Annotated in this window: 58 protein-coding genes and 1 pseudogene (2 of these 59 only partly in view); 32 read left to right on the plus strand and 27 right to left on the minus strand. The window is 76.3% G+C overall.

The genetic code is table 11. The features are described 5' to 3' along the window. Nucleotides 1-96, plus strand: a pseudogene (locus ACI8AA_RS06575) (MerR family transcriptional regulator); its annotated part reaches 87 nt to the left of the window's first position; the annotation flags it as partial. Nucleotides 97-701: 605 nt separating this feature from the next. Here the strand turns inward: ACI8AA_RS06575 and ACI8AA_RS06580 are convergent. Next, nucleotides 702-1,331 (minus strand): LysE family translocator, encoded by a 630-nt coding sequence (locus ACI8AA_RS06580; RefSeq protein ID WP_457043691.1) that lies wholly within the window; start codon nt 1,329-1,331, stop codon nt 702-704. A gap of 59 nt (nt 1,332-1,390) precedes the next feature. Further along, a complete protein-coding gene (locus tag ACI8AA_RS06585; protein WP_457043692.1) occupies nt 1,391-2,047 on the minus strand; it encodes a TetR/AcrR family transcriptional regulator C-terminal domain-containing protein in 657 nt (218 codons plus the stop codon). Between the two features lie 114 nt (nt 2,048-2,161). Between ACI8AA_RS06585 and ACI8AA_RS06590 the strand changes: the two genes are divergently transcribed. Together ACI8AA_RS06590 and ACI8AA_RS06595 are read left to right on the plus strand one after the other, a co-directional pair. Next, entirely contained in the window at nt 2,162-3,109 is a 948-nt protein-coding gene (locus ACI8AA_RS06590) for an ATP-binding cassette domain-containing protein (protein ID WP_457043693.1), read from the plus strand. Next, nucleotides 3,106-3,954, plus strand: a complete 849-nt coding sequence (locus ACI8AA_RS06595) for an ABC transporter permease (protein WP_457043694.1) — start codon at nt 3,106-3,108, stop codon at nt 3,952-3,954. The genes ACI8AA_RS06590 and ACI8AA_RS06595 overlap by 4 nt, the downstream gene beginning before the upstream one ends. A 6-nt stretch (nt 3,955-3,960) precedes the next feature. Here the strand turns inward: ACI8AA_RS06595 and ACI8AA_RS06600 are convergent, their stop codons facing one another. Then, the gene (locus ACI8AA_RS06600) at nt 3,961-4,296 is read right to left on the minus strand and encodes a hypothetical protein (protein ID WP_457043695.1); all 336 of its coding nucleotides are present in this window, start codon (nt 4,294-4,296) and stop codon (nt 3,961-3,963) included. A gap of 71 nt (nt 4,297-4,367) precedes the next feature. Between ACI8AA_RS06600 and ACI8AA_RS06605 the strand changes: the two genes are divergently transcribed. Together ACI8AA_RS06605 and ACI8AA_RS06610 are read left to right on the plus strand one after the other, a co-directional pair. Continuing rightward, complete coding sequence (locus tag ACI8AA_RS06605; protein WP_457043696.1) at nt 4,368-5,264, plus strand: DMT family transporter; 897 nt, start codon at nt 4,368-4,370, stop codon at nt 5,262-5,264. A 402-nt stretch (nt 5,265-5,666) separates the two neighbouring features. After that, nucleotides 5,667-6,503, plus strand: coding sequence for a CPBP family intramembrane glutamic endopeptidase (locus ACI8AA_RS06610; protein ID WP_457043697.1), 837 nt, complete (start codon nt 5,667-5,669; stop codon nt 6,501-6,503). 133 nt (nt 6,504-6,636) lie between these two features. On the opposite strand, the gene ACI8AA_RS06615 is transcribed toward ACI8AA_RS06610, so the two are convergent. Then, on the minus strand, nt 6,637-6,969 hold the full coding sequence (locus ACI8AA_RS06615; protein ID WP_457043698.1) for an HNH endonuclease signature motif containing protein: 333 nt from the start codon (nt 6,967-6,969) through the stop codon (nt 6,637-6,639). 30 nt (nt 6,970-6,999) lie between these two features. Next, a complete protein-coding gene (locus tag ACI8AA_RS06620; protein WP_457043699.1) occupies nt 7,000-7,812 on the minus strand; it encodes a DUF222 domain-containing protein in 813 nt (270 codons plus the stop codon). Nucleotides 7,813-7,929: 117 nt separating this feature from the next. Between ACI8AA_RS06620 and ACI8AA_RS06625 the strand changes: the two genes are divergently transcribed. The 5 genes from ACI8AA_RS06625 to ACI8AA_RS06645 all read left to right on the plus strand — a co-directional run bounded on the left by ACI8AA_RS06625 (nt 7,930) and on the right by ACI8AA_RS06645 (nt 12,549). Continuing rightward, nucleotides 7,930-8,583, plus strand: a complete 654-nt coding sequence (locus ACI8AA_RS06625) for a DNA-3-methyladenine glycosylase I (RefSeq protein WP_457043700.1) — start codon at nt 7,930-7,932, stop codon at nt 8,581-8,583. A 74-nt stretch (nt 8,584-8,657) separates the two neighbouring features. After that, the gene (locus tag ACI8AA_RS06630; RefSeq protein ID WP_012947303.1) at nt 8,658-8,825 is read left to right on the plus strand and encodes a DUF3117 domain-containing protein; all 168 of its coding nucleotides are present in this window, start codon (nt 8,658-8,660) and stop codon (nt 8,823-8,825) included. An 89-nt stretch (nt 8,826-8,914) separates the two neighbouring features. Next, nucleotides 8,915-10,441: a leucyl aminopeptidase family protein gene (locus tag ACI8AA_RS06635; protein WP_457043701.1), complete on the plus strand. Its 1,527-nt coding sequence runs from the start codon at nt 8,915-8,917 to the stop codon at nt 10,439-10,441. A gap of 7 nt (nt 10,442-10,448) precedes the next feature. Further along, nucleotides 10,449-11,912, plus strand: a complete 1,464-nt coding sequence (locus ACI8AA_RS06640) for a hypothetical protein (RefSeq protein ID WP_457043702.1) — start codon at nt 10,449-10,451, stop codon at nt 11,910-11,912. After that, nucleotides 11,896-12,549, plus strand: coding sequence for a DUF4232 domain-containing protein (locus ACI8AA_RS06645; RefSeq protein ID WP_457043703.1), 654 nt, complete (start codon nt 11,896-11,898; stop codon nt 12,547-12,549). The genes ACI8AA_RS06640 and ACI8AA_RS06645 overlap by 17 nt, the downstream gene beginning before the upstream one ends. Nucleotides 12,550-12,553: 4 nt before the next feature. Here the strand turns inward: ACI8AA_RS06645 and ACI8AA_RS06650 are convergent, their stop codons facing one another. Together ACI8AA_RS06650 and ACI8AA_RS06655 are read right to left on the minus strand one after the other, a co-directional pair. Next, nucleotides 12,554-13,063, minus strand: coding sequence for a DinB family protein (locus ACI8AA_RS06650; RefSeq protein ID WP_457043704.1), 510 nt, complete (start codon nt 13,061-13,063; stop codon nt 12,554-12,556). A 27-nt stretch (nt 13,064-13,090) separates the two neighbouring features. Next, complete coding sequence (locus ACI8AA_RS06655; RefSeq protein ID WP_457043705.1) at nt 13,091-14,593, minus strand: phytoene desaturase family protein; 1,503 nt, start codon at nt 14,591-14,593, stop codon at nt 13,091-13,093. A gap of 127 nt (nt 14,594-14,720) precedes the next feature. Between ACI8AA_RS06655 and ACI8AA_RS06660 the strand changes: the two genes are divergently transcribed. Together ACI8AA_RS06660 and ACI8AA_RS06665 are read left to right on the plus strand one after the other, a co-directional pair. Then, complete coding sequence (locus tag ACI8AA_RS06660; RefSeq protein WP_457043706.1) at nt 14,721-15,104, plus strand: hypothetical protein; 384 nt, start codon at nt 14,721-14,723, stop codon at nt 15,102-15,104. 85 nt (nt 15,105-15,189) lie between these two features. Next, nucleotides 15,190-15,873, plus strand: a complete 684-nt coding sequence (locus ACI8AA_RS06665) for a DUF6766 family protein (RefSeq protein WP_457043707.1) — start codon at nt 15,190-15,192, stop codon at nt 15,871-15,873. Here the strand turns inward: ACI8AA_RS06665 and ACI8AA_RS06670 are convergent. From ACI8AA_RS06670 to glgA, 6 genes are all read right to left on the minus strand, one after another. Beyond that, nucleotides 15,798-16,853 (minus strand): MsnO8 family LLM class oxidoreductase, encoded by a 1,056-nt coding sequence (locus tag ACI8AA_RS06670; RefSeq protein WP_457043708.1) that lies wholly within the window; start codon nt 16,851-16,853, stop codon nt 15,798-15,800. The two genes, ACI8AA_RS06665 and ACI8AA_RS06670, sit on opposite strands and share 76 nt — an antisense overlap. Continuing rightward, nucleotides 16,853-17,959 carry a spore photoproduct lyase family protein gene (locus tag ACI8AA_RS06675; protein ID WP_457043709.1) on the minus strand — a complete coding sequence of 369 codons (1,107 nt, stop codon included), beginning with the start codon at nt 17,957-17,959 and terminating at the stop codon, nt 16,853-16,855. Before ACI8AA_RS06675 ends, ACI8AA_RS06670 begins: the two co-directional genes overlap by 1 nt. Before the next feature lie 70 nt (nt 17,960-18,029). After that, nucleotides 18,030-18,764, minus strand: a complete 735-nt coding sequence (locus tag ACI8AA_RS06680; RefSeq protein WP_457043710.1) for a GAF domain-containing protein — start codon at nt 18,762-18,764, stop codon at nt 18,030-18,032. Between the two features lie 40 nt (nt 18,765-18,804). Then, complete coding sequence (locus tag ACI8AA_RS06685; protein ID WP_457043711.1) at nt 18,805-19,890, minus strand: hypothetical protein; 1,086 nt, start codon at nt 19,888-19,890, stop codon at nt 18,805-18,807. Next, nucleotides 19,887-21,095 carry a PP2C family protein-serine/threonine phosphatase gene (locus ACI8AA_RS06690; RefSeq protein WP_457043712.1) on the minus strand — a complete coding sequence of 403 codons (1,209 nt, stop codon included), beginning with the start codon at nt 21,093-21,095 and terminating at the stop codon, nt 19,887-19,889. Before ACI8AA_RS06690 ends, ACI8AA_RS06685 begins: the two co-directional genes overlap by 4 nt. Nucleotides 21,096-21,152: 57 nt before the next feature. Beyond that, on the minus strand, nt 21,153-22,325 hold the full coding sequence (gene glgA, locus ACI8AA_RS06695) for a glycogen synthase (protein WP_457043713.1): 1,173 nt from the start codon (nt 22,323-22,325) through the stop codon (nt 21,153-21,155). A gap of 73 nt (nt 22,326-22,398) precedes the next feature. On the opposite strand from glgA, the gene glgC reads away from it, so the two are divergent. Continuing rightward, nucleotides 22,399-23,619: a glucose-1-phosphate adenylyltransferase gene (gene glgC / locus ACI8AA_RS06700; protein WP_457043714.1), complete on the plus strand. Its 1,221-nt coding sequence runs from the start codon at nt 22,399-22,401 to the stop codon at nt 23,617-23,619. Beyond that, a complete protein-coding gene (locus ACI8AA_RS06705) occupies nt 23,616-24,125 on the plus strand; it encodes a 2'-5' RNA ligase family protein (protein WP_457043715.1) in 510 nt (169 codons plus the stop codon). Before glgC ends, ACI8AA_RS06705 begins: the two co-directional genes overlap by 4 nt. 112 nt (nt 24,126-24,237) lie before the next feature. Here ACI8AA_RS06705 and ACI8AA_RS06710 read toward each other — a convergent pair whose 3' ends face one another. Then, a complete protein-coding gene (locus ACI8AA_RS06710) occupies nt 24,238-24,894 on the minus strand; it encodes an O-methyltransferase (protein WP_457043716.1) in 657 nt (218 codons plus the stop codon). 192 nt (nt 24,895-25,086) lie between these two features. Between ACI8AA_RS06710 and sigE the strand changes: the two genes are divergently transcribed. The 4 genes from sigE to ACI8AA_RS06730 all read left to right on the plus strand — a co-directional run bounded on the left by sigE (nt 25,087) and on the right by ACI8AA_RS06730 (nt 28,436). Next, nucleotides 25,087-25,686: an RNA polymerase sigma factor SigE gene (sigE, locus tag ACI8AA_RS06715; protein WP_457043717.1), complete on the plus strand. Its 600-nt coding sequence runs from the start codon at nt 25,087-25,089 to the stop codon at nt 25,684-25,686. Beyond that, nucleotides 25,683-26,255 carry a zf-HC2 domain-containing protein gene (locus ACI8AA_RS06720; protein ID WP_457043718.1) on the plus strand — a complete coding sequence of 191 codons (573 nt, stop codon included), beginning with the start codon at nt 25,683-25,685 and terminating at the stop codon, nt 26,253-26,255. Before sigE ends, ACI8AA_RS06720 begins: the two co-directional genes overlap by 4 nt. A gap of 103 nt (nt 26,256-26,358) precedes the next feature. Then, nucleotides 26,359-27,996, plus strand: coding sequence for a S1C family serine protease (locus tag ACI8AA_RS06725; protein ID WP_457043719.1), 1,638 nt, complete (start codon nt 26,359-26,361; stop codon nt 27,994-27,996). Nucleotides 27,997-28,046: 50 nt separating this feature from the next. Then, a complete protein-coding gene (locus ACI8AA_RS06730; RefSeq protein ID WP_457043720.1) occupies nt 28,047-28,436 on the plus strand; it encodes a twin-arginine translocase TatA/TatE family subunit in 390 nt (129 codons plus the stop codon). 126 nt (nt 28,437-28,562) lie between these two features. Here the strand turns inward: ACI8AA_RS06730 and ACI8AA_RS06735 are convergent, their stop codons facing one another. Continuing rightward, entirely contained in the window at nt 28,563-29,723 is a 1,161-nt protein-coding gene (locus ACI8AA_RS06735) for an Mrp/NBP35 family ATP-binding protein (protein ID WP_457043721.1), read from the minus strand. A gap of 155 nt (nt 29,724-29,878) precedes the next feature. Further along, a complete protein-coding gene (locus ACI8AA_RS06740) occupies nt 29,879-30,199 on the minus strand; it encodes a hypothetical protein (protein WP_457043722.1) in 321 nt (106 codons plus the stop codon). A gap of 40 nt (nt 30,200-30,239) precedes the next feature. Here ACI8AA_RS06740 and ACI8AA_RS06745 point away from each other — a divergent pair, with 40 nt between their 5' ends. Genes ACI8AA_RS06745 through ACI8AA_RS06755 form a run of 3 tightly spaced genes read left to right on the plus strand, consistent with a single transcriptional unit; the run spans nt 30,240 to nt 31,827 of the window. Further along, nucleotides 30,240-30,929 (plus strand): AzlC family ABC transporter permease, encoded by a 690-nt coding sequence (locus ACI8AA_RS06745; RefSeq protein ID WP_457043723.1) that lies wholly within the window; start codon nt 30,240-30,242, stop codon nt 30,927-30,929. Continuing rightward, entirely contained in the window at nt 30,926-31,243 is a 318-nt protein-coding gene (locus ACI8AA_RS06750; protein ID WP_457043724.1) for an AzlD domain-containing protein, read from the plus strand. Before ACI8AA_RS06745 ends, ACI8AA_RS06750 begins: the two co-directional genes overlap by 4 nt. Then, nucleotides 31,240-31,827, plus strand: a complete 588-nt coding sequence (locus ACI8AA_RS06755; RefSeq protein ID WP_457043725.1) for a hypothetical protein — start codon at nt 31,240-31,242, stop codon at nt 31,825-31,827. Before ACI8AA_RS06750 ends, ACI8AA_RS06755 begins: the two co-directional genes overlap by 4 nt. 21 nt (nt 31,828-31,848) lie before the next feature. On the opposite strand, the gene ACI8AA_RS06760 is transcribed toward ACI8AA_RS06755, so the two are convergent. Genes ACI8AA_RS06760 through ACI8AA_RS06770 form a run of 3 tightly spaced genes read right to left on the minus strand, consistent with a single transcriptional unit; the run spans nt 31,849 to nt 34,144 of the window. Further along, nucleotides 31,849-32,325, minus strand: a complete 477-nt coding sequence (locus tag ACI8AA_RS06760; protein WP_457043726.1) for a methylated-DNA--[protein]-cysteine S-methyltransferase — start codon at nt 32,323-32,325, stop codon at nt 31,849-31,851. Nucleotides 32,326-32,373: 48 nt separating this feature from the next. Then, nucleotides 32,374-32,913, minus strand: coding sequence for a DUF1003 domain-containing protein (locus ACI8AA_RS06765; protein ID WP_457043727.1), 540 nt, complete (start codon nt 32,911-32,913; stop codon nt 32,374-32,376). Then, complete coding sequence (locus ACI8AA_RS06770) at nt 32,906-34,144, minus strand: magnesium transporter MgtE N-terminal domain-containing protein (RefSeq protein ID WP_457043728.1); 1,239 nt, start codon at nt 34,142-34,144, stop codon at nt 32,906-32,908. Before ACI8AA_RS06770 ends, ACI8AA_RS06765 begins: the two co-directional genes overlap by 8 nt. 25 nt (nt 34,145-34,169) lie before the next feature. On the opposite strand from ACI8AA_RS06770, the gene ACI8AA_RS06775 reads away from it, so the two are divergent. The 4 genes from ACI8AA_RS06775 to ACI8AA_RS06790 all read left to right on the plus strand — a co-directional run bounded on the left by ACI8AA_RS06775 (nt 34,170) and on the right by ACI8AA_RS06790 (nt 38,350). Further along, on the plus strand, nt 34,170-35,048 hold the full coding sequence (locus tag ACI8AA_RS06775) for a PhzF family phenazine biosynthesis protein (RefSeq protein WP_457043729.1): 879 nt from the start codon (nt 34,170-34,172) through the stop codon (nt 35,046-35,048). Further along, on the plus strand, nt 35,045-35,977 hold the full coding sequence (locus ACI8AA_RS06780; RefSeq protein WP_457043730.1) for a DMT family transporter: 933 nt from the start codon (nt 35,045-35,047) through the stop codon (nt 35,975-35,977). The genes ACI8AA_RS06775 and ACI8AA_RS06780 overlap by 4 nt, the downstream gene beginning before the upstream one ends. A 62-nt stretch (nt 35,978-36,039) precedes the next feature. Continuing rightward, nucleotides 36,040-36,996 carry an HpcH/HpaI aldolase/citrate lyase family protein gene (locus ACI8AA_RS06785; protein WP_457043731.1) on the plus strand — a complete coding sequence of 319 codons (957 nt, stop codon included), beginning with the start codon at nt 36,040-36,042 and terminating at the stop codon, nt 36,994-36,996. Nucleotides 36,997-37,153: 157 nt separating this feature from the next. After that, entirely contained in the window at nt 37,154-38,350 is a 1,197-nt protein-coding gene (locus ACI8AA_RS06790; protein ID WP_457043732.1) for an acyl-CoA dehydrogenase family protein, read from the plus strand. Nucleotides 38,351-38,401: 51 nt separating this feature from the next. Here ACI8AA_RS06790 and ACI8AA_RS06795 read toward each other — a convergent pair whose 3' ends face one another. The 5 genes from ACI8AA_RS06795 to ACI8AA_RS06815 all read right to left on the minus strand — a co-directional run bounded on the left by ACI8AA_RS06795 (nt 38,402) and on the right by ACI8AA_RS06815 (nt 42,789). Continuing rightward, nucleotides 38,402-39,190, minus strand: a complete 789-nt coding sequence (locus tag ACI8AA_RS06795) for an ABC transporter permease (RefSeq protein ID WP_457043733.1) — start codon at nt 39,188-39,190, stop codon at nt 38,402-38,404. Then, nucleotides 39,187-40,128 carry an ATP-binding cassette domain-containing protein gene (locus ACI8AA_RS06800; protein ID WP_457043734.1) on the minus strand — a complete coding sequence of 314 codons (942 nt, stop codon included), beginning with the start codon at nt 40,126-40,128 and terminating at the stop codon, nt 39,187-39,189. The genes ACI8AA_RS06795 and ACI8AA_RS06800 overlap by 4 nt, the downstream gene beginning before the upstream one ends. A gap of 12 nt (nt 40,129-40,140) precedes the next feature. Then, complete coding sequence (locus ACI8AA_RS06805; RefSeq protein WP_457043735.1) at nt 40,141-40,932, minus strand: DUF4097 family beta strand repeat-containing protein; 792 nt, start codon at nt 40,930-40,932, stop codon at nt 40,141-40,143. Nucleotides 40,933-41,026: 94 nt separating this feature from the next. Continuing rightward, the gene (locus ACI8AA_RS06810) at nt 41,027-41,539 is read right to left on the minus strand and encodes a hypothetical protein (RefSeq protein WP_457043736.1); all 513 of its coding nucleotides are present in this window, start codon (nt 41,537-41,539) and stop codon (nt 41,027-41,029) included. A gap of 47 nt (nt 41,540-41,586) precedes the next feature. Further along, a complete protein-coding gene (locus tag ACI8AA_RS06815; RefSeq protein ID WP_457043737.1) occupies nt 41,587-42,789 on the minus strand; it encodes an MFS transporter in 1,203 nt (400 codons plus the stop codon). A gap of 15 nt (nt 42,790-42,804) precedes the next feature. On the opposite strand from ACI8AA_RS06815, the gene ACI8AA_RS06820 reads away from it, so the two are divergent. Continuing rightward, nucleotides 42,805-43,860, plus strand: a complete 1,056-nt coding sequence (locus tag ACI8AA_RS06820) for a LacI family DNA-binding transcriptional regulator (RefSeq protein ID WP_457043738.1) — start codon at nt 42,805-42,807, stop codon at nt 43,858-43,860. 46 nt (nt 43,861-43,906) lie between these two features. Here ACI8AA_RS06820 and ACI8AA_RS06825 read toward each other — a convergent pair whose 3' ends face one another. After that, nucleotides 43,907-45,931 carry an ArnT family glycosyltransferase gene (locus ACI8AA_RS06825; RefSeq protein ID WP_457043739.1) on the minus strand — a complete coding sequence of 675 codons (2,025 nt, stop codon included), beginning with the start codon at nt 45,929-45,931 and terminating at the stop codon, nt 43,907-43,909. Next, entirely contained in the window at nt 45,928-47,214 is a 1,287-nt protein-coding gene (locus tag ACI8AA_RS06830; RefSeq protein WP_457043740.1) for a glycosyltransferase, read from the minus strand. The genes ACI8AA_RS06825 and ACI8AA_RS06830 overlap by 4 nt, the downstream gene beginning before the upstream one ends. Before the next feature lie 98 nt (nt 47,215-47,312). Between ACI8AA_RS06830 and ACI8AA_RS06835 the strand changes: the two genes are divergently transcribed. From ACI8AA_RS06835 to ACI8AA_RS06850, 4 genes are all read left to right on the plus strand, one after another. Beyond that, nucleotides 47,313-48,248, plus strand: coding sequence for a quinone oxidoreductase family protein (locus ACI8AA_RS06835; protein WP_457043741.1), 936 nt, complete (start codon nt 47,313-47,315; stop codon nt 48,246-48,248). A gap of 77 nt (nt 48,249-48,325) precedes the next feature. Next, on the plus strand, nt 48,326-48,646 hold the full coding sequence (locus tag ACI8AA_RS06840; protein WP_457043742.1) for an EthD family reductase: 321 nt from the start codon (nt 48,326-48,328) through the stop codon (nt 48,644-48,646). Further along, complete coding sequence (locus ACI8AA_RS06845) at nt 48,643-50,193, plus strand: acetolactate synthase large subunit (protein ID WP_457043743.1); 1,551 nt, start codon at nt 48,643-48,645, stop codon at nt 50,191-50,193. The genes ACI8AA_RS06840 and ACI8AA_RS06845 overlap by 4 nt, the downstream gene beginning before the upstream one ends. Before the next feature lie 75 nt (nt 50,194-50,268). Continuing rightward, on the plus strand, nt 50,269-52,980 hold the full coding sequence (locus tag ACI8AA_RS06850; protein WP_457043744.1) for a putative bifunctional diguanylate cyclase/phosphodiesterase: 2,712 nt from the start codon (nt 50,269-50,271) through the stop codon (nt 52,978-52,980). 12 nt (nt 52,981-52,992) lie between these two features. Here the strand turns inward: ACI8AA_RS06850 and ACI8AA_RS06855 are convergent, their stop codons facing one another. Next, complete coding sequence (locus ACI8AA_RS06855; protein ID WP_457043745.1) at nt 52,993-53,694, minus strand: DUF4230 domain-containing protein; 702 nt, start codon at nt 53,692-53,694, stop codon at nt 52,993-52,995. A 311-nt stretch (nt 53,695-54,005) separates the two neighbouring features. On the opposite strand from ACI8AA_RS06855, the gene ACI8AA_RS06860 reads away from it, so the two are divergent. Continuing rightward, nucleotides 54,006-54,761, plus strand: coding sequence for a hypothetical protein (locus ACI8AA_RS06860; RefSeq protein ID WP_457043746.1), 756 nt, complete (start codon nt 54,006-54,008; stop codon nt 54,759-54,761). Between the two features lie 204 nt (nt 54,762-54,965). Continuing rightward, a protein-coding gene (locus ACI8AA_RS06865) for a CpaF family protein (protein ID WP_457043747.1) crosses the window boundary here: on the plus strand, nt 54,966-55,609 show its 5' portion. The gene runs 145 nt beyond the window's last position; only the first 644 of its 789 coding nucleotides appear in the window; it begins with the start codon at nt 54,966-54,968; its stop codon lies off the right edge, out of view.

A 55,609-nucleotide genomic window follows, 5' to 3' on the forward strand; every position in this document is an offset into this window, starting at 1 on the left:
CCGTGGAGCGGCTACCGCGGCTACGCGGCCGGGCAGGTCGAGCGGGCCCGGCTCATCGCCGCGCTGCGCCGCGCGGGCCTGCCCCTGGCCCGGGTGCGCGACGTCGTCGACCTCGACCCGCGGGGGCGGCGCGCCGCCGTGGCCCGCTGGTGGGCCGGCGTCGAGGACGACGTCCGCCGCCGCCGCACGCTGGTCGGCGCGCTGACCGCGGGACCGGCCGAGGAGGACGACGGGTTCGAGGTGTCGCTGCGCGCGGTGCCCGAGCGGACCGTGCTGACCGCCGAGCGGCGGCTGACCGTGGAGGAGCTGGACGGCTTCGTCACCGGTGCCTCCGGCGGGATCACCGCCCACCTGGCCCGCTCCGGCGCCACCCCGGACGGTCCGCTGCAGGTCGTCTACCACGGCATGGTCACCGAGGACGGCGACGGCCCGGTCGAGGTGGTGCAGCCGTTCACCGGCCGGGTGGAGCCGGCGGGGGAGCTGCGGATCCGGCTGCAGCAGGCCGGGCGCGAGGCGGTGACCCTGCCTGTCCCGCCGGCAGGCGGAGTTCCCCGGGATCCTGCGCGCCTACGACGCGGTCGGTGCGTGGGTGGACGCCCGGGCGTTCGAGCGGGCGGGCAGCCCGGCGGAGGTCTACGTGAGCGGACGCGACGCCGACCCGGCCGCCCCGCACGTCGAGGTCGCCTGGCCGGTGGCCTGAGTCAGCTGCGCGAGACCGCCAGCCGCGCGCCGAACGCGAGCAGTGCGCAGCCGGTGAACGCGTCGAGCGCCCGGCGGACCGGGCGGCGCGCCAGCACCCGCCGCGCCCGGGACAGCCCGGCCACGAGCAGCAGCAGCCAGACCAGCCCGACCGCCGCGTGGGTGAGCGCGTAGGCCAGCAGCACCGGCACGGCGGTGCCCGGCGCGAGGAACTGCGGCAGGACGGCGAGGTAGAAGGCGAGCACCTTCGGGTTGGTCACGTTGCTGAGGAAGCCCTGGCGCAGCCCGGTGAGCGCGGCCCGCCCGGTGTCGGGCCCGCCGTCGCCGAGGTCGGGGTAGCGGCCGCGGACCGCCGAGCGGAACGCCTGGACGGCGAGGAACGTCAGGTAGGCGACCCCGGCCCAGCGGATCGCCTGGAACAGCGGCTCCACGCGCACGACCAGCGCGGCCAGGCCGGTCGCGGCCGCCGCGCCCTGCAGGACGTTGGAGACGGTGATGCCGACCGCGCTCCACGACCCGCGCACCCGGCCGCCGCCGAGGGTGTTGCGCAGGACGACGGCCACGTCGGGCCCCGGCACGAGCACGAGCACGACGGCGAGGACGACGAAGGTGCCGTATCCCGACCAGTCCACGCCGTCGACGGTACCCACCGGGCCACCGCGGGCCGGTGCGTCCCGCGGGGCGCCGGGGGTCAGTCCCGCGCGGGCACCGGCGCCCCGCGTCCGGCGCGGTCGCGGCGCTCCAGCCGGGCGCGCAGCCCGTCGAGGAACAGCGCCAGCCCCTCCTCGAACCGCTCCTCGTCGCCGCCGGCCGTGGGGACCGCGGCGGCGAGGGTGGGGAAGCGGCCGGGGTCGGCGGGCGGCCCGCCTCCCGGTTCGCCCGCCGGCCGGTCGAGCGCCGTCTGCGTCTCCAGCGCGTCCCCGAGGACGAACGAGCCCAGCGCGGTCACCACGCGCACCGCCTCGCCCGGCTCCAGCCCCGCCTCCACCAGGACGCGCAGCGTGCGCTCGATGCCGGGCAGCGCCACCTCGGTCGGCCGGTTGCCGGCCACCACCTGGACGCTGTCGCGGTGGGCGAGCAGCAGTGCCCGGCGGACCCGGCTCGCCTCGGCCAGCCACTCCCAGACCGGCTCGCCCGGCCGCGGCGCCCGCGTGCTCTCCGGCACCTCCGCCATGACGGAGTCGGCCACCAGGTCCAGCAGGTGCCGCTTGTCCTTGACGTGCCAGTAGAGCGTCGGCGCGCTCACGCCCAGCCGGGCAGCCACCCCGCGGACGGTCAGCCCCGCCAGGCCCTCGTCGTCGAGCAGCTCGACGGCGGCGCGGACGACGTCGTCCCTCGAGATCGGCACCTTGACACTCTAACGGCGTTCGAGGACGCTCGGAGAGTGACTCTAACGGCGTTAGGGACCCCGTCGGGCGAGGCCGCTGCCGGTCGTCCGCCCGCGGTCGAGGTCGCCGGCCTGGTGAAGACGTTCGACGAGGTCGAGGCCGTGCGCGGCATCGACCTGTCGGTGCGCGGGGGAGAGCTGTTCGGCTTCCTCGGCCCGAACGGGGCGGGCAAGTCCACGACCATCAAGATCCTGTGCACGTTGCTGCGGCCCACCGCCGGCACCGCGCGCGTGGCCGGCTTCGACGTCGTCCGCGACCGCACCGAGGTGCGCCGGCACATCGGCCTGGTGTTCCAGGAGACGACCCTCGACGACCACCTGACCGCCGAGCAGAACCTCCGCTTCCACGCCGACATCTACGGGATGCCGCGGGCCGAGGTCGGGCCGCGGATCGACGCCGTCCTCGAGATGGTCGGCCTCGGCGACCGCCGCGGCTCGCTCGTGCGCACCTTCTCCGGCGGCATGAAGCGCCGGCTGGAGATCGCCCGCGGGCTGCTGCACTCCCCGCGCGTGCTGTTCCTCGACGAGCCGACCATCGGGCTGGACCCGGAGTCACGCGCGTCGCTGTGGCGCTACGTCGACCGGCTGCGCGCCGAGGAGGACATCACCGTCTTCCTCACCACGCACTACATGGACGAGGCCGAGCGCTGCGACCGCATCGCGATCGTCGACGCCGGCCGGATCGGCGCGCTGGACACCCCTTCGGCGCTCAAGGCGAGCGTCGGCCACGACCGGGTACGGGTGGTCACCACCGACGACGACGCCGCCGAGGCGCTCGTGCGCGAGCGGCTGGGCGTGGAGACGGAGCGGGAGGGCGGGGCGCTGGTCGTCCTCACCCCCGACGGCGAGCAGTTCGTGCCGCGGCTGTTCGAGCTCGGCCTCACGGTGCGCTCGGTGAGCGTGTCCCGGCCGACCCTCGACGACGTGTTCCTCGCCTACACCGGCGCGCGCATGGCCGACCGCCAGGCGGCGGCCGGCCGCAACCCGATGGTGGCGGCCATGTTCCGGGGAGGACGGCGATGACGGCGACCACCGCTCCCGTCCGGCTCGCGGGCCGGGGCCTGCGGCACGAGCTGCGCGCGGTGAAGGTGGTCTGGCACCGCGACATCCTGCGGTTCCGCACCGACCGCGGCCGGATCCTGTCGTCGTTCGCGCAGCCGCTGCTGTTCCTGTTCGTGCTGGGCGAGGGCCTGGGCGCCACGATCCCGGTCGACACCTTCGGCGACGCCGACTACTCGACGTTCCTGTTCCCCGGCGTGCTGGCCACCTCGGTCATGTTCACCGCCGTCTTCTCGGCGATCTCGATCGTCTGGGACCGCGAGCTCGGCTTCCTGCGGGAGATGCTCGTCGCGCCGGTCAGCCGGACCAGCATCGTGCTGGGCAAGGCGCTGGGCGGGGCGACGGTGGCGACGCTGCAGTCGGTCGTGCTGCTGGCGCTCGCCGGCCTGGTCGGCGTCCCGTACGCGCCGCTCATGATCGTCGGGACGATCGCGCTGCTGTTCCTCGTCGCGTTCTCGATCACCGCGCTGGGCCTGGTCATCGCCGTCCGGGTCGACCAGATCCAGACCGTGATGCCCCGGGTCCAGCTGCTGCTCGCGCCGCTGATGTTCCTGTCCGGCGCCTTCTTCCCGGTCAGCGGCGCGCTGCCGGGGTGGCTGCACGCGCTCGCGCTGGCCAACCCGATCACCTACGGCGTCGACGCCGTGCGGCGGCTGGTCCTGCACTACGTCGACCCGGCCGCGGCCGACGCCGTCGCGCTGCACTGGGGCGGCTGGCCGGTGCCGGTCTGGCTCGACGTCGTCATCGTGGGCGGGGTGGGTGCAGCGCTGCTCGCCGTCGCCGCCTGGCTGTTCAGCCGCCCCGAGTAGCGGTCGTCAGGTGCGGCGGCGGGCGGCCACGAACGCCATGGCCTCCTCGGCGAGGGCGAGGTCGGACTCGGGTGTTCCGTGGTCGAGGGCGACCCACTCGCGCATCGGGGTGCCGTTGGCCGCGGCGAAGGGCAGCCCGGTGCCGGCGGTGACCAGGCCCTCCACCCGGTGACGCGGCAGCTTCAGCACCAGCGCGCCGCCGACGACCATCGCGAAGATCGCCCCGTCGACGGTGAGCGCGGCCGAGCCGAAGCCCCGGCCGCCGCCCGCGCCCGGCGGGCCGACGCCGGGCCGGGTGGCGAGGGCCTCCACCAGGAGGTCGAAGCGCCGGCCGGGGTCCACGACGAGGAGTCCAACGCCGGTCACCGGGGATGCGCAACGGGAACGGGTGCCGGATCGGTGAGGATGTCGCGGTGAGTCGTCGCGGATGGGCGCTGTTCCTGGCCATGTCGGTCATCTGGGGAGTGCCCTACCTGCTGATCAAGGTGGCGGTCGAGGAGACGTCGCCGGTCGTGGTCGTCTTCGCCCGGTGCGTGATCGGGGCGGCGCTGCTGCTGCCGTGGACGCTGGCCCGCGGCCAGGTCCGGCCGGCGCTGCGGCACTGGCGGGCGCTGCTGGTGTTCACGGTCCTGGAGATGACCGGGCCGTGGCTGCTGCTGTCCTACGCCGAGGTGACCCTGTCGAGCTCGCTGACCGGACTGCTGGTGGCCTCGGTGCCGTTCGTCGCGGCGCTGGCCGCGCGGCTGCTCGGTGGCGAGGAGCGGCTGACACCGGTGCGGCTCGCGGGCATGGGGCTCGGCGTCGTCGGCATCGCCGCGCTGCTCGGTCTCGACGTCGAGGGCATCGCGCTGCTGCCGGTGCTCGCCGTCGTGCTGGTCGTCATCGGCTACGGCACCGCGCCGCTGGTGGCCAGCCGGTCGCTGGCCGACGTCCCCGGTGTGGCGGTCAGCGCGATCGCGTTGACGACCACCGCGCTGGTGTACGCGCCGTTCGCGCTGCCGCGGGTCGGCGAGGTAGCGGACGCGTCGGCGCCCGCGCTCGCGTCGCTGGTCGCGCTCGGGGTGGTGTGCACGGCCGTGGCGCTGGTGCTCTTCTTCGCGCTCATCCGCGAGGTCGGGCCCCAGCGGGCGCTGGTGATCACGTTCGTGAACCCGGCGGTCGCCGTGGTCGCCGGCGTCCTGCTGCTGGGGGAGCCGTTCACCCTGGGCCTCGCCGTCGGGCTGCCCCTGGTGCTCGTCGGCTGCGTGCTCGCGACCCGGCGCAACGCCCCCGCCCCGGCCCCCGCCGCGGTGGACGCCGCGGTCCCCTGAGGCCCGCGGATCATGCCGGGGCGGACAGCCGCGCGCGGAGGTGGTCGCCGGACTCGAGGTCACGGCGTGCACGGCCGGGCGACGGTGCTCCCGCGCCGTAGATGCTCGGGGCCGGTCCTGCGGATCACGTGCCCGTTACCCGTGTCCCTGGAGGCGGCTTCAGGGACAGGCGTCTGTGGGCGACGAGTAGCTGTCGGCGAGCGTCACCCCTGCGAGGCGATCGCGGAGCCGACAGGTGAGCACTGCGTCGGCGAGGGCGCGACCGCGCCCCGGCGAGGGCGACTTCGCGGGCGGGAGGGTGCGTAGGCGGCGCTCTCCCGACGGGTGACTGGGTGCAGAGCCTCCGTCGGACAGTGGCCCGTTGCACATCTGCGGTCGTGCCTGTGCTGCCAGGATCCTGCTGTGACCGAGACCGCGTCCGCCCGCGCTTCGTTCTGGAACCGACCGGCGACGTGGAAGGCATTCGCGCTGGTCGTCGGCTACCTGGTGCTCTACCTCGCGGCCGGGCTGCTGCTCGGCCTGCTCTTCGGCGACGCGGTCGACCCCGACAACGTGCTGGCCGACGCCACCAGCGTCTTCGTCGGCCTGGTCGCACCCATCGGCATCGGCGCGGTCGCGCTCCTGGTCTTCACCTGGCGGATCGGCTGGTTGCCGCGGGTCTTCGGCCGGCAGCCCGTCCGCGGCCGCGGCTGGATGTGGATCGGGCCGGCCCTCGTCCTCCTCGCCGTCCTCGGACACGTCATCGCCACCGACTGGGACGCTTGGACCGGTAGCGAGGTCGCCATGCTGGCCCTGCTGGGTGTGTGCATCGGCGTCGCCGAGGAACTGGCCACCCGCGGCCTGGCCGTCACGATGCTGCGCGACGCCGGGCACTCCGAGCGGTTCGTCGCGATCGTGTCCTCAGCGCTGTTCGCGCTGATGCACTCGATCAACCTGCTCTCGGGCATGTCGCTGCAGACGGTGCTCGGCACCCTGGTCTACACCTTCGGCTTCGGCGTCTGCATGTACCTGACCATGCGCGTCACCGGCACCATCTGGGCCGCGATCGTGCTGCACGCCCTGACCGATCCCACCACGATGCTGTCCACCGGCGGCGTCGACCAGGCGGTCGGCACCCAGGCGGCGTCCGGCGGGGCGGTGCTGGCCACCTTCGCCACGATCGCCCTCATCGTCTTCGGGGTCGTCGCGGCCTTCCTCGTCCGCGGCGAGGCCGACGACCGGAGAGTTGCCCACAGCTGAGCCGTCCCAGCCGGCGACGGGTAGGCACGGTGACGATCGTTGTCCCGTGGTGGGCCGCTCAGGGACACCGCCAGCAGTGACGGCTCGCGTCATCCGCAGGGCAGCCCCAGTTCCACCCGTCCCCGGGCCGAGTTCAGGCGGCGGGGGCGAGCGATGGCGGCCGGGTGGTGATCTCGGTGCCGTCGGGCCGGTAGGTGCGCCATGTGCCGGTCGGTTGTCGTTCGACGCGGAAGCCGTGGTGGACCTTCGTGTGGTGGCGTTCGCACAGCAGCGCGGAGTTGTCGAGGCTGGTGTCGCCGCCGTCGATCCAGTGGATGAGGTGGTGGACGTCGCACCACCAGGTCGGCGCCCCGCAGCCGGCGAACACGCAGCCGCCGTCGCGCAGTTCCGCGGCGCGCCGGATGTGGCGGCTGGCCAGTCGCTGTTCCCGGCCGAGGTCCAGCGGTGTCCCGTCGGGGCCGAACACGACGCGGGAGACGGCGCCGTCGCAGGCCAGTCAGCGGGCTCTGGCGGCGGAGATGGTGGCGCCGGAGCCCAGCCGCCCTGCGTTGGGGCTGCTGGCCGGGTCGACCAGGTCGTCCAGGTCGATCCGCACGGCGATCTGCGGCTTGTGCCCGCGCAGGATCGGCAGGGTCCCGGCGGCGAGGGCGTTGTCGGCGACCTGCACCAGCGCGTCCCCCAACCGCTGGGCGCGGGTGCGGTCGTCGCCGGCGGGGCGGTCGGCCTGCACGTGGGCCTCCAGGGCGGTCTGCAGCCTCTCCCCGCCGACCGGGTCCAGGTGGCCGCGGATGCTCAGTGACCCGTCGGCGTGCCTGGCCAGCGTCAGCGACCGGCCCTCGGTGGGGTCCGGCTCCGGCCCGTCGGGATCCAGGTCGTTGCAGTAGTACTGCACCACCTGCACCAGGTCCGCGTGCTCCCGCTCGACCGCGACCCCGGTGAGGACCGCGTCGATCACCGCCAGGTCCACCCCGACGGCCGCAGCCGCGGCCAGTCGTTCGGGGGTCACGGCGCGGGCGGCCACGGCGACCTGCTCGGCCGACACCAGACCTGCCGCGTGCGCCTCGGCGAGTGCCGGCAGGTGCTCCAGCGCCCGGCCGTTGCGCACTAGCCGCGACGCCTCCGCCGCCGACAGCCGGCAGTGCCCGCGCAGCCAGGAGGCCATTGACTTCAGCCCGTCCCGCTCCGGCGCCTGGGACAACTCCGCTGCCCGCACCGCGCGGGCCAACCGGGCGTCGATCCGGTTGCGCTCGGCGACCAGCGCGGCGACGTCGTCGAGGACGTCCCCGCTCCCCAGCTCACCCGAACACATGATCGAAGCCTAGTGCATCCGGTGGCCTCCTGCAGCGCGAATCCCCAGGTCAGCGTCTCGTCCACAGATCGCCGACCGCCGTCGTGCAGCCGGCCCGGACGGCGGTAGGACCTGCCCATGACGACCGACCTGTCGGACGGCGCCACTAGCGTCGCCGTCGTGGAGCCCGTGCCGACCACCGACCGCGTGCGCTGCGCCTGGGGTGACAGTGCCCCCGAGTACGTCGCTTACCACGACGAGGAGTGGGGCACCCCGCTGCACGGCGACGACGCGCTGTTCGAGCGGCTCTGTCTCGAGGCGTTCCAGTCCGGCCTGTCCTGGATCACCATCCTGCGCAAGCGCCCCGCCTTCCGGGCCGCCTTCGCCGGCTTCTCCATCGACGCCGTCGCCGCCTTCACCGCCGACGACGAGGCCCGCCTGATGGCCGACGCCGGCATCGTCCGCAACCGCGCCAAGATCGCCGCCGCGACCCGCAACGCCCGCGCCGCGCAGGAGGTCCCCGAGGGCCTGTCGGCGCTGCTGTGGTCCTTCGCGCCGACGGGGGAGCGCCCGCGGCCGGCCACGCTCGCCGACGTCCCGGCCACCAGTCCGGAGTCCACCGCGATGGCCAAGGAGCTCAAGCGGCGGGGGTTCGTCTTCGTCGGACCGACCACCGCCTACGCGCTCATGCAGGCCACCGGCATGGTCGACGACCACGTCGCGACGTGCTTCCGCGCCACCCGGGAGGGGGCTCCGGTTGGTTCCGCGGCGGTCATACGGGATCATGGGTAGCGGAGCTCACTGCACGAGACACAGCCACACCGCAGCCGCACAGGGGCGACGGGTGGCCGGCGAAGGAGGCACGCATGGCGGCCATGAAGCCGCGCACGGGTGAAGGTCCCCTGGAGGTCACCAAGGAGGGGCGCGGCCTGGTCATGCGGGTGCCGCTCGAGGGCGGCGGCCGGCTGGTCGTCGAACTGTCCCCCGACGAGGCCGCAGCGCTCTCCGAGGCGCTGAAGGGCGCGACCAGCTGAACGTCCCCGCGAGCTCGCCCTCGGGCAGCACCGCGAAGGACGACGCGGCCCCGGTCGCCGGCAGCACGCCGGCGACCGGGGCCGCACCCTTGCCGCGGGTCGAACTGCTCGCCGGCCTGCCGCACCTCACCGAGGACGACGTCCTCGCCGTCCCGGTCGGGTCCGGCGGCACGCTGCCGACCTGGCTGACCTCGCCCGCCCCCGGCTCCGCCCCGCCGGTCCCGGCCGACCTGCTCGCCGGCGCGCTCCAGGACACCGGCAACACCGGCCGGCGCGGCGCGATCACGAACCTGCCCGTCCCCGGCCGCTCCCCGCGCAGCGTCGTCGCCGTCGGCCTGGGCGACGGGACGCTGCCCCACCTGCGCGGTTACGTCGCCACCGCGGTTCGCCGTGCGCAGACCCTCGCCGAGCACGGCGCCACCCGGCTGGTCCTGCCCCTCGACGCCGCCACCGCCCCCGCCGGGGCCGACGAGGTCCGCGCCGCCGTCGAGGCCGCGCTGCTGGCCGGCTACCGGTTCCGCGAGACGTCGAAGCCGCACCCGCGCCGGCTGGCCACCGTCACCGTGGTCGCCGCCGACGCCGACGACCCCGCCGTCGTCGCCGCCGCCCGCGCCGGGGAGGTCACCGGCTCCGCCGTCGCCTGGGCCCGTGACCTGGTCAACACCCCGAGCAACACGAAGGACCCCGCCTGGCTGGCCGGGCAGGCCGTCGAGCGGCTCTCGGGCCTGCCGCACGTGACCGTCACCGTGCTCGGCCCCGAGGAGCTGGCCGCGGGCGGCTTCGGCGGCGTGCTCGCCGTCGGCGGCGGCTCGGCGTCCCCGCCGCGGGTCGTCGTCGCCGCGTATGCGCCGCCCGGCGCCGGCCCCGCCCGGCCGGTGCTGGTCGGCAAGGGCATCACGTTCGACACCGGCGGCCTGCAGGTCAAGCGTGGGCCCGGCATGCGCGAGATGAAGACCGACATGGCCGGGGGAGCGGCGGTGCTCGCCGCGGTTGACGCCGCGGCCCGGCTGGAGCTGCCGGTCGCGGTCACCGCCGTCGTCCCGGCCGCGGAGAACGCGGTGTCCGGGTCGGCCTACCGTCCGGCCGACGTCGTCCGGCACGTCGGCGGGCGCACCACCGAGGTGAGGAACACCGACGCCGAGGGCCGGATGGTGCTCGCCGACGGCCTCGCCCACGCCCGCCTCCACCTGGGCGCCACGGCGCTGGTCGACGTCGCCACGCTCACCGGCGCGATGCGCACAGCGCTCGGCGCCCGCACCGCCGGGCTGTACGCCACCACCGACGGGCTGGCCGGCGCGCTGTCCACCGCGGCGCTGCACGCCGGCGAGCGGGTCTGGCGGATGCCGCTGGCCGAGGAGTACGCCGACCTGCTCCACAGCGACGTCGCCGACGCGAACAACGCCCCCGGCAACCCGGGCGGCACCACCGCCGCGCTGTTCCTGCGCCCGTTCGCCGGCGACCTGCCGTGGGCGCACCTCGACATCGCGGGCCCGGCCCGGGCCGGCTCCGACGACGCCGAGGTGGTCAAGGGCGGCACCGGGTTCGGCGCCCGGACGCTGCTGCGCTGGCTGGAGGCCGGCGCCCCGCTCGACCCGCCACCGACCGTCACGGACTGAGGAGCCCATGAGCACCGACGACACCGGAGTCGTCTTCCCCGCCGGCCCCGACGGGCGGCGCAGCACCGCGGCGGTCGGCCGCGCCGTCGTCGCCGACGCGCTGCGCCCGGTCGACCCGACCGGCGCCCGCGCCGCGGAGTCCGAGACCAACTGGCGGGCGGGCTACCTGGTGCACTTCCGCCGCCTGGTCGAGGCGGGGCTGGCCTCCCCGGACGCGGCCCGGACCATCGCCGCGGCCGGCCTGGACGCCGTCCACGCCCGGCTGCGGGTGGCCGCCGACGACGGCGAGCAGCCGCTGACCGCGCTGCCCGCGGCACCGGCCGGGCGGGCGCTGCAGACCCGCGAGGTCGCCGGCACCGCCGAGCCCGAGCGCGAGTTCACGCTGCCCTTCCACGGCCGCCGGCTGCGCGGCGACGACCTGCTGCGCCAGGTGGACACCTGGGTCGAGGGCGGCATCGCCGAGCCCAGCCTCGCCGAGGCGGTGCGCACCGTGGCCGCGCACCCCGAGTGGCTGGCGCTGCCCGGCCGCACCGTCGTCGTGCTCGGCGCCGGCGCGGAGATGGGCCCGCTGACGGCGCTGCTGCGGTGGGGCGCCACCGTGGCCGGGGTCGACCTGCCGCGGCCGGACCTCTGGCGCCGGGTGCTCGACACCGCCCGCCGCGGCGCCGGCCGGTTGCTGCTGCCCAGCGGCTCCGAGGACGGCGACCTCGCCGCCACCGCGGGCGCCGACCTCGTGCGCGAGGTGCCCGCCGTCGGCGACTGGGTGGCCGGACTCGACGGCGACCCGGTGCTCGGCGACTACGTCTACGCCGACGGCGCCACCAACGTGCGGGTGTCGGCCGCGGTCGACGCGCTCACCCTCCGCCTCCAGCGTGACCGGCCCGACCTCGCACTGGCCTTCCTCGCCACGCCCACCGACGTCTTCGCCGTCCCCGGCGACGCCGTGGCGCAGTCGGCGCGCGCCTACGCCGGCCGCTCCCGCGCCGGGAAGCTCCTCGGCCGGCCGCTGCGCACGCTCTCGGCCGGGCGGCTGCTGCAGCGGGCGTACGTGCCGGGCACCGACCCGGGCATCAGCGACAGCCTGGTCGCCCAGCAGGGGCCGAACTACGCGCTGGCCAAGCGGCTGCAGCGGTGGCGGGCGACCGTCGCGCGGGCGGCCGGGGCGACGGTGTCGATGAACGTCGCGCCGCCCACCCGCACCCGGTCGGTGGTGAAGAACCGGGCGCTGGCCGCCGCCTACGCCGGGGCGCACCGCTTCGGCGTCGAGGTGTTCGAGCCGGCGACGTCGAACGTGCTGATGGCCGCGCTGCTGGTGCACGACCTGCACACCGGCGGCGGGCCGCGGCACGAGCAGCCGTGGCAGGACGAGGCGTACGCCGCCGTCCACGGCGGGCTGTGGCGGGCGGCCTACGCGCCGCGCAGCGCGCTCGGGCTCGCCGCCGTGCTGGGCCTCGGTGCCGCGCGGGGCTGACACACCGCGCGGGGCCGGGGCGCCGCGGACCCGGTGGCTGGTCCCGCTGCTGGTGGCGCTGGCCGTCGTCGCGGTGACGGCCGGAGCGCTGGCCGCCCGCGCACCGGCCGGCGCCGAGGCCGCGGGCATCGGCGTCCCGCCCGCGCCCACCCCGGCCGCGGAGCCGACCGAACCGACCCCCGCACCCGGCGCCCCGGAGGTGCCGCGGCCGGTGACGCCGACCTGCTCGCCGCTGGGCCTGCTCGTCACCGCCGGCCCGGTCGACGCCGGCCTCGGCCACCGGGGCGTCGTCGTCACCGTGACCAACTGCGGGGACGCGCCGCGGGACGTCACCGGCTACGCCGAGGTCGCCGTCCTCGACGGGACGGGACGGCCGATGCCGTTCACGGTGGCCCACGAGTCGACCTACATGGTCCGCGACCCGGGGCCGTCCCCGCTGGTGCTGCAGCCCGGGCAGAGCGCGGTCACCGGCGTCTCCTGGTCGGCGACGGTCACCGACGGCGGGCTCACCGAGGGGCAGGCGCTGTACGTCGTCCCGGTGCCCGGCCACCCCGGCCAGGCGCTGCCGATGTGGGTCGACGCCGGCACCACCGGGGGGATCGCCGTCGCCGCCTGGGCGACGGAGCTCGCGCAGTAGCGGCTCACTCGCCGGTGACGCCGTCCACCGCCTCGCGCAGCAGGTCGGCGTGGCCGTTGTGCCGGGCGGTCTCCTCGACCAGGTGCAGCAGCATCCAGCGCAGGCTGAACCGGTTGCCGGTGCGCAGCGGCACCGCCGACAGCGCGTCCAGCGACCCGGCCGCCGCGACCACCGCGTCGGTGCGCCGCCCGGCCTCCCGGTAGCGCCCGCGCAGCACCTCCGGCTCCAGGTCCACGGCGGCGTCGAACTCCCAGTCGGGGGTCGCGTCCCAGTCGACGCCGTCCCACGGCGCGGGGATCGGCTCCCCGGCGAACCGCTCCACCGCCCAGGACTCCTCGACCAGCGCCAGGTGGTAGAGCAGCCCGGCCAGGGTGAGCGACGACGGCGGGTGCGCCCGCGCCAGCTGCTCGCGCGAGAGCCCCCTGGTCTTCAGCAGCAGCGTCTCGCGCTGGTAGGCGAGGTAGCCGGTCAGCGTGGTGGTCTCGTCGGCGGTCTCCGGCGGGTCGGTGCGCACCGGAGGACCCTCGCACGCCGGGGTGCGTCAGGCCGGGCCGACCAGCCCGGCGACGATCTCCGCCGACAGGGTCACCAGCGGCAGCCCGCCGCCCGGGTGCGACGAGCCGCCGACCAGGTACAGCCCGCGCACCGGGGCGGCGTTGCCCGGGCGCAGGAACGCCGCGCGGGCGCCATTGCTCGACGTGCCGTAGATCGAGCCGCCGACGCTGCCGGTCTCTCGCGCCAGGTCGGCCGGCGTGCGGGTCACGCACCAGCGCAGCCGGGACCGGACGTCGAGCCCGCGCGCGGCCATCACCTCCAGCACCCGGGTGGCGTAGCGGTCGGCGAGGCCCGGGGTGTCCCAGTCGACGCCGCACTCGGGGTCGTGCCGCGGCGCGTTGACCAGGACGAACCACGACTCGCTGTCGTCGTCGGGCCGGGTGGCGGGGTCGTCGGGGGCGCTGACGTAGACGGTCGGGTCGGGCACCGGGCAGGGCAGCCCGCGGTGCCGGCCGGTGCCGAAGACCGCGTCGAACTCGGCGTCGTAGTCAGCGGGGAACGCGACGGTGTGGTGCGCCAGGCCCGGCGTGCGGCCGCGCAGGGCGAGCAGCAGCACGAAGCCCGACAGCGACGGCGTCGCCCGGGTCAGCCCGCGCCGCACCGCGCGGGTGCGCCGATCCGGCGGCAGCAGCCCGGCGTACAGGGCGGTGGCGTCGGCGCCGGAGACGACGACGTCGGCGGTCACCTCGCCGCCCTCGGCCAGCTCCACCCCGGCCACCCGGCCGCCGTCGCGCAGCACCCGGCGGACCGGGGTGCCGGTGCGGACGTCGGCGCCGTGCTCGCGGGCCCGCTCGGCCACCGCCTCCGCCAGCCGGTGCAGCCCGCCGCGGACGTACCAGGAGCCGAACGCCTGCTCGACGTAGGGCACGGTCGCGAGCACGGCCGGCGCGCGCCGCGGGTCGGAGCCGGAGTAGGTGGCGTAGCGGTCCAGCAGCACCCGCAGCCGCGGGTCGCGCAGGTAGCGGGCGCCCAGGCCCCGCAGCGTCTGCCAGGGCGCGACGGCGGCGACGTCGGCCGGGTCGCGGGCCAGCCGGGCCAGGGTGGCCGCGCCCCGCAGCGGCGAGCGCAGGAACGGCTGCTCGGTGATCGCCCACATCGCCTCGGCCCGCTCCAGCAGCGCCCGCCACTGACCGCCGGCGTCCTCCCCGAGCGCGGCGTCGAGCGCGCCGGGGACCGCCTCGAGGTGCCCGGGCACGGCCAGCCGGGTGCCGTCGGCGAAGCGGTAGTCGACTGCGGGGTCGAGCCGGACGAGGTCGACGGACTCCTCCAGCGGGCCGCCGGTGGCGTCGAACAGGTCGCGCAGCACCTGCGGCAGCGTGACCAGGCTGGGGCCGGTGTCGAAGGCGTGGCCGTCGCGGGCGTACCAGCCGAGCTTCCCGCCGACGGCGCCGGACTGCTCCAGCACGGTCACCCGGTGCCCGAGCGCGCCCAGCCGCGCCGCGGCGGCGAGGCCGCCCAGCCCGGCGCCGACGACCACCACCCGTGCCACAGCGTCACCGTAGTGCCGCAGCTCACCGCCCGATCGGGTGATCACCCGAGGTGGCGGGGCCCGGCTCCCCGTCCGACGATCAGCACACCTGCGGAGCCGATGCGGGAGATCGACGGGAGGACGACCCGTGCGGACGGCGGTGTGCGCGACGGCGGCGCTGGCGGCCCTCGCCCTGCTGGCCGGGTGCTCGGACGCGCACCTGCCCGACGTCGAGCAGGTGGCCCGGGACTTCGCCGCGGCGGACCCCGCCACCCGCTGCGACCTGCTCACCGACGCGGTGGTGCAGGCGCTCGAGCACGAGGAGCCGACCGGCTGCCCCGTGGCGCTCGAGGAGCTCCCGCTCGGCACCGGCGGCGTCGTGTCCGCGCAGGTCTGGGGTCAGGAGGCCCAGGTGCGGCTCACCGACGACACGCTGTTCCTCAGCCGCACGCCCGACGGCTGGGAGGTGGCCGCGGCCGGCTGCGAGGCGGCCGGCGAGGGGCGCTACGACTGCCTGGTGGAGGGCTCGTGAGATCCGTGCGAGTGGTGTTCGTGGCCTACCTGCTGACCGTGTTCGGCGGCGTGGCCTACTGCCTGGTCCTCGCCCTGCTCGGGCGGTGAGCGGCGTGCGGCGGTTCGTCCGGGAGAACTCGCTGAGCCTGGGCTTCGGCCTGCTGTTCCTGCTCACCCTGGCCGGGCAGGCGGTCGCCGGGGCGGCGCAGGTGAGCGAGGACCGGCAGGCCGAGGGCCTCGCCCCGGTCACCCTGGTGCACTACGTGACCTCGTCGTCGTTCGCCGTCGACGTCATGGAGAACTGGCAGTCGGAGTACCTGCAGTTCTTCCTCTACGTGTTCGCCACCGTCTGGCTGGTGCAGCGCGGGTCACCGGAGTCCAAGGAGCTGGACGACGTCGGCACCGAGAGCGACGAGGCGCAGCGGACGGGGGCGCACGCCCGTGACGACTCGCCGGCGTGGGCGCGGGTGGGCGGCTGGCGCGGCGCGCTGTTCTCCCGGTCCCTGGGCCTGCTGTTCGCCGGGATCTTCCTGCTCACCTGGGCGGCGACCTCGGTGGCCGGGTGGGCGGCGTACAACGCCGAGCAGCTGCAGTCGCACGCCGACCCGGTCAGCTGGGTGGCCTATCTCGGCCAGGCCGACTTCTGGAACCGCAGCTTCCAGAACTGGCAGTCGGAGATGCTCGCGGTCGGGTCGATGGCGGTGTTCGCCGTCTACCTGCGCCAGCGGGGGTCGCCGGAGTCCAAGCCGGTCGGCGCGTCCCACGGGGACACCGGCGCCACGGGGTGAGCCGGGGCGCCCAGCAGGCGGGCCAGGGCCTCGTCGGAGGCGGCCAGCGGCGCGCGGTCGTGCGTGCTGCCCGCGGCGACCAGCTCGGTCGCGCCGGTGCGCTCGGCGAGCTCTGTCAGCCGCGCGGCCACCTGCGGGGCGGTGCCGGCGACCGCCGCGGCCGCCGTCCGCTCGGCGTGCCGCCGCTGCACCGCCGTCATCGGCGCCGCCCGCACCGCGGCCACCGGCTCCAGCGGCGGGAAGACGCCGGTGGTGCGCGCCTGCGCCATCGCCCACGCCTCGGGCAGCAGCAGGTCGGCGGCCTCGGCCGCGGTGTCGGCGACGAGCACGTCCAGGCTGATCGCGACCTCCGGCTCCGGCGCCTGCTCCGAGGGCCGGTAGGTGCGGCGGTAGCGGGCCAGCGCCTCCCGCCCCGGCTCCGGGTCGCCGGCCACCCCGAGCAGCGGCCCGCCGACGACGACCGGCAGGCCGAGCGCCGCGGCGACCTCCAGGCCGCGGCCGGTGGCCAGCACCCACATCGGCACGTCGCCGACCGGGCGCGGGTGCATCGTGATCTCCGCGGTCCCGTCCAGGTGGGCGCGCAGCTCGGCGAGGTCGGCGGCGAAGTCGCGCTCGGTCTCCCGCAGCGCCCGGCGCACGGGCGGGGTGAAGCCCGGTGAGCGGCCCAGCCCCAGGTCGACGCGGCCGGGCGCGAACGCGGTGAGGGTGGCGAACTGCTCGGCGACGACGAGCGGCTGGTGGTGCGGCAGCATGACGCCGGCCGAGCCCAGCCGGATCGTCGTCGTCCGGCCGGCGACCGCGGCCAGCAGCACCCCGGGCGCGGCCCCGGCGATGCCGGGCACGCCGTGGTGCTCGGCCACCCAGAACCGCGCGTAGCCCAGCCGCTCGGCGGACACCGCCCGCTCGACGGTGCCGCGCAGCGCCGCCGCGTCCGGCTCGCCGGCGCGGGTGCGCGACCGGTCGAGGAGCGAGAGCCGCATCAGAACGCGTACCGGACGCGCAGCCAGGGGGCGTGGGCGGCGATGAGCGCCCGCAGCCGCTCGACGCCGGCCCGCTTGACGTCGTTGCGGTAGCGCACGTTCCACTGGCCGTTCTGGCTGCGCTTGGGCTGCTGCAGGTCCGGCCGCCACAGCAGGTCCTCGGCCTTCGGGTGCCAGCCGAGGTTGACCTCGTGCAGGTCCCGGTTGTGGGTCAGCATGATCACCTCGGCGGCCGCCTGGTCCTTGGCCGCGGGGGAGAGGGTGTCGTCGAGCTGCCGCAGCAGCTGCGCCCAGGCGGCCTCCCACCCGTCGCGCAGCACCACCGGCGAGAGGTTGAGGTGCACCTCGTACCCGGCCTCGACGAAGTCGTCGACGGCGGCGACGCGCTCGGCGACCCGGCTGGTGCGCACGTCGACCACCCGCGAGTCGGCGTCGGGCATGAGCGAGAACCGGATGCGGGTGCGGCCCCGGGGGTCGAGGTCGAGCAGCTGCCGGTTGACGTACTTGGTGGCGAACGACGCCTTGGCGGTGGGCAGCTCGCGGAAGGTGGCGACCAGGTCGGCGACGTTGTCGCTGACCAGCGCGTCGACCGAGCAGTCGCTGTTCTCGCCGATGTCGTAGACCCAGCTGACCGGGTCGCACTGGTCGGGCTCGGGCTTGGGGCCCTGCCGGGCGACGTGCCGGCGCAGGTAGCCGGTGATCTGCTCGATGTTGGTGAAGACGGTGATCGGGTTGGCGTAGCCCTTCTGCCGCGGCACGTAGCAGTAGGCGCAGGCCATCGCGCAGCCGTTCGCCGTCGAGGGGGCGATCCAGTCGGCCGACCGGCCGTTCGGGCGGGCGGTGAGCGACTTCTTCACGCCGAGCACCAGCGTCTCGGTCTTCACCCGCACCCAGCGGTCCACGTTGCCCTCGTTGCCGTGCAGCTCGGGGATCTTCCAGTGCGAGGGAACCTCGACGACCTCCGCGCCGGGGAAGCGGGCGAGCACCTCGCGGCCGCGGGCGGAGTCCAGGGCGGCCGGCTCGGCGTAGACGGTGCGGACGTCGAGCAGGCGCGTGGGGGAGGGGACGGGCGCGGACACGGCGGACGGCGGGGGCGCTGCGGTCACGCGGGGTACAGCGCCCGCGCGCGGGGCCGGATTCCGCCCCTGACCTGCGGGGACGGTCACACGGCACGGGTCAGTGGTGCCAGTTCGGGGCGAGCTCGCGCACGTCGAGCCGGCCCTGCTCGAGGTCCTCGGCGACGTCCTCCACCGCGCGCCCCCCGGCGTAGGCCTCGGCGCGCAGCAGGTCCAGCGCGGTGGCCGGGTCGGTGTCCAGCGCCATCGCCGCCCGGCCCGCGGCCCGCAGCACCGCGGCCCGCCGGCGCGCCTCGGGGCCGTGCAGCCAGTCGGGGCCGCGCTCGGCCGGCCAGTCCGACCAGACGGCGGCGTCGCTGAGCGCCGCGGTGACCAGCTCGCCGACGGCCATCGCCGCGAAGACGTCGAGCTCCGGCACGGCGGCCTCGTCGGTGAAGTACAGGTCGAGCGCCCCGGCGCCCGCGAGGTCCTCGCGCAGTGGGAGGGCGACCACCGCGCGGAACGGCGTCTGCGCGGTGAGCAGGTCGGCGAAGGGCATCCAGCGGCGCCGCAGGTCGTCCAGCAGCGCGAACACCGGCTGCCGCGTCTCCTGGGCCTCCCAGCACGGCCCCCCGCCGACGGTGAACTGCAGGCGCTCGGCGCACGCGGCCTCGGTGGTGCTCGCCCCGAGCGGGATGCGCGAGCCGGACCCGTCGACGACCGACAGCCCCGCGGCGTCGACCCCCAGGGTGGTGACGCAGGCCCGGCTCAGGCGGACCGGCAGCAGCTCGGCCGACCCGGGGCTCCCGGCGGCCTCGGCGTCCAGCGCGGCGGCGAACCGCGTGGAGATGGTCACACGTCATCCTCGCCCCGTACGGGCACCGGGGCCATCCCGGTCACCCGGCCGCGTCCGGCCGGTGCGCGTACGCCGCCCCGCGGACGGCGTCGTCGTCCTCCAGGCCCGCGCCCAGCGCCCCGCCGACCGTCGCCAGCGAGCTGGTCAGCCAGGCCAGCTCCAGGTAGTCGCCGATCGCGGCCGGGTGCCCCAGCCCCTCGGCGAACAGCGCCGACGGCACCAGCAGCAGCGAGCCGGCCAGCGCGAGGGCGAACAGCGCGGCGTAGAGGGTGAGCACCCCGATGACCACGGTCGCGACGGTGGCCAGGTTGAACAGCGCCACCTGCTTGCGCACCCGGCGCGAGCGGGCCCGTTCCCACAGCTCCGCGCCGACGACCAGCGTCGCGCAGATGGCCACCACCGAGCCCAGCCCGACGGTGGACAACCGCAGCCAGCCGAACCGGTCGGCCAGCCGCCAGATGTCGGCGGTCACCAGGGCGAAGACGCCGGCCGCGACCGCCGCCGTCAGCGCGCGGGACAGCTGGATGGTCAGCCGCCACGGCCGGTTGGCCCGCACCATGCCGACCAGCAGCCGCAGGTTGCCCGTCAGCACCCGCGCGGTGAACCGGACGCCGTCGGGGGTGTCGGCCGGGTCGGTGGCCAGCTCGCGCACCCGGCGGCGCAGCGCGGCCGGGTCGTCGTCGCCCTCGGCGTCGCCGAGCAGCGTGCGGACCAGCCCGACCGTCGTCTGCAGCGCGCGGCGGCGCCGGCCGACCGCGCCCAGGGCCGGCAGCGACAGCACCGCGACGCCGTGCACCGGGCTGGCGTGCGCGACGACGGTGCGCCGGTCGACCGACAGCGGCAGGTCGGTGACGACGACGGCGAGGTCCCACTCCTCCGACAGCAGCCGGTCGCGCGCCGCGGCGACGATCTCCGCGTCGTCGGCCGGCGGCTGGACCAGCCCGTCCTCGACCACGCGGACGTCCCACACGACGTCGGGGTGCCGCTCGCGCAGCGCGCCGGCCAGGTCGGCGGCCAGCTCGTCGGCCACCTCCACCGGCGCTCCGGGCGCGGCGACCAGCCCCACGACGACGTCGGCCGGACCCGCCGCCTCGCCGGTCAGGGGTCCTTCCGGTGCCGTGCTCACAGCCTCAACCGCTCCTCGTGCCCGGTCTGCCACTCGACCATGACGATGCTCGCGTCGTCCTGCAGCCGGCCGTCCTGGTGCTGCATGACGCTGCCCATGAGCCGGCGCATCGTCTCCGGCGGCGGGTCGCCGGCCAGCTCGGCGCGCACGACCAGGTCCGCGAGCCGGTCCTCGCCGAAGAACGCGCCGCCGGGCGAGCGCGCCTCGACGACGCCGTCGGTGTAGAGCAGCACGCGGTCCCCGGGGCGCAGCTGCATCCGGCACACCGCGGGTGGCGCCGCGAGCAGCCCCAGCGGGCGCGCCGGCGGGCAGGCCGGCGGCCGGATCAGGGCGCCGTCGCGCACGACGATCGGGTCGGGGTGCCCGCAGTTCACCCAGGTGAGCAGCCCGGTGTCGAGGTCGAGCCGGGCGACGGCCGCGGTGGCGAACCGGCTGCCGGCGAACTGGCCGGCGACGACGGCGTCCATCGCGGCCGCGACCGCCGGGAGGTCGAGGCCCGCGCGCCGGGCGTGCCGGTAGGCGCCGACGGCGGCGGTGGTCAGCAGGGCGGCGGGCAGGCCGTGGCCGACGGCGTCGAGCACGGCCAGGTCCACCAGCGCGCCGTTGACCGCGTAGTCGAAGGTGTCCCCGCCGATGTCGTAGCTCGGCTCGAGCGCGCCGGTGATGACGACGCGGTCGCTCGCGTAGGTCAGCGGCGGCAGCAGCTCCCACTGGATCTCCGCGGCCAGCGTCAGCTCGCGGCGCCGCCGCAGCCGGGCGAACAGGTCGCTGTAGGCGTCGCGGGTGACGACCAGCTCGGCGACCAGCGAGGTGAACGACCGCGCGTCGTCCTCGAGGTCCGGCGTCGGGTCGCCGTCGAGCACGTACTCGACCACGCCGACCCGTTCGGCGCCGTCGAGCAGGGGCACCCACAGGCTGGCCGGCCCGTCGCCGGCCGGGGCGTGGACCGGCTCGACCCGGCGGAACGCGCGCCCGGCCACCGACCCGTCGATGGTCAGCTCCTGCCGGGCGGGCACTCCCTCGCCGGGCAGGGGCAGCAGGACGTGCTGGGCGTAGTCGGCGAGGTAGACGACCGCCCCGCGGACGCCCAGGCGCCGCGCCTGCTCCGCGACCACGGCGCCGAGGTCGTCGGCGGACAGGTGGTGCGACGCACGGACGAGCGCCCGGACGGGGTCCCGCTCGGACGGGCGCGGATCGGTGGCCACGACGGGTCAGGATCGCATCCCGGCCTGCGGCGGGCGCGGGGAGCGGGTCGCGGGGGATCAGGCCCGGGCCTCGAGGACGGACGTGTAGACGCCGACCGTCTGCTGCGCGATCGCCGGCCAGCCGAACTCCGACAGCACCCGCTCGCGGCCTGCGGCGCCCATCGCCGCGGCCCGGGTCGGGTCGGCCAGCAGCTCGGCGATGCGCGCGGCCAGCCCGGCCTCGAAGGCGGCCGGGTCGGCCGGGTCGTAGGGGACCAGCAGCCCGGTGACGCCGTCGGCCACGACCTCGGGGATCCCGCCGACCGCGCTCGCCACCACGGCGGTGCCGCAGGCGGCGGCCTCGAGGTTCACGATGCCCAGCGGCTCGTAGACCGAGGGGACGACGAACACCGTCGCCCCGGTGATCAGCGGCACCAGCTGCTCGCGCGGCAGCATCGCCTCGATCCAGACGACGCCCGGCCGGCGGGCCTGCAGCTCGGCCACGGCGTCGGCGACCTGCTGCCGCTCGGCCGGGGTGTCGGCGGCGCCGGCGCACAGCACCAGCCCGGCGTCGGGAGGCAGCTGCTCGGCCGCCCGCAGCAGGTGGACGACGCCCTTCTGCCGGGTGATCCGGCCGACGAACAGCGCGTAGGGCCGGTCGGGGTCGACCCCGAGCGAGCGGACGACGTCGGGCGCCGGCACCGGCCGGTAGGCCTCGGCGTCCACGCCGTTGCCGACGACGTGCACCCGGGCCGGGTCGAGGTCGGGGTAGGCGTCGAGGACGTCGGCGCGCATGCCGTGGCTCACCGCGATGACGGCGTCCGCGGCGAGGTAGGCGGTGCGCTCCACCCACGACGACAGCCGGTAGCCGCCGCCGAGCTGGTCGGCCTTCCACGGCCGTCGCGGCTCCAGCGAGTGCGCGGTCACCACGTGCGGCACCCCGTGCACGAGCGCGGCGAGCAGGCCGGCGCCGTTGGCGTACCAGGTGTGGCTGTGCACGAGGTCCACCCCGGCCAGCGCCGCGGCGATCTCGACGTCGGTGCCCAGCGCCTGCAGCGCGCCGTTGGCCTGGGCCAGGCCCGGCGGCACCGCCCAGCCGCGGGCGTCGGGCCGGGGGCCGCCGAAGGCGTGCACCTCCAGGTCCGGGCCCGCGGGCAGCGAGCGCAGGGCCGCGACGAGGTGCTCGACGTGCACGCCGGCCCCGCCGTAGACGTCGGGGGGCCACTCACGGGTGACGATGCCGATCCGCACGGCGGTCACCCTAGGGGGCGGGGAGCGCGGAGGCGGGGCGACGGCGGACCCGTGCAGCGGCTACGTTCCCTCCATGCGTGGCGGTCCTCGAGTGCTCGGCATCGTCCTGGCCGGTGGTGAGGGCAAGCGGCTCGCGCCCCTGACCCAGGACCGCGCGAAGCCGGCGGTGCCCTTCGGCGGCAACTACCGGCTCATCGACTTCGTGCTGTCCAACCTGGTGAACGCCGACATCCGGCAGATCGCGGTGCTCACCCAGTACAAGAGCCACAGCCTCGACCGGCACATCACCACGACGTGGCGGCTGTCGCAGATGCTCGGCAACTTCATCACCCCGGTGCCGGCGCAGCAGCGGCTCGGGCCGCGCTGGTACACCGGCAGCGCCGACGCGATCTTCCAGAGCCTCAACCTCATCTACGACGCGCGCCCGGACGTCGTCGTGGTGTTCGGCGCCGACCACGTCTACCGCATGGACCCGGCGCAGATGATCGACCAGCACCTGCAGACCGGCGCGGGGGTGACCATCGCGGGCCTGCGGGTGCCGCGGCGCGAGGCCACCGGGTTCGGCGTCATCGACGCCGGCGCCGACGGCAAGGTGCGCGGCTTCCTCGAGAAGCCGGCCGACCCGCCGGGCCTGCCCGACAGCCCGGAGGAGTCCTTCGCCTCCATGGGCAACTACGTCTTCACCACCGACGCGCTGCTCGAGGCGCTGCGTGCGGACGCCGAGGACGCCGACTCGGCGCACGACATGGGCGGCTCGATCATGCCGATGCTCGCCGAGACCGGTGACGCGTACGTCTACGACTTCTCCACCAACATCGTCCCCGGGGCCACCGAGCGCGACCACGGCTACTGGCGCGACGTCGGGACGATCGACTCCTACTTCGACGCCCACATGGACCTGGTGTCGGTCACCCCGGTGTTCAACCTCTACAACGACCGCTGGCCGATCCTCACCCTGCCCCCGCAGCAGCCGCCGGCGAAGTTCGTGCTCGGCGGGCGGGCCGAGGAGTCGATGGTCAGCGCCGGCGCGATCATCGGCGGCGGGTCGGTGCACAACTCGGTCGTCTCGCCCGGCGTGCGGGTCGAGCGTGGCGCGCGGGTCGAGGACAGCGTGCTCATGGACGGCGTCCAGATCGGCGAGGGTGCCTACGTCCGGCGGGCGATCCTCGACAAGAACGTCGTCGTCCCGGCGTGGGCGCGGATCGGGGTGGACTCCGACGCCGACCGCGAGCGCTACCACGTGAGTGCCGGCGGCGTGACCGTCCTCGGCAAGGGCGCCCGCGCGCTGGTGTGAGCGGCGACCAGCCGCCGCTGGTGGTGACGCTGCTGCTGGGTACGGAGGCGCAGGCGCGGTTCGACCGGCTGCGCGCCGAGCACTTCCCGGCCGACCGCAACCACCTCGCCGCGCACGTCACGCTGTTCCACGCCCTGCCGGGCGACCGGCGCGACGACGTCGACGGCGCCCTGGCCGCGGCCGCCGCCCGGCCGCCGTTCGCCGTCGCGGTGACCGGGCTGCAGCTGCTCGGCCGCGGGGTCGCCTACCGGCTGGCCGCGCCGGAGCTGTCGGCCCTGCACGCGGGGCTGGCCGCGGAGTTCGACCCGTGGCTGACCCGGCAGGACCGCCAGCGGCTGTCGGCGCACGTCACCGTGCAGAACAAGGTGGAGCCCGCGGTCGCCCGGGCGCTGCGCGACCGGCTGGCCGCGGAGTTCGTGCCCGGGGAGGTGCCCGCCCGCGGGCTGGGCCTGTGGCGCTACCTCGGCGGCCCGTGGGAGCCGCTGGCCGAGCACGTCTTCCGCTGACCGGCCTCCCTGCAGGGGCCCGCCGCCGGCCCCGTCCCGGGTCCCACCCTGAGCCTGCGAAGGGTGGGGAGGACGGGGTCCTTCCACGGCGGGGGGCAGGGAGGTCCTTCCCTCAGCCGCGGCGGGTCGCCACCAGCAGGCCGGCACCGATCGGCAGGACGGCGGAGGTCAGCCCCTCGTCCTCGCGGACGTTGTGGGCGAGGTCGCGCCAGGCGACGGTGTCGGGGTCGCGGGCGGCGCGGTCGCCGACGCGGTCCCCCTCGAGCAGGCCGTGGCAGGCCAGCGTCCCGCCGGTGCGCACCAGCGCGAGCAGCGCGGCCAGGTGCGGGGCGTACTCGGTCGGCCGGCCGGCGCAGACCACCAGGTCGTAGGCGCCGGGGGACAGGCGGGGCAGCACCTCGCCCGGGGTGCCGAAGATCAGCCGGGTCCGGCTCTGCGGGATGCGCGCCTCGGCGAACGCCCGCCGCGCCTCGCGCAGCTGCTCCGGGTCGGCGTCCAGGGCGGTGAGGACGCCGTCGGGCCGCATGCCGCGCAGCAGCCACAGGCCGACCACCCCGCCGCCGCTGCCGATCGACACGACCGCGCGGGCGCCGGCGCCGGCCGCGAGCACGGCGAGGGTGGCGCCGGCGGCCGGGCCGGGCGGCGGCGGGCCGCCGAGCGCCGCGGCCCGGGCGCGCGCCGCGGCCAGGACGGGGTCCTCGGCGGCGTAGCGGTCGGACCAGGCGGCAGCGCCGGTCCCGCCGGCGCACGACGGTCCCTGCGCGCTCATCACCGGCCGAGGGTAAGGGGGCCACGGCCCGCGTTCCGGGAGGCGTTCCTGTGAGGAACCTGGCAAGAACCGACGACGGGAACACGGAATGCCGTCACGGCCGTTGCTCCGGACGTGACACCCGAGCGTGCCGCCGTCCCCGTCCATCCCGCGGGGGAGGTCGGCAGCGTGCGCGTCCGCGATACTGAGGACGTGCCCGAGGCCACCGTCACCCCTGCCGCCGACCAGCAGTCGGCCGCGTCCGGCGCCGGCGAGGTGTGGGTGGCGCCGACCTGGGAGCAGGTCGTGCGGGACCACTCGGCGCGCGTCTACCGGCTGGCCTACCGCCTGTCGGGCAACGCCCAGGACGCCGAGGACCTCACCCAGGAGACGTTCGTCCGGGTGTTCCGCTCGCTGGCCGACTTCTCGCCCGGCACCTTCGAGGGCTGGCTGCACCGCATCACCACGAACCTGTTCCTCGACATGGTCCGCCGCCGCCAGCGGATCCGGTTCGACGCGCTGCCCGAGGACACCGAGCGGCTGCCCGGCACCGCGCCGAGCCCCGAGCAGGTCTACGCCGACACCCACCTGGACCCGCAGGTGCAGGCGGCGCTGGACGCGCTGCCGCCGGAGTTCCGCGTGGCCGTCGTCCTCTGCGACATCGAGGGCCTGACCTACGAGGAGATCGCGGCGACCCTCGGCATCAAGCTCGGCACCGTGCGCAGCCGCATCCACCGCGGCCGCGTGCAGCTGCGCCAGGCCCTGGCCCACCTCGCCCCGCGCAGCGTCCCGGCACCGGGGGCTCCCGCATGAGCCTGCCGGAGAGCCACCTGGCCCAGGAGGCGATCGCCGCGCTGGTCGACGGCGAGCTGGCCAGCGGCCCGGCCGCGCGCGCCGCCCGCCACCTGGCCGGGTGCTCCGAGTGCCGGATGCTCGTGCAGGCCCAGCGCGAGGCCAAGGACGCGCTGCACGCCGCGGCCGACCTCGCCGTCCCCGGTGACCTGCTCTCCCGGCTGTGCGCCATCCCGTTCACCGCCGACGTCCCCGGTGGCGGCGGGCTGGGCACCGTCACCGCGTCGGCGGGGGAGCTGACCGTCACCGGGACGTCCGGCCGGTGGACCGTGTCGCTCGACGACCCGCCCGTCCGCCCCGCGTCGCCGCACCACGCGCGGTGGCTGCGCCGCAGCGTCGCCGGCACGCTGGCCGGGCTGGGCCTCGGCGTCGCGGTCCTCGCGCTCAACCTGCCGGACCCGGAGGAGCCGGTGACCCGGACGCCGTCGTCGGTGGCCGGCCCCTCCTCGCCCGACGAGCGCACCGAGGTCGTGCCGCCGGTGGTCCGCACGCTGAGCGGCCCGTCGTCCGCGCCGGGCGCCACGCCGTGACTCCCGGGTCCTGACCCCCGACCCCCGAGCCCGCGGACGGGTACCGTCGCGCCGGCACCCGTAGTCCACGTCCGCTGCCAGGTCCGGGGAGGACCCTGAACCCGTGACCGCACCCGACGACGCCCGCGAGACCGGTCCCGCCGAGCCCGCGCCCCGCGGCGCTCGCGGGGACGGCGAGCGCACGGTGGAGGCGGTCGTCCGCCCGCCGGTCGCCGCCGGCCCGGGGGACGACGACGCGGTCTTCGCCCGTCCCGCCGGCGCCACCGGCTCCTTCGCGCCGCCGGAGCGGTCCCGCCCCGCCGCGGCGCCGGCGCCGCCGCCGGCCAGTGCCGCGCAGGCCGCCGCGTTCGGCCGCCCGGCGTCCGTCCCGGGCAGCTTCGCCGGCGACCGCCCGACCCCGCCGCCGCGGCCGGTGCCCCCGCCGCCGCCGGAGGCCGTGCTGCGCGCCTTCCGCGCCCCGGCCGGGCAGGCCGGGCTGCAGGAGCCGCCCGGTGGCCGGCCCGGGCGCCGCCGCACCTCGGCCGGGCCGTGGTGGAAGCCGGACGCGAAGAGCGACCCGTGGCGGGACCCGCACGCCCCGGCCGGCCTCACCGGCCCGGCGGTGTTCCAGGAGGAGTCCGAGCAGGAGGGCCCGGTCGTCGTCGACCGGAAGGGCCGGAAGAAGCTGCGGCTGCGCGACCTGTCGGTGCGGGTGGCCCTGCTGGTCGTCCTCGCCGTCCTGCTCGCCGGCGCGCTCGGCGGCGGCGTGGGCTACCTGCTGACCCGCGAGGCGAACGAGACCCCGCTGCTGGCGCCGGGCACCACGCTGTCGGAGACCGATGAGGGCATCAGCCGCGAGCCGGGGTCGGTGTCCGACATCGCCGGCCGGGTGGCGCCGGCGGTCGTGTCGATCGAGGTGCGCATCGGCGACGCCGGCGCGACCGGCTCCGGCGTGGTCATCGACGGCGAGGGCGGCTACATCGTCACCAACAACCACGTCATCTCCGGCGCCGACGGCGTGGACGGCGCGGAGATCCGGGCGGTGTTCAGCGACGGCAGCGGCTCGGCCGCGCGCATCGTCGGCCGTGACCCGGCCAGCGACATCGCCGTCGTCAAGGTGGAGAAGCCCGGCCTGGTCACCGCCTCGCTCGGCAACTCCGACGACGTCGTGGTCGGTGACCCGGTGGTGGCCATCGGCTCGCCGCTGGGCCTGGCCGGCACGGTCACCAGCGGCATCGTCTCCGCCCTCGACCGGCCGGTGCGGCTGGCGGGGGAGGGCAGCGACACCAACGCCGTGATCAGCGCGGTGCAGACCGACGCGCCGATCAACCCGGGCAACTCCGGCGGCGCGCTGGTCGACGGCACCGGCGCGGTCATCGGCATCAACACCGCGATCGCCTCGCTCGGCGGCGGCAGCGTCGGCCTGGGCTTCGCGATCCCCATCGACACCGCGCGCGACGTCGCCGAGCAGCTGATCGCCACCGGCAGCGCGGTGCACGCGACCCTCGGGGTGAACACCCGGTCGGTCACCGACGGCACCCGCGACGGCGCGCTGGTCCTCAACGTGGAGCCGGACAGCCCCGCGGCCCGGGCCGGGATCCGCGAGCAGGACGTCGTGATCGCCGTCGACGACCAGGCGGTGGGCAGCTCCGAGGAGCTCGTCGTCGCCGTCGACGCCCACGACCCGGGCGACGCGGTGACCATCGAGCTGGTCCGGAACGGGTCGTCGACGACGGTCCAGGCCACCCTCGCCCAGGCCTAGCAGGGCCTCCGCACCGAATACCCTGGGACCCGCGGAGGAGGGAGCGACGCGTGTTCGACTCGATCGGCTGGGGCGAGATCGTCGTCCTCGCGCTGGCCGCGTTGTTCATCTTCGGGCCCGAGCGGCTGCCCACCCTGGCGCGCGACGCCGCGGCCGGGCTCAAGAAGGTCAAGCAGGCGATCACCGGGGTGCGCGCCCAGGTCGACGAGTCCCTCGGCGAGGACCTCGCCGGCCTGCGTGACCTGGACCTGCGCAAGTACCACCCGAAGACGTTCATCCGCGCGCAGCTGTTCGAGGACGACGACGCCCCGCCGGTGCGCCGCGGCGACGCCGGTGCCGCGGGCGCGACCGCGGCGAGCCTGGTCAAGCCCGCCACCCGCCCGGCCGTCGTCGAGCACGACCGGACCGTCCCGCCGCCGTTCGACGTCGACGCGACCTAGACGCCCCGCGGACGCACGGGGGCCCGGCCCCCGAGGGGACCGGGCCTCCGACGAAGGACCTCGGTGCCCCCACACCTCGCTGACGCTCGGCGCGGGCCCCTGCACCGAGGCCGTTCCAGTTGGTCGCTAGCGGCGGACGGGGGTGAGCCCCAGCGACATGCCCGACAGCCCGCGCTGGCGGACTGCGAGGGAGTCGGCGACCTTCGTCAGCGCCTTCGCGGCCGGGGTCTCGGGGTCGGCGAGCACGATCGGCGCACCGGCGTCCCCGGCCTCCCGCAGGCGGGTGTCGAGCGGGACCTGGCCGAGCAGCGGGACGTTGGCGCCCAGCAGCCGGGTGAGCGCGTCGGAGACCGCCTGGCCGCCGCCGGAGCCGAAGACCTCCATGCGCGAGCCGTCGGGCAGCTCGAGCCAGGACATGTTCTCGATGACGCCCACGACCTGCTGGTGGGTCTGGGTGGCGATCGCGCCGGCCCGCTCGGCCACCTCGGCGGCGGCCTGCTGCGGCGTGGTCACCACGAGGATCTCGGCGTTGGGCAGCAGCTGGGCGATGGAGATCGCCACGTCGCCGGTGCCGGGCGGCAGGTCCAGCAGCAGGACGTCGAGGTCGCCCCACCACACGTCGGCGAGGAACTGCTGCAGCGCGCGGTGCAGCATCGGCCCGCGCCACACGACCGGGGTGTTGCCCGGGGTGAACATGCCGATCGAGATGACCTTCACGCCCATCGACTGCGGCGGCATGATCATGTTGTCGACCTGGGTCGGCTTGTCGTCGACGCCCAGCATGCGCGGCACCGAGTGGCCGTAGATGTCGGCGTCCACGACGCCGACCGACAGGCCCCGCTTGGCCAGCGCCGCGGCGAGGTTGACGGTGACGCTGGACTTGCCGACGCCGCCCTTGCCGGACGCGACCGCGTAGACGCGGGTCAGCGAGCCCGGCTGGGCGAAGGGGATGACGGGGTCGGCCGTGTCGGTGCCGCGGACGGTGCGGCGCAGCTCGGCGCGCTGCTCGTCGCTCATCACGTCCAGGCCGACCTGCACCGACGTCACGCCGGGGACGGCGGAGACGGCGGCAGTCACCCGGTTGGTGATCGTCTCGCGCATCGGGCAGCCGGCCACGGTGAGGTAGACCTCGACGCGCACGGCGCCCGGGTCACCGCCGACGCCGATCTGCACGTCCTTGACCATCCCGAGGTCGGTCAGGGGACGGTTGATCTCCGGGTCCTGGACGGTGGCCAGAGCGGCGTTGACGGCGTCGGGCGCCGGCGAGCCGGTCAGCGTGTCGGACATGGGGGGTTGTGTCTCCTTCGACGGGGGGACCCGGTCCGCGGCCCACACGGCGGCGACCTGCACTCCGGTCCACCTGCCACTGTACGGCGGCGGGCACCGGGTGCCGCCCGGTGCGGAGGTGATGTGCTGCGCACCCGGCGGTCCGTGCGGGGCGGTCAGCCGCCCACGCGGTTCCAGAGGCGGTGCTCGACGCCGGCGTCCCGCAGGAGCCCGGTCAGCCCGCGGCCCCCGCCCCGGGACCAGGCGAGGAGCGCGTCGAGGACGTCGGCGTCCGCGGGCGCACCGAGGGCAGCGAGCAGGGCGGGGAACTGCCCGGGACCGACGTCGACGGCGAACTCGTACTCGTCGTCCCCGCGCAGGCTCTGGCCCGCGACGCGCAGGCCGGCGCCGGACAGCGCGGCCCACTCCGACCAGGTGCCCCGCGGCCCCCGGTCGTCGCGCAGCACGACCCGGCGGTCGCCGGTGGCCCCGGTCACGGGACCGACCGTACGCAGCCGGGCCGTAGGCTGCGGCGACGTGTCCGCTCCCGCGCGTGCCGCCGTCCTCCGCGACGCGATCGGGCTCGGGGTGGCCGTCGGTCTCTACGGCGTCGCCTTCGGCGCGGCCGCCGACGCCGCGGGCCTGGACCCCTGGCAGGCGCTGACCATGTCGCTGCTGATGTTCACCGGCGCCTCGCAGTTCGCGCTGGTCGGCGTCCTCGGCGCCGGCGGCGGGGGCGCGGCCGCGATCGGCAGCGCGCTGCTGCTGGGCACCCGCAACACCGTCTACGGCGTCCGGCTGGCGCCGCTGCTGGCCCCGCGCGGGCCGCTGCGCCGGCTGGGCCTGGCGCACTGGGTGATCGACGAGACGACGGCGCTGGCCGTGGCCGCCCCCGACCGCGACCTGTCCCGGCTGGCCTTCCTCGCCGGCGGGGCGTCGATCTTCACGGTGTGGAACGCCACCACGCTGGCCGGCGCGCTCGGTGCCGGGGCGCTGGGGGAGACCGCGGCGGCGGCGCTGGACGCCGTCGTCCCGGCCGCGTTCCTGGCGCTGCTGTGGCCGCGGCTGCGCGCCGGCGCCGAGGAGCCGGGCGTCGCCCGCCGGGTGGCGCTGGGCGGCGCGGGCGTGGCGCTGGCGCTGACCCCGTTCGTGCCGCCGGGCGTGCAGGTGGTGGCCGCCGTCGTCGCGGTGGGGCTGGCCGGGCGGCCGCGGGCGGAGGCGGCGTGAGCGGCGGGACGCTGTGGGCGGTGGTCGTCGTCGGGTCGCTGGGCTGCTACCTGCTCAAGCTGGCCGGGCTGTCGGTGCCCGCGGCGTGGGTCGAGCGGCCGTGGGTGACCCGCCTGGTCACCTTCGTGCCCGCGGCGCTGCTGGCCGCTCTGGTCGCGGTGCAGACCCTGACCTCGGGGCAGGACCTCGTGGTGGACGGCCGGCTGGCCGGGGTCGCGGTCGCGGCGGTCGCCCTCGCGCTGCGCGCGCCGTTCGTCGTGGTGCTCGTGCTGGCCGGCGCCACCGGTGCGCTGGTGCACGTCCTGACCGCGTGACGCCGCTGCGGGCGGCGCTGCTGGGGCTGCTGGCCGGGATCGCCGCCAAGGCGGCCGACGAGTCGGGGGTGGCCTGGGCCGCCGCGCTGGGCAGCCAGCCGGCCGCCTGGGTGCTGGCCGTCGCCGCGCTCGGCCGCTGGGCGCCGTCGCCCCGGGCCGCGGCGGTCCGGGCGGCCGCGTTCTTCGCCGCCATGACCGTCGCCTACTACGCCTGGGCCGCGGTCGTGCTCGGGTTCGCCTGGACGCCCGGGCTCCTCGCCGCCTGGCTGGTCCTGTCGGCCACCGCCGTCCCGGTGACCGCGGCCGCCGCGTGGCAGGGCACCCGCGCGGACGGGCCGCTGCCCGGCGCGCTGGTGGCCGGGATCGCGGGCATCGCGCTGGCCGGCGGGGACGCGCCCGCGCTGTGGCCGGGCGGGGCGGACCCGCGCCCGGTGCAGGCGGCCGCCGACATCGTCACCGCGGTGCTGCTCACGGCCGTGCTGCCGCGGTGCCGGGGCACGCGGGCGTGGGCGCTCGCGCTGGTCGTCCCGGCGACCGCGGCCGCCGCCGCCGGGCTGCACGTGCTGCGTGCGGTGCTCGGCTGACCGAGGACCGCCGGCGCCGGCTCAGAACAGCCGGGTGTCCCGCTGCTCCAGGTCGAGCAGGAACCGCTTGCGGGACAGTCCGCCGCCGAAGCCGACCAGGCTGCCGTCGGCGCCGACCACCCGGTGGCAGGGGACGACGATCGCCAGCGGGTTCCTGCCGCACGCCAGGCCCACGGCCTGCGCGCCGCCCGGCTCGCCGACGGCTCGCGCCACCGCCCCGTAGGTGGTCGTCGCGCCGTAGGGGATGCGGGTGAGCTCCTCCCAGACGGCCAGCTCGAAGTCGCTGCCGCGCGGGCGCAGCGGCAGGTCGAACGCCTCCCGCTCGCCGGCGAGGTACTCGCCGAGCTGACCCGCCACGTCGGCGAGCGCGGCGTCGTCCCGCGCGCCGAGGTCGGCCTCCGGGCCCGGTGGCGAGAGGTACAGCCGGCCGAGCACGCCGTCGTCGGCGACGACGGTCAGCGGCCCGATGGGGGCGGCCACCACCGCGTGCGTGCGCATGCCCGGCAGTGTGCCGCGGGGGGACGACAGGACGGGCGGCCCGGTGCGCTACGCCGTCGGGTCCGCCAGCGCCGGCTGGACGGGGTCCTTCGGCTTCTTCTTGGCCTTCTTCTCCCGCTCCTCGGGCGAGCGGCTCTCGGCGAGGCGGCCCAGCTCGCCGCGGATGAAGTCGCGGGTGGCGAGCTCGCCGATGGCCACCCGCAGCGCGGCGAGCTCGCGGGCCAGGTACTCGGTGTCCGCGCGGGTCTGCGCGGCGCGGGCGCGGTCCTCCTCGGCCTGCACGCGGTCGCGGTCGGCCTGCCGGTTCTGCGCCAGCAGGATCAGCGGCGCGGCGTAGGCGGCCTGGGTGGAGAAGGCCAGGTTGAGCAGGATGAACGGGTAGGGGTCCCAGCGCAGCCGGACGGCGAAGACGTTGAGGCCGATCCAGAGCACCACGATCACCGTCTGGACGGCGAGGAAGCGCCCCGTGCCGAGGAAGCGGGCGATCCCCTCGGCGAACCGGCCGACCGCGTCGGGGTCCAGCCGCAGGTAGCCGGTGATCCCGCGGGACGAGCCGCGGGGGACGTCGAGCCGGCGGCCGTCAACCACGGCGGGCCCGCTCGCGCCAGTCCTCGGGCAGCAGGTGGTCGAGGACGTCGTCGACGCTCACCGCGCCCACCAGCCGGCCCCGGTCGTCGACCACCGGCGCGGCCACCAGGTTGTAGGTGGCGAAGTAGCGGGTGACCTCGCCCAGCGGCGCCTCCGGCCGCAGCGGGTCCAGGTCGTCGAGCACGCCGCTGACCAGCCCCGACGGCGGCTCGCGCAGCAGCCGCTGGATGTGCGCCAGGCCCAGGTAGCGCCCGGTCGGGGTGGCCGACGGCGGCCGGCAGACGTACACCTGGCTGGCCAGCGCCGGCGTCAGCTCGGGCTCGCGCACCCGGGCCAGCGCCTCGGCGATGGTGGCGTCCGGGGCGAGGATCACCGGCTCGCTGGTCATGATCCCGCCGGCGGTGTCCTCGGAGTACTGCAGCAGCTGGCGCACCGGCTCGGCCTCGTCGGGCTCCATCAGCTCGAGCAGCCGGTTGCGGTCGACGTTGGACAGCTCGGCGAGCACGTCGGCGGCGTCGTCGGGGTCCATGACCTCGAGCACGTCGGCGGCCCGGGACTCGTCCAGCGTGCCGAGGATGGTGACCTGCTCGGCCTCGGGCAGCTCGCCGAGCACGTCGGCCAGCCGCTCGTCGTCGAGGGCCTCGGCCACCTCGTGCCGCCGCTTGATCGGCAGGTCCTGGAGAGCGTGCGCGAGGTCGGCGGCATTGAGCTCGCGGTAGGTGGCGATCAGCGTCTCGGCGCCCTGCCCGCTCTCCGGCAGCGCGAGCCCGGCGACCTCGTCCCACGCCAGCTGGTGCAGCTGCCCGCGGCGGCCGAGCCGGCCCGGCTCCTGGACGGCGAGGCGGGTGACCTGCCACTCGCCGGTGCGGGTCTGCTCGATCCCGGCGTCGACGACGGTGCCCGGCCGGCCCGACTCGGTGATGGTCACGGTGCGGTCCAGCAGCTCGCCGAGGACCAGCGTCTCGCCGCGCCGCTGCTCGAAGCGCTTGAGGTTGAGCGTGCCCGAGGCGAGCACCACCGCGCCCGGGTCGATGCTGGTCACCCGGCCCATCGGCACGAAGATGCGGCGGCGGGCGACGACCTCCACGACCAGACCCAGCACCCGGGGGCAGGCGGTGCCCACCCGGAGCGCCACGACGACGTCGCGCAGCCGCCCGACCCGGTCCCCGTTGGGGTCGAAGACGGGCAGGCCGGCGAGCCGCGAGACGTACGCCCTGGTCACCGTGCTCACACTCGGTGAGGCTACCGTCGGGGTCGTGGCGAGCCCCGGGTCCGTCGAGCACGCGTCGGTCGAGTACGAGGTCGTCGACGTGTTCGCGCCCCGGGCGTTCGCGGGCAACCCGCTCGCGGTGGTGTTCGACGCCGACGCGCTGACCACCGCGCAGTGCCAGGCGCTGGCCGACGAGTTCGCGCTGTCGGAGACCTCGTTCCTCTGCGCGCCGACCGAGCCGGGCGCCTCCTACCGGGTGCGGATCTTCACCCCGTTCGCCGAGCTGCCCTTCGCCGGGCACCCGAGCGTCGGGGCCGCGCACACGCTGGTGCGCACCGGCCGGCTGGCCGCGGGCACGCTGCACCAGGAGTGCGGCGCCGGCGTCCTCCCGGTCGAGGTCACCGCCGACGGCGCGACGCTCACCGGCGGGCGGCCGACCCTGGAGGACGGCCCCGACCCGGCCGCGCTGGCCGCGGCGCTGGGGCTGTCCGCGGCCGACGTCGTCGGGCTGCCCGCGCACGTCGCCGGCTGCGGCCTACCCTTCGCGTTCCTCGCCGTGCACCCGGACGTCGTCGACCGCGCCGTCCCGGACCCCGCCGCGCTGGCCGCGTTCGGCGTGGGGGAGGGCGTCTCGGTGCTGTCCTGGGACGGCTCCACCGCGTACGCCCGCGTGTTCGCGAACGACCTGCGCTGGGGCGAGGACCCGGCCACCGGCTCGGCGGCGCTGGGCGCCGGCGTGTGGCTGGTCGCCACCGGGCTGGTCGCCCCGGACGGCACGTCGTCGTACACCGTGCGCCAGGGCGAGGCGATGGGCCGGCCCTCGGTGCTGTCCTGCACGGTCACCGCCGAGGCCGGCCGGGCGACGGCGGCCACGGTGTCCGGGACGGTGGTGCCGGTGGCCTCCGGGCGCATCCGCGTGCCGTGAGCGCCGGGTCGACGGCGGCCGTCTCCCCGTGGGCGGTCCACCGGCCGGGCTCCCGCGACGTCGCGCTCATGGCGGTCGCCGTCGTCGGGGTCTCCTTCTCCGGCCCGCTGACCGCGCTGGTCGGCGCCTCGTTCCTGGCGCTGGCGTTCTGGCGCAACGCCGCCGGGGCCGCGCTGCTGGTGCCGGTGCTGCTGGGCCGCGAGCGCGGCACCCTCGCCGGGCTGCGGCCGCGGGACCTGGGCAGCTCGGTCGTGGCCGGGCTGTTCCTCGCCGCGCACTTCGCCGCGTGGCTGCCCAGCCTGTCGATGACCACGGTCGCCGCGTCGACGGCGCTGGTCACCACCACGCCGATCTGGACGGCGCTGGCCGCGCGGGTGTCCGGCGTCCGGCTGCCCGCGCAGGTGTGGGCGGGGCTGGCGCTGGCCGTCGTCGGCGCCGCGCTGATCGCCGGGGTCGACGTCGCGGTGAGCCTGGAGGCGCTGGCCGGGGACGGGCTGGCGCTGCTCGGGGCGATCTGCGCCGGCGGCTACATGCTCGCCGGGGCCCGCGCCCGCACCCGCCTGGCGACGTCGGCGTACTCGGTCGTCTGCTACTCCACCTGCGCCGCCGTGCTCGCCGTCGCCGCGCTGGTGACCACCACCCCGCTGGCCGGGTTCCCCGCCCGCGACTGGTGGCTGATCCTGGCGATCACCGTGTGCGCGCAGATCCTCGGGCACACGCTGCTCAACCTGGTGCTGTCCACCGTGGGGCCGACCGTCGTCGGGCTGGCGGTGCTGCTGGAGGTGCCCGGCGCGCTGCTCGTGGCGCTGGTGCTGCTCGGCCAGACCCCGCCGCTGCTCGCGCTGCCGGGGATGGTCGCCGTCGTCGCGGGGGTGGCGCTGGTGGTCCGGGCCGGGCGGCCGCAGGTGCCGGTCGAGCCGGTCACCTGAGCGCGCCGGGAGACGCTGGTTACCCTCCGGTAGCCGAAGATCCATCACACAGCGGAGGCACCGTGGCCGAGCTCCGATCCCGTCGTTCCAACCTCGCCGTGCCGGGCAGCAACCCGCGCTTCCTCGAGAAGGCCAAGGGCCTGCCGGCCGACCAGGTGTTCCTCGACCTGGAGGACGCCTGCGCGCCGCTGGCCAAGCCCGGCGCCCGGAAGAACATCGTCGCGGCGCTCAACGAGGGCGGCTGGGGCGAGAAGATCCGCACGGTCCGGGTCAACGACTGGACGACGGAGTGGACCTACCGCGACGTCATCGAGGTCGTCGAGGGCGCCGGCGCGAACCTCGACTGCATCATGCTGCCGAAGGTCGTCGACGCCCATCAGGTGGCGGCGCTGGACTTCCTGCTCACCCAGATCGAGAAGGCCAACGGCCTGGAGGTCGGGCGGATCGGCATCGAGGCGCAGATCGAGACCGCGCAGGGCCTGATCAACGTCAACGACATCGCCTTCGCCAGCCCGCGGATCGAGACGATCATCTTCGGACCGGCCGACTTCATGGCCAGCATCAACATGAAGTCGCTGGTGGTCGGCGCCCTGCACCCGGACTACCCCGGCGACCCGTTCCACTACATCCTCATGCAGATCCTCATGGCCGCCCGCGCCCGCGGCGTGCAGGCCATCGACGGCCCCTTCCTGCAGGTGCGCGACGTCGACGCCTTCCGCGAGGTCGCCAAGCGCTCGGCCGTGCTCGGCTTCGACGGCAAGTGGGTGCTGCACCCCGGCCAGATCGACGCCGCCAACGAGATCTACGCGCCGTCGCAGGAGGACTACGACCACGCCGAGCTCATCCTCGACGCCTACGACTGGTACACGTCCGAGGCCGGCGGCAAGAAGGGCTCGGCCATGCTCGGCGACGAGATGATCGACGAGGCCAGCCGCAAGATGGCGCTGGTCATCGCGGGCAAGGGCCGCGCCGCGGGCATGGGCCGCACGTCGTCGTTCACCCCGCCCGACGCCGCCTGAGCGACCGCGTCGCGCGGCCCGCCCGGGCACTCCCGGGCGGGCCGTCGTCGTTCCCGGGGGAGCCCGGTCCGAGTGACCGGGGACACGGCGACTGGGGCGGGGCGGGCGCTCATACTCCCCGGTAGCACAAGGACACCGGAGTCCCGGAGGAGTGAGCGTGGCCCGACTGGCGCAGACCGCCGACCTGACCGACATCCAGCAGGAGATCCTGTCGACGGTCAGGAGCTTCGTGGACAAGGAGATCATCCCGCACGCGCAGGAGCTCGAGCACGCCGACGAGTACCCGCAGGAGATCGTCGACGGGCTCAAGGAGCTCGGCATCTTCGGGCTCATGATCCCCGAGGAGTACGGCGGCCTCGGGGAGTCGCTGCTGACCTACGCGCTGGTGGTCGAGGAGATCGCCCGCGGCTGGATGAGCGTCTCCGGCGTCATCAACACCCACTTCATCGTCGCGTACATGATCCGCCAGCACGGCACGCAGGAGCAGAAGGACCACTTCCTCCCGCGCATGGCCACCGGCGAGGTCCGCGGCGCGTTCTCGATGTCCGAGCCGGGGCTGGGCTCCGACGTCGCCGGCATCCGCACCAAGGCGGTCAGGGACGGCGACGACTACGTCATCGACGGCCAGAAGATGTGGCTGACCAACGGCGGCTCCTCCACGCTGGTGGCCGCGCTGGTCCGCACCGACCTGGGCGCCGACAAGCCGCACCAGAACCTGACGACGTTCCTCGTGGAGAAGCCGGCCGGCTTCGGCACCGTCGCCCCGGGGCTGACCATCCCCGGCAAGATCGACAAGATGGGCTACAAGGGCGTCGACACCACCGAGCTGGTGTTCGACGGCTACCGCATCGGCGCGGACATGGTCCTCGGCGGGGAGCCCGGCCGCGGCTTCGCGCAGATGATGGACGGGGTCGAGGTCGGCCGGGTGAACGTCGCCGCCCGCGCCTGCGGCATCTCCATCCGGGCGTTCGAACTGGCCGTCGAGTACGCCCAGCAGCGGGAGACCTTCGGCAAGCCGATCGTCCAGCACCAGGCGATCGCGTTCCAGCTCGCCGAGATGGCCACCAAGGTCGAGGCGGCGCACCTGATGATGGTCAACGCCGCCCGGCTCAAGGACGCCGGCAAGCGCAACGACGTCGAGGCCGGCATGGCCAAGCTGATCGCCAGCGAGTACTGCGCCGAGGTGACCACGCAGTCCTTCCGCATCCACGGCGGCTACGGCTACTCCAAGGAGTACGAGATCGAGCGGCTCATGCGCGAGGCGCCGTTCCTGCTCATCGGCGAGGGCACCAGCGAGATCCAGAAGACGATCATCAGCCGCGGCCTGCTCAAGGAGTACGGCCTCAAGCGCTGAGGACGTAGATGCGTGGCCCGGGACCGGATCGGTCCCGGGCCACGCGTGCGTTCAGCGGGCCGGGCGGCGCTCGTAGTTCCGCCGCGCCCACAGGTAGCCGGCGAGCGCGATCGCGGCGCACCACGCCGTCGCCACCCAGGCGCTGGAGCCGATCGCGGTGCCGGTGAGCAGGCCGCGCAGCGTCTCGGTCAGCGGGGTGAACGGCTGGTGCTCGGCGAACTCGCGCAGCCCGGCCGGCATCGACTCCACCGGCACGAAGCTGCTGGCGAGGAAGGGCAGCAGCACCAGCGGCATCGGCAGGTTGCTCGCGCCCTCGACGGTCTTCGTGGCCAGGCCCATCGCGACCGCCAGCCAGGCCAGCGCGAACGCCGTCATCGCCAGGACGCCGGCCGCGGCGAGCCACTCGAGCACGCCCGCGTCGGGCCGGAAGCCGACCAGCAGGGCGACCCCGACGACGACGGCCAGGCCCACCAGCGTCTGGACGACGGCGCCGAGGACGTGCCCGGTGAGCACCGACGCGCGGGCGATCGACATGGTCCGGAAGCGGGCGACGATCCCCTCGGTCACGTCCATGGCCATCGCGATCGCGGTGCCCTGCGCGCTGCCGGTGACCGCCAGCAGCAGCACCCCGGGCACCACGTAGGTGACGTACTCGGCGCGCCCGCCGGCCGGCCCGCCCAGCCCGGCGCCGAGCGTGCCGCCGAAGACGTGGACGAACAGCAGCAGGAACACGATCGGGACCGCGGCCACGATCAGGGTCAGCGACGGGTGGCGCACCGCGTGCCGCAGGTCGCGGCGCAGCATCGTGCCGCTGTCCGTCACGGTGGTCGCGAGGCTCACGCCGGCACCTCCTCGGGGGTCGGGCGGCCGGTGAGGGCCAGGAAGACGTCGTCGAGACCGGGCGTCTCGACGGTGAGCCCAGCGACGTCGACGCGGGCGTCGTCGAGGCGGGCGAGCACCGACCGCAGCGCCGCGACGCCGCCGTCGGAGGGCACCTCCAGCTGGAGGCCGGCCGGGTCGGCCGTGCCGGTGCCCAGGGCGCGGGCCGCCCGGTCGAGCGCGGCGGCGTCGGCGAACCGCAGTCGCACCGACCCGCCGGGGACCAGCCGCTTGAGCTCGTCGGCGGTGCCCTCGGCGACCAGCCGGCCGCCGTCGAGCAGGCCGATCCGGTCGGCCAGCTGGTCGGCCTCCTCCAGGTACTGAGTGGTGAGCAGGATCGTGACGCCCTCGGCGACCAGCCCGCGGACGACGTCCCACATCGCCCGGCGGCTGCGCGGGTCCAGCCCGGTGGTGGGCTCGTCGAGGAAGACCACCCGCGGGTCGCCGATCAGCCCCATCGCCAGGTCCAGCCGGCGCCGCATGCCGCCGGAGTACGTGGCCGGCGGCCGGTCGGCGGCCTCGACGAGGTCGAAGCGCTCCAGCAGCTCCGCGGCGCGGCGCTGCCCCACGCGGCGGCCGAGGTGGTGCAGGTCGGCCATGAGGCGCAGGTTCTCCCGGCCGGTGAGCAGGCCGTCGACGGCGGAGAACTGGCCGGTCACCGCGATCGCGGCGCGCACCCCGGCGGGGTCGGTGGCGAGGTCGCGCCCGGCGACGGTGACCTCCCCGGCGTCGGCGGGGGTGAGCGTGGACAGGACGTCGACGGTGGTCGTCTTGCCCGCCCCGTTGGGGCCGAGCAGCGCGTAGACGGTGCCCTCGGGCACGGTGAGGTCCAGGCCGTCGAGGACGACGGTGGCGCCGAAGGCCTTGCGCACGCCCGCGACGGAGACGGCGGCGGTCACGGTCGGCTCCCCTCAGGCCCGGCGTACGAGGACGTCGCCGTACGCGGTGCGGGCGTGGATCTCCACGGTCTCCTCCGCGTCGCCGGGCCCCTCGGCCTCGCCGAGCAGGTTGCGGATGCGCCCGGAGCCCGACTGCACGTCGAGCCAGGCCGCCGTCCCCGCGCGCACGCCCGCCTCGACCTCGCCGTAGGCGGTCTCGAGCACCAGCGACCCGCGCACCGCCTGGCCGACGCGCACCTGGCCGTACCGGGTGGTGCCGGTCAGCGAGCCGAGCGCGCGGTCGACGACGACGTCCCCGCACGCGGTCTCCAGCCGTGCCGGCCCGGTGACCTCGCCGACCCGGACGTCGCCGTAGGCGGTGTGCACCTCGGCCTCGCCGTCGAGGGCCGCCGCGGTGACGTCGCCGCTGGAGGTGCGGGCGCGCAGGCTGCCGGCGCGGTCGAGCTCGAGGTCGCCGTAGCGGCTCTCGACGTCGACGGTCCCCAGCCGCCCGGTGCAGGTGACCGACCCGGCGGTGGCCCGGGCGACGAGGGAGGAGCCCTCGGGCAGGGCGACGTCGACGTCGACCTCCGGGCCGGAGCCGAAGAACAGCAGCCGCGGCCGGCCGGTGGAGCGGACCAGCAGCTCCCCGGCGGTGAACTCGACGACGCAGTGCTCGGCGGCCGCGACGTCGGCGGAGCTGCGCTCGCTGCGCGGCCGGACGGTGACCACCGTGTCGGGCCGCTCGGAGGCCCGGACGCGGACGGTGCCCGCGGCGATCTCGACGCGGGCGCTGATCGGGTGGGGGGTGTCGAACGTGGGCATGGTCTGCGCCCTCCTCGGGGCAGGGGGGATCGCCCCCGGACCGGTCGGCCGGGGTCGCGGTGCCGTGTTCAGGTGCGGTGCGCGACGGGTCGGGCTAGCGTGCCCAGCCCGTGTAGGAGGAGCCGCCGGTCCACCGGGACCGGCGGCCGTCGTCGGCGGGCCGGGGCCGGTCGGCGCGCGTCACCGCGTCGCTGACGGCCCGGACCAGCCACGTGTTGACCGACGAGCCGAGGCGGGCGGCCGCCTCCTCGACGCGGACCTTGAGCTGCTCGGGAAGCCGGAGGGTGATCCGGATGGTGCTGCCGTCGTCGCCGTCAGGGAGAGCAGCCACGGGCGCCGGGGCGTCGTGCGGGTCGGCGGCGGCCGGCGGCGGGGTGACGACGAAGCCGAGCTCGCTGCCGCGCAGCCGGACGTCGACGGCGCCGGGCGCGAGCTGGCCGGTGATCTCCTCGGCCGCGGCCGACAGGGCGGACAGCAGGGCCAGCCGGACCGAGGACTCCAGCGGCGCGGTGAGGCGCTCGGCCAGCTCGCGCGCCTCCTCGCCCCCCGGAGCGGCGGCGAGCACGAGCTCCCGGCGGAGCTGCTCGACGAACGGGGTGAGGTCCATGACGTCACAATGACAGCATTGTGATGTCATGCGCAACTCCCGTGGTGTCAGCGTGGTGTCGCGCGGGTCCCGGCGAGCAGCAGCAGGAGCGCCGCGGCGAGGAGGACGGGCTCCAGGACGAAGGCCGCGGTGAGGCCGTGCGCGTCGGCCAGGGCGCCGAGCAGGAAGGGTGCGGCGGCGGTGACCAGGCCGCCCAGCAGCTGGGTGCGGGCGTTGGCCCGGTCCTCGTGCCCGCGGGCGGCGCCTAGGGCGAGCGCCAGCGCCAGGGGGTAGAGGTTGGCGATGCCGATCCCGCAGACGAACAGGCCGAGGACGGCGACGACCGGGCTGCCGGTCAGCCAGAACGGCACGAAGCCGGCCGCGGTCACCGCCAGGGAGGCGTGCAGCAGCGGGACGGTCCGGCCGGGGCGCCGGGTGAGCGCCGCCCCGCCGAGGCGGCCGACGAGCAGGCCCAGGTAGTTGCTGCCCAGCGCCGTCGCGGCGGTGGTGGTCGACAGTCCCGTCCCGACGAGCACCTCGGTGCCGAAGTAGACCAGGCAGAACTCCACGGCCGTGGCGACCGCGGTCAGGGCGGCGAACAGCCAGGCGGTCAGGGGCAGCGGTCCGGGCCGCCCGGCGACCCGGCGGTCGGCCGGCGACGGCAGGGCGCGGCGTCGCCAGCGGAGCCACAGCACGCCGAGGACGAGCGCGGGGAGGGCGAACGCCGCCCGCCAGCCGGCCGGCCCCGCGGCGAGCCCGCCGAGGACGAGGGGCGCCAGGACCGCGCACGCCCCGGCGCCGACGTTGGCCTCGGTGAGCGCCCGGTCGCGCCGGGCGCCGTGCCGGTCGGAGAGCACGGCCTGCGTCGCCGTCAGCAGCACCGTGCCGGCCGTGCCCATCACCGCCGCGCCGAGCAGGGTCGGCGCGAGCCCGTGGCCGAGGGTGAACAGCGCGGCGCCGGCGGCGGTGCCCAGGGCCGAGGACCACAGCAGCGCCGACCGCGACAGCCGGCGGGCCACGGTCGCGAACCCCGCGCCGGCCAGGGCCGCGCCACCCGACCACAGCACGGAGTAGACGCCCAGCAGCGTGTACGAGAAGTGCAGCTCCTCGCGCAGCAGCGACAGCGCCGGGCCGAAGGCGTAGAGCCAGCCGGTGAAGCACCCGAGCACCGCGTAGGCCAGCACGGTCGGCGCGTCCCGGACGAAGCCGTCGTCCCCGCTCGCCCCGAGGGGGGTACCGGCCTGCTCCTCGGCCTTTGTGTATCGATACACACCTAGACTGTACGAGTGGCCAGTCCTCCGGACCACCGGTCGCGCCGGCCGACGATGCGCGAGGTGGCCCGCGCCGCCGGCGTCTCGCCGATGACGGTGTCCTACGTCTACTCGCGGCCCGGCCGGGTGTCGGCCGAGGCGGCGGCGCGGGTGCGGGCGGCGGCGCAGGAGCTCGGCTACCCCGGGCCGCACCCGGCCGCCCGCTCGCTGCGGCGGGGGCGGGTCGGCAGCCTCGGCGTCGTGCTGGGGGAGCAGCTCGGCTACGCCTTCGACGACCCGCAGGCGGCCCGCTTCCTCGCCGGGGTCGCGGACGTCTGCGCCGCCGAGGGGGTCGGCCTGACGCTGGTCCCGACCACCGGGGCCCCCAGCGATCCCGAGCGGGTCGCGCGGGCGGTCGTCGACGGCTTCGTCGTCTGGACCACCAGCGACGACGACCCGGTGCTCGACGCGGTGGCCGACACCGGCCTGCCCGCCGTCGTCCACGCCGGGCCGCACCACCGGGGCCTGCCGGTGGTCGGCATCGACGACCGCGCCGCCGCCGCGGCGATCGGACAGGTGGCGTTCGTCGGGGCCCGGCGGCCGGTGGTCCTCGGCTTCCCGCTCGACCGGGACCGCGTCCGCCGGCTGCTGCCCGCCCCGGAGGTCGGGGCGGTCCGGTTCCCGGTGACGCGGAACCGCTGGGAGGGCCTGCTCGGCGCCTGGACCGGGGCCGGGCACCCGGCGGCGGAGCTGCGGCTGGCGGTGTGCCCGGTCAACGACGCCGAGGAGGGCGAGGCGTTCGCCGCCGAGCTGCTCGCCGGCCCGGACCGGCCGGACGCGGTCGCCGCGATGAGCGACGAGCTCGCGCTCGGGGCGCTGCGGGCGGTGGCGGCCGCGGGCCTGGCCGTGCCCGGCGACGTGGCGGTCACCGGCTGGGACGACAGCGACGCCGCGGAGCCGGCCGGGCTGACCACCGTCGCCCAGTCGCTGCGCCGGCAGGGGGCCGCCTGCGCGCTGGTCGCGCTCGGGCGCGCGCCGGAGGTCCCGGCGCCGGACGGGTGGCGCGTGGTGGAGCGGGCGAGCACCCGCTGAGCGCGCACGAGGGCCCCGGTGGGTCCCGGGGCCCTCGTGTGGCGGGTCAGCCCGCCGGCTCGCTCAGGTCGTAGACGGTCACGCCGTCGACGGTCCGGGCGGTGTAGTTCTCCGCCACCCAGGCCGCGATCTCCGCCGACGCCGAGCTGCCGCCGTCGCTGGCCATCCCCGTGCCGCCGCCGATGAACCAGTGGATCTCACCGTCGGCGACGTACTGCTGGAACTGCTCGAGCGTGGGGGAGGGGTCGCTGCCGTTGAACCCGCCGATCGCCATGACCGGCAGCCCGGTGGCCAGCTGGTAGCCGGCGGCGCTGTTGGAGCCCACCGCGGCGGCCGCCCAGGTGTGGTCGCCGGCGTCGTCGGTGAGCGCGGCGACCACCTCCTCGCCGACGTCGGCGGCATCGAGCAGGCCGCCCGTGCCGCCGCCCGGGCCGCGGGTGACGTTGCCCGGGACGGTGGTGCCGCCGGGTGTGGCTGCCGGGCCGCCCGCCGGCGGCTGACCGCCGGGGAACGCGGCCCGGCCGCCGCCCGGGCCGCCGCCCGGGCCGCCGAACCCGGCGCCGGCCACGGTCGGGCCCGCGCTCGGGATCGAGCCGGTGTGCGCGGTGCCCGCCGTCTGCACGGCGTAGGCGGCCGGGCCGGCGACGCCGGCGAGCAGCCCGACGGCGAGGACCACGGCGGCCACCGCGCGGCCCACCCGGTCGACGACGAGCAGGCCGAGCGCGGCGGCGAGCCCCGCGACGAGCACGGTCCAGCGCAGCCAGGGCAGGAACTCCGCCGACCGGCCGAGCAGCATCCAGGCCCACAGCGCCGTGCCGGCCAGCGTGACCGACAGGACCAGCCGGGCCCAGGCGCGCCCGCGCCGCTGCCAGAGCAGGGCGCCGCCGATGGCCACCAGGGCGGCGATCGCCGGGGCCAGCGCCACCGTGTAGTACGCGTGGAAGATGCCGGCCATCAGGCTGAAGGTCAGCCCGGTGACGCCGAGCCAGGTCCCCCAGGTGAGCAGCGCGGCGCGCCGGGGGTCGGTGCGCGGGGCCCGGCCGACGGCGACCAGCCCGGCGGCCAGCAGCGCGAGCGCGGCGGGCAGCAGCCACGCGACCTGGCCGCCGATCTCGGAGCCGAACAGCCGGGTCAGGCCGGTCTCCCCCCAGCTGCCGCCGGCGCCGCCGCCGACGCTGCCGGTCTCCTCGCCGGTGAGCCGGCCCAGGCCGTTGTAGCCCCAGATCAGCTCCCAGACGGAGTTGGTCTGCGACCCGCCGACGTAGGGCCGCCACGACGCCGGCACCAGCTCCACGACGGCGACCCACCAGCCCCCGGCCACGACCATCGCCGCGCCGGCGCCGAGCAGCTGCAGGACCCGGCGGCGCGGCGTCGTGGGCGCGGCCACCAGCCACACCAGCGCGAAGCCGGGCACGACCAGCACCGCCTGCAGCGTCTTGGTGAGGAACGCGAACCCGACGAGCACGCCGACGGCGACCAGGCCGCGGGTGGAGGCTCGCTCCAGGGACCGGGTGAGCACGTAAGCGGCCGCGGTCATCAGCAGCACGAGCAGCGCGTCGGGGTTGTCGAAGCGGAACATCAGCGCGGCGACCGGGGTCAGCGCCAGGGCCGTCCCCGCCACGAGACCCGTGCCCGGGCCGGCCACCCGCCGCACCGCCAGGTACAGCAGCCCGACGGTGGCCACGCCCATGAGCGCCTGCGGCACCAGCAGCGACCACGAGTTCAGCCCGAACAGCCGCACCGACAGCGCCATCACCCACAGGGAGGCCGGCGGCTTGTCCACGGTGATCGAGTTGGCGGCGTCGGAGGAGCCGTAGAAGAAGGCCTCCCAGCTCTGCGAGCCCGCCTGCGCGGCCGCGGCGTAGAAGGCGTTAGCCCAGCCCGAGGCCGCGAGGTCCCACAGGTAGAGGACGCCAGTGGGGGCCAGCAGCCCGAGCAGCGCCGGGCGGACCCAGCGCGGGTCGTCGGGGCGGCCCCGGAGCAGGCGGGCGGCCCGCCCGGGCCGGGCCGGGGCGGGCGGCGCGGCCGCGGGAGCGGCGGGCGCCGCCGGGGGCGTCGCGGTGGCGGTCATCGGGCGGTCTCCATCTCGGGGGCGGTCACGGCCTCGGGAGCCGGCCGCGCGGGGGTGGGGGAGGTGCCGAACACCCAGCCGCGCAGCAGCAGGAAGCGCAGCAGCGTGGCGACGGCGTTGGCGCCGACGAGCACGGTGAGCTCGAGGCCGCGGGCCGGGGTGGGGTCGGCGAGGTGCAGCAGGCCGAGCGACCCGCTGGTGAGCGCCAGGGCGAGGCCGGACACGACCAGGCCCTGCAGCTGGTGGCGGCCGGCGTGGAGCCCGCCGCGGATGCCGAAGGTGACCCGCCGGTTGGCCGCGGTGTTCGCCACCGCGGTCACCAGCAGCGCGAGCAGGTTCGCCGGCTGGGCGGCCACGACGCCGCGCAGCAGGACGAACAGCAGCAGGTAGGCCAGCGTCGACAGCGCGCCGATCACGGCGAAGCGCACCAGCTGGCCGGCCAGCGAGCCGGGGACGCCGGGCAGCGGGTCGGGCAGCGGCTGCCGGCCGATGGTGGCGCGCAGCTGCGCCAGCGGCAGCCGGCCGGTGGCCAGCGCGCGCAGCATCCGCACGATGCCGGCGACGTCGGCCCGCGCCGTCCGCACGATGTCGACGCGGCTGTCGGGGTCGTCGACCCAGTCGACGGGCACCTCGTGGATGCGCAGCCCGGCGCGCTCGGCGAGCACCAGCAGCTCGGTGTCGAAGAACCAGCCGGTGTCCTCGACCAGCGGCAGCAGCTGCGCCGCGACGTCGGCCCGGATCGCCTTGAACCCGCACTGCGCGTCGGACAGCGAGGTGGCCAGGGTGCGGCGCAGCAGCAGGTTGTAGCCGCGGGAGACGACCTCGCGCTTGAGGCCGCGCACCACCCGCGACGAGCGGGACAGCCGGGTGCCGATGGCGAGGTCGGAGTGGCCGCTGATCAGCGGGGCGACCAGCGGCAGCAGGGCGTTGAGGTCGGTGGACAGGTCGACGTCGGTGTAGACGAGGACCGGCGCGTCCGACCCCAGCCAGGCGGTGCGCAGCGCGCCGCCGCGGCCGGGCTCGGGGATCTGCAGGACCTCGATCCCGGGCAGCTCGGCGGCGACCCGGTGCGCGACCTCCAGGGTGCGGTCGGTGCTGGCGTTCTCCGCGACCGTGATGCGGAACGGGTAGGGCAGGGACTCGGTCAGGTGGGCGTGCAGGCGGCGCAGGCACCGCTCGAGGTCGGTCTCCTCGTCGTGCACCGGGACGACCACGTCGAGGACGGGGCGCCCGCGGCCGGCGGCACCGGCGCGGTCGTGCGCGCCGCGCAGGAGCGGTGGCATGCGCAGAACGGTCGGGTCCGCTCCTGGGGTGCGCCGGTACGGGCGCTGGAGATCGCCTGTGAACGGCACGTCACACCCGGTGGTCGTAGGTTCGGGCGGTGCGCGCTGTCGGAGTGACCGAGTTCGGAGGGCCCGAGGCCCTCACCGTCGTCGACGTGCCCGACGAGCCCCTCGGGCCGGGGCAGGTGCGGCTGCGGGTCCGGGCCGCGGCGGTGAGCCCGACCGACACCCACCTGCGCGAGGGCGCCTACGCCGGCCGCGACCCGGTGAGGACGCCGCCGTGGGTGCCCGGCATGGACGCCGCCGGCGACGTCGTCGAGGTGGGCGAGGGCGTCGACCGGGTGGCCGTGGGCGACGCGGTCATGGCGATCGTCGTCCCCACCGGCGCGCACGGCGGCTACCGCGAGGACCTCGTGCTGCCGGCCGGCTCGGTGGCCCGGGTGCCGGCGGGCGCCGACGCCGCCGCCGCGTGCACGCTGCCGATGAACGCGCTCACCGCGCGGCTGGCGCTGGACCAGATGGCCCTGCCGCCCGGCTCGGTGGTCGCGGTGACCGGCGCGGCCGGCGCCTTCGGCGGCTACGTCGTCCAGCTCGCGAAGGCCGACGGGCACACCGTCGTCGCCGACGCCTCCGAGGCCGACGAGCGGCTGGTCCGCGACCTCGGCGCCGACGTCGTCGTGCGGCGGGGCGACGACGTCGCCGAGCGGATCCGCGCGGAGTTCCCCGACGGCGTCGACGGGCTGGCCGACGGCTCGGTGCAGGACGCGCTCGTGCTGCCCGCGGTCCGCGACGGCGGGAAGGTGGCCACCGTGCGCGGCTACCGCGGCGACGGGTCCGGCCGGGTCGAGGTGCTGCCCACGAGGGTGCGCCGCTACGCCGAGAACGCCGCCGCCCTCGACCGGCTGCGCGAGCAGGTGGAGTCGGGCGCGGCGACGCTGCGGGTGGCCCGCACCTTCGCGCCGGAGGAGGCGCCCGAGGCGCACCGGGTGCTGGCCGCCGGCGGCGTGCGCGGCCGGCTGGTGATCACCTTCTGAGGTCGCGGGTCCGCGTCTGCCAAGGTGGGTAGGTCCCCGGGCAACGGTGCCCGGGCGTGATGACGGAGGAGCGGCAGATGGTGCACAGGCTGGTGGTCAGCTACGGGCAGCCGGAGGACCCGGCGGCGTTCGACGCCCACTACCGGGACACCCACGTCCCGCTGACCGTGCAGATGCCCGGCCTGATCCGGTTCACCACCGGCAGCCCGCAGCCGCTGGACCCGCGCCAGTCCGCGCCCTACCTCGTCGCCCACCTGGACTTCGACTCCGAGCAGGCGATGGGGGCCGCGTTCGCCTCCGACGCGGGCAAGGCCGGCGCGGCCGACCTGCGCACCTTCGCCAGCGGCGGCGTGACCATGACGCACTACGAGGTGAACGAGGTGCACGTCTCCCGGTGAACGGCGCCCAGGCACTGATCCGCACGCTCGTCGACGCCGGGGTCGACGTCTGCTTCGCCAACCCCGGCACGTCCGAGATGCACTTCGTCGCCGCCCTCGACGACGTCCCCGAGATGCGCGGCGTCCTCACCCTGTTCGAGGGGGTGGCCACCGGCGCCGCCGACGGCTTCGCGCGGATGGCCGGACGGCCTGCCGCCACGCTGCTGCACCTGGGACCGGGCATGGGCAACGGCCTGGCCAACCTGCACAACGCCCGCCGCGGCCGGACGCCGATGGTGAACGTCGTCGGCGACCACGGCCGCTCGCACAAGCGGCTGGACGCTCCGCTGGAGTCCGACATCGACGCCCTCGCCGGCACGGTGTCCGGCTGGGTGCGCCGCTCCCTGGCCCCCGAGGACCTCGCCGCCGACGCCGCGGACGCGGTCGCGGCCGCAGGCCGCGGCCAGATCGCCACGCTGGTGCTGCCGGCCGACGTGTCCTGGTCCGAGGGCGCGGCCGTCGCGCAGCCCCTGCCGGTGCGGCCGCGGCCGCAGGTGGCGCCGTCGGTGGTGGACGAGACCGCCGCGGTGGTGCAGGCCGGGGAGCCGACCGTGCTGCTGCTCGGCGACGACGTCGTCGCGTCGGAGGCGGGGCTGCTGGCCGCGGCGCGGGTGGCCGCCGGCACCGGCGTCCGGCTGGTGGCCGAGACCTTCCCCGCGCGGATGGTGCGCGGCGCGGGGCTGCCCGCCGTCGGCAAGCTGCCCTACCCGCCCGAGGTGGCGATCAAGGCGCTGGCCGGCACCCGGCACCTGGTGCTGGCCGGCGCGACCTCGCCGGTGCACTTCTTCGCCTACCCGGGCGTGCCGGGCACGCCGGTGCCCGAGGACTGCACGGTGCACGTGCTGTCGGCGCCCGGTGAGGACGGCGTCGCGGCGCTCGAGGAGCTGGCCGCGAAGGTGGCCGCCGGTGCCGAGCCGGAGCTGCGCGAGGCCTCCCGGCCGGAACTGCCGGCCGGGCGCCTGACGCCGCGGGAGATCTCCGCGGTGGTCGGCGCGCTGCTGCCCGAGCGGGCGATCGTGGTCGACGAGGCGATCACCTCCGGGATCGGGATCGTCGAGCTGACCGCGGGCGCGCCGCAGCACGACTGGCTCGCCCTGACCGGCGGCGCGATCGGCGACGGCCTGCCGATGGCGGTCGGCGCGGCGGTGGCCTGCCCCGACCGGCCGGTGCTCGTCCTGCAGGCCGACGGCAGCGCGATGTACACGTTGCAGGCGCTGTGGACGATGGCCCGCGAGCAGCTCGACGTCACCGTCCTGCTCTACGACAACGCGTCCTACGCGATCCTGCAGGGGGAGCTGGCGAGGGTGGGGGCCGCCGGCGGCGGGGAGCGGGCCGGGCAGCTGCTCGACCTGGGCGGCCCGGCGCTGGACTTCGTGGCGCTGGCCACCGGGATGGGCGTGCCGGCCACCCGCGCGGAGACCGCCGAGGAGCTGGCCGAGCAGCTGGGCACCGCGCTGCGCGAGCCCGGTCCGCACCTGGTGCAGGCGGTGCTGCGGCCCGGGGAGTAGGCGCGGGCTCACCCCCGCGGGGGACAGTCGCTGAATACGTTCCAGACAGATCCGTTTCGCGCCGATGTCCGGCGTGTGTCGGAGTGGACCGGGGGCGTCGGCGTGGACGCCGGCGTCGTGGGCAGGCGGCCGGTGGCCGTCGTCGCGTGCACCCTCCTGCTCGCGGTGGTCGCGCTGCAGGGGCTGCTGCACGGGACGGCCGGCGGCACCGCGCTGTACTTCCTCGTCGTCGGGCTGACCGTCGTCGCCGCGTGGGCCGGGGTGCAGCACGGCGGCCGGCGGCCGGTCGCCGTACTCGTCGCCCTGGGCGTCAGCCTCTCCGCCCTCGGCGACGTGCTCTGGCAGGTCCAGGCGTCCGTGACCGGCAACGGCGCGGACGTCGGCGTCGCCGACGCCGTCTACCTGGCCAGCTACGTGGCTCTCGGTACCGGCCTGGCGCTCATGGCCCGCCGCCGGCACGCCGACCCCGGCCAGCGTCTCGCCGGCTGGATCGACGCGCTCGTCGTGTTCGTCGCCGCGCTGCTCGTGGTCTGGGAGCTGTCGATCGCCGCAACTGTCGAGGACGCGTCTCTCGGCCTCGGGACCCGGGTCGTGCTCGCGCTCTACCCGGCCCTCGACGCCGCGCTGATCGGCCTGGTCGTGCGGCTGCTGGCCACCCGCCGGCAGGGGGAGTGGACGCCGCTGGCCGTCGCCGCCGCGTGCTCCTGCTGGCTGGTCTCCGACGTCGCCTACCTGCTCGACGCCGACGCCGACAGCTTCGGCTCCTGGCTGGACTCCGGCTGGCTGCTCGGCAGCGCGCTGCTCGCCGTGGCCACCTGGTCGACTCCCCGTGGTGCCGCCGCGGCGGGTCCGGGTGGCGAGGAGGCCGGGTCGGGGCTGGCCCGGCTGGCCGTGTGCCTCGGGGCGCTGCTGGTGCCGCCCGTGACCGAGCTGGCCACCGACCTCGGCGGCGTCGAGGACGCCTCGGGGGCGATGGTCGTGGCGATGGTCGTGCTGACCGCGCTGGTCTTCGTCCGCGCCGCGCTGCTGCTGCGCGGCGAGGCCGCCGCCCGGGCGCTGGTGCGCTCGCGGGAGCGGTTCGCCGCCAAGCTCACCGCCCACTCCTCCGACGCGGTCCTCGTCGTCTCCCGCGACGGGCGGCTGCTCAGCGACCCCGCGCCGCTGGCCGCGCTGCTCGGGACCGTGGCCGGCGGCGTCACCACCGCCGCGGACGCCGTCCGCCTCGCCGGGGTGGACCCCGAGCTGACCGGAGAGCTGTTCGCACGGGCCCTGGCCGGCGGCGTCGTCGACGCCGAGCTGCCCGCCCGCCACCGGGGCGAGGACCGCTGGGTCGGCATCCGGATGGTCGACCTCGGGGACGACCCCGACGTCGGCGGCGTCGTCGTGCACGTGACCGACGTGACCGGGCGCCGCCGCGCCGAGGAGGCGCTGGCGCACTCGGTGCTGCACGACGGGCTGACCGGCCTGGCCAACCGCGCGCTGTTCATGGACCGCGTCGGCCAAGCGCTGCGCCGCACGGTGCGCGGCGGCGGCTCGGCCGCGGTGCTCTCCCTCGACCTCGACGGCTTCAAGGCCGTCAACGACTCCCTCGGCCACGCCGCCGGCGACGCGCTGCTGCGCGAGGTGGCGGCGCGGCTGCGCGGCGCCGTCCGCGCCGACGACACCGTGGCCCGCCTGGGCGGCGACGAGTTCGCCGTGCTGGTCGAGCAGGCCGGCGACGGCGACGACGAGGCCGTGCTGACCGCCGCGCGCGTGCTCGACGTGCTCGCCCGGCCGGTGGCGCTGCCCGGCGGCCCGGTGACCGTGTCGGCCGGCGTCGGCGTGGCCGTCGGCCGCGGCGCCGTCGCCGGCGACGCGCTGGTCGGTGACGCCGACCTGGCGCTGTACGCGGCCAAGCTCGGCGGGCGCGAGCGGGTGCAGCGGTTCGAGCCCGGCATGCGTGCGGCGGCTCAGGCGTCCCGCGAGCTGGAGCAGGAGCTGCGCGGCGCGGTGGGGCGCGGGGAGTTCCGGCTGGTCTACCAGCCGGTGGTCGCCCTGGCCGACCGCCGGGTGACCGGCCTCGAGGCCCTGCTGCGCTGGGACAGCCCGCGGCTGGGCCCGGTGGCCCCCGACCGGTTCGTGCCGGTGGCCGAGGCGGCGGGCCTGATGGACGGGATCGGCGCGTGGGTGCTGCGCGAGGCGTGCGCGACCGCGGCGGCCTGGCGGCACCTGGGCGAGCTCACGATGGCGGTCAACGTGTCGGCCACCCAGCTCACCTCGCCCGACCTCCCCGGCTCCGTCGCCGCTGCGCTGGCCGCGAGCGGGCTGCCGGCCGGCGCGCTGGTGCTCGAGGTGACCGAGACGGCGCTGGTGGGCGACCCGGAGCGGGCGGCCGTGTGCCTCACCGCGCTGCGGGCGCTGGGCGTGCGGCTGGCGCTGGACGACTTCGGCACCGGCTACTCGTCGCTGGCGCACCTCAGGCAGTTCACCGTGGACGTGCTCAAGATCGACCGCTCGTTCGTCAGCCCGATCGCCGAGGGCGAGCCACTGCCGGCGATCGTGCGCGGCACCATCGAGCTGGGCCGCACGCTGGGCCTGGAGGTCCTCGCCGAGGGCGTCGAGCACGAGCACCAGGCGCGGCTGCTCGCCGAGGGCCGCTGCGACACCGCCCAGGGCTACCTGTTCGCGAAGCCGCTGGAGCGCTGCGACGCCGAGGCGCTGCTGCTCGAGCAGGCCCCGGCCCGCGGGGAGGCGTCCGCGATCATGCCGCTGCCCCGCGCGCCGCGGGCGCTCACGTCCCGGGCCTGACGCCGGGGGAGGTCAGCCGGCCGCCCCGGGCGCGGGCTCGAAGGTGACCGTGACGTCGTCGACGCCGAGGGACCGGGCCAGCGTGGTGAGCATGTCGCGGGTGCCGTCCTCGGCGCGGTCGAGCAGGTCGCTGTCCGCGGCGGCGGACTCCAGCCGGCGCTCGGCGAGCGCGAACAGTCCGCTCTCGTCGGTCGGGTCGTCGGCGAACGCGTCGCCCAGCCGCTCCACCAGGCCGCGGTCGCGGTCGAGCACCCGGCTCTCGTCCGGGTCGATCCGTGCCTCGCCGAGCTGCGGGGCCGGGAGGGTGATCGTGGCGGCGGTGCCGTCGGGGGAGAGGTCGACGCTGTCCTCGCCGAGGGCGGCGAAGTCGACGTAGGCGTCGACGTCGCCGGTGGCGAGGAACTGCACCCGCTCGCCGCTGATCGCCGAGGGCACCCAGGCGGTGTCGGTCTCCTGGTCGACGACGACCTGGAAGGTGCCGCTGGCGGCGTGGTACTCGTCGAGGTCGGCGATCGCCAGCAGCAGCGGCGTCGTGCTGCGGTCGACGGTCTCCTGCCCGAACGGCGCCGTCCAGTCGCCCACCCTGTCGGCCACGACCACCCCGACCGGGACGACGACGGCGGCGGCGATGCCCGCCCTGAGCCATCCGCGGCGACGTCGGCGCACCGGCGCGGCGGAGGGGGCGGGGACACGGGACGGGAGCAGGACCGGCATGCGCGATCTCCTCGCGGTCGTCGGGTGTGCCCCGTACAGCACCCCGCGCGCCGGCTCTGTTCCCGCCGAGCGTGTGCGCCGGCGCCGCAGCCGGGGCATCGGGACGCTGCGTCGGCGCACCCGCTCGCCGTGCGGTCGCCACGAGCTGACGACGACGATCCCCGGCGCCGGCGAACCGGCCGAGCGGATGTCGCGGTCCCGGTCCGCCTGGACCGTCGTCACCGTGAACGGCCATCTGCCGGTTGTGACGACCGGCGGGTCGACGGCGCCGCCCACCTTGGTGTTCGCTGCGATGCCGCTGGACACGTGCTGTGACGCAAACCACAGTCCTCGCGGGGTCAGGGGGAGGCTCTACAGGGCCCTGCGACGGTCAGAAGATCAACCGTCAGGTTGACACCGCTCAGCGAGGAGCCCTCATGAACCGTGCAGCACGTCTCGGTGTCGTCCTGGTCGCCGGCGGAACGACGGCGCTCGTCGCGTCGCCGGCAGGGGCCCACTCCGGTGGACCGGCGCCGGACGACGGCGCCGGGTGGGTGCCGATCGAGGAGCTGCGCCCCGGCTACTACGACCCGGTCGACATCTCGGCCTGCGGAACGACCGTCACCATGGCCACCGGCGAGGTCGCCGACGTGGAGGGCCGCGAGACCACGCTCCCGAACGGGGACCTGCTCTTCGAGACGCGGGGCGAGTGGACCGTCGACCTCACGCGTCAGGACACGGGCGAGGTGATCGACGAGCTCGACATCTCCGGCCCCGGGATCGAGGTGATCTCCGCCGACGGGACGCACATCACCGATCACGTGTACGGCCCCTCGATCCTCTTCCCGATCCCGGAGTACGGGCCAGTCGACGCCGCTGCCTTCGAGGCGGCTGGCCTGCCGGACCTGACGTACTACCGCGAGGGCGTCGTCACGTTCTCCGTCGTCCTCGACCCGGAGACCGGCGAGTTCATCTCCGAAGAGGCCGATGTCGACGCACGCGTCCACGACGTGTGCACGTGGTTCGACGGCGACCGCGGGCACGGCCACGCCCGCGTCCACGCCCACGCCCACGCATACCACGGGTAGGCCGCACCACCGGACCGATCGGCGCGCCGGCCGCGGGGGTCCGTCGGCTCACCCGCTCGGGTGGGGGATCGGCTCACCCAGGTGGGTGACCGTGCCCGCGGCCGGGTCACGGGTTGTCCACAGATCGGTTGACCGGGCTCCCGCCTCGGACCGGGGCCGACCTACGGTCGCTGCCGTTCTGCAACGGGATGTGACGGGGGTGCGGTGCCGACTGCGACGAGCGCCCTGGACGTCGTCGACGGCGAGGTGCGCGAGCTCATCCGGCGCCGCGGGCTGGACCCGTTCAGCGACCCCGCGCCGGTGCGCGTGCTGGTGCGGGACGTCGTCGCCGACTACTCCGAGCGGTCACTGACCTCGGCGCTGCCGCCGATCGGCGACCCCGAGTCCGTGGTGCGCGACGTCCTCGACCGGGTGGCCGGGTTCGGGCCGCTGCAGCGGCACCTGGACGACCCCGAGGTGGAGGAGATCTGGGTCAACGAGCCGGGCCGGGTGTTCGTGGCCCGGCGCGGCCGCAGCGAGCTGACGACGACGATCCTCGGCGCCGGCGAGCTGGCCGACCTGGTCGAGCGGATGCTGCGCAGCTCGGGACGGCGGATCGACATGAGCCAGCCGTTCGTCGACGCGATGCTGCCCGACGGGTCGCGGCTGCACGTGGTCATCCCGGACATCACCCGGCGGCACATGGCGGTCAACATCCGCAAGTTCGTGCTGCGCGCGCACGGCCTCGACGAGCTGGTCGCCACCGGGACGCTGACGGCGCAGGCCGCGCGGTTCCTCGAGGCCGCCGTCGCCGCGGGCCTGAACGTGCTGGTGTCCGGCGGCACGCAGGCCGGCAAGACCACCTTGCT

The sequence above is a fragment of the Geodermatophilus sp. SYSU D01180 genome (genome assembly GCF_054050415.1).

Excerpts from the sequence above, each read along its gene's own strand:
- ACI8AA_RS06595 (WP_457043694.1), top strand. The coding sequence starts at position 3,106 with ATGACGGCGACCACCGCTCCCGTCCGGCTCGCGGGCCGGGGCCTGCGG.
- ACI8AA_RS06620 (WP_457043699.1), bottom strand. The coding sequence starts at position 7,812 with ATGTGTTCGGGTGAGCTGGGGAGCGGGGACGTCCTCGACGACGTCGCC.
- ACI8AA_RS06625 (WP_457043700.1), top strand. The coding sequence starts at position 7,930 with ATGACGACCGACCTGTCGGACGGCGCCACTAGCGTCGCCGTCGTGGAG.
- ACI8AA_RS06630 (WP_012947303.1), top strand. The coding sequence starts at position 8,658 with ATGGCGGCCATGAAGCCGCGCACGGGTGAAGGTCCCCTGGAGGTCACC.
- ACI8AA_RS06640 (WP_457043702.1), top strand. The coding sequence starts at position 10,449 with ATGAGCACCGACGACACCGGAGTCGTCTTCCCCGCCGGCCCCGACGGG.
- ACI8AA_RS06670 (WP_457043708.1), bottom strand. The coding sequence starts at position 16,853 with ATGCGGCTCTCGCTCCTCGACCGGTCGCGCACCCGCGCCGGCGAGCCG.
- glgC (WP_457043714.1), top strand. The coding sequence starts at position 22,399 with ATGCGTGGCGGTCCTCGAGTGCTCGGCATCGTCCTGGCCGGTGGTGAG.
- ACI8AA_RS06710 (WP_457043716.1), bottom strand. The coding sequence starts at position 24,894 with ATGAGCGCGCAGGGACCGTCGTGCGCCGGCGGGACCGGCGCTGCCGCC.
- ACI8AA_RS06720 (WP_457043718.1), top strand. The coding sequence starts at position 25,683 with ATGAGCCTGCCGGAGAGCCACCTGGCCCAGGAGGCGATCGCCGCGCTG.
- ACI8AA_RS06735 (WP_457043721.1), bottom strand. The coding sequence starts at position 29,723 with ATGTCCGACACGCTGACCGGCTCGCCGGCGCCCGACGCCGTCAACGCC.
- ACI8AA_RS06760 (WP_457043726.1), bottom strand. The coding sequence starts at position 32,325 with ATGCGCACGCACGCGGTGGTGGCCGCCCCCATCGGGCCGCTGACCGTC.
- ACI8AA_RS06805 (WP_457043735.1), bottom strand. The coding sequence starts at position 40,932 with ATGCCCACGTTCGACACCCCCCACCCGATCAGCGCCCGCGTCGAGATC.
- ACI8AA_RS06810 (WP_457043736.1), bottom strand. The coding sequence starts at position 41,539 with ATGGACCTCACCCCGTTCGTCGAGCAGCTCCGCCGGGAGCTCGTGCTC.
- ACI8AA_RS06825 (WP_457043739.1), bottom strand. The coding sequence starts at position 45,931 with ATGACCGCCACCGCGACGCCCCCGGCGGCGCCCGCCGCTCCCGCGGCC.
- ACI8AA_RS06830 (WP_457043740.1), bottom strand. The coding sequence starts at position 47,214 with ATGCCACCGCTCCTGCGCGGCGCGCACGACCGCGCCGGTGCCGCCGGC.
- ACI8AA_RS06840 (WP_457043742.1), top strand. The coding sequence starts at position 48,326 with ATGGTGCACAGGCTGGTGGTCAGCTACGGGCAGCCGGAGGACCCGGCG.
- ACI8AA_RS06855 (WP_457043745.1), bottom strand. The coding sequence starts at position 53,694 with ATGCCGGTCCTGCTCCCGTCCCGTGTCCCCGCCCCCTCCGCCGCGCCG.